We start from the raw sequence: 56585 nt of genomic DNA, 5'->3' as shown, positions 1-56585 counted from the left end.
GGTGTAGGCGCTCCCGGCGACCGGGACCGTCGAGGCGAACTCGGCGTAGCACATGATCGCGAGACCGCACGTGACGGCCGCGAGCACGAACGAGACGATCACGCTGGGCCCCGCGAAGTTCGCGGCCGCCTGCGCCCCGACCGAGAAGATGCCGGCGCCGACCGCGACGGCGATCCCCATCAGCGCGAGGTCCCAGGTGCCGAGCGAGCGCTTGAGGCTCCGTTCCGCGTCGGCCGAGTCGGCGATCGTCGCCTCGACGGACTTCACCCGCCAGTCCATGAGCTCCCCCTCTCCGGCGCCGGGCGGCGCCGCGGATCCGGCACGCCGTCTCCGTCGAGGGCGCGCAGGGTCAGCGTACGACGTGCATGGCCCTCGCGGCATCCGTCAGCGAGCCCGTCAGCGACGGGTAGACCGGGAACGCCTCGGCGAACTGGTCGACCGTGAGCCGGTGCTCGACCGCGAGCGCGAGCGGGAAGATCAGCTCCGACGCCTTCGGCGCGACGATCACGCCGCCGATGATGGCGCCCGACCCGGCCGAGGCGAACAGCTTCACGAAGCCGTCGCGGATGCCCATCATCTTCGCGCGGGGGTTCGACGACAGCGGCAGCTTGTAGGCGACGCCGGGCACGACGCCCTCGTCGATCTCCTTCTCGGTCCAGCCGACGGTCGCGATCTCGGGCTGGGTGAAGATGTTCGAGGTGATGTTGCGGTTCTCGGGCGGGTTGACGATGTCGCCCATGGCGTGGAACACCGCGGTGCGGCCCTGCATCGACGCGACCGAGGCGAGCGGCAGGAACGTCGTGCAGTCGCCCGCGGCGTAGATGTTCGGCATCGAGGTGCGCGCGACCCGGTTGACGCGGATGTGGCCCGACTCGGCCAGCTGCACGCCGGCCTCCTCGAGCCCGAGGTCGTGCGTGTTCGGCACCGAGCCGACGGCCATGAGGCAGTGCGAGCCGCGCACCTCGCGGCCGTCGGTGAGGGTCGCCACGACGCCGTCGGCGTCGGCGACGACCGACTCTGCGCGTGACTTGTTCATGACCTTCATGCCGTTGCGCTTGAAGACCTTCTCGATGACGGATGCCGCGTCGGCATCTTCGCCGGGGAGCACCTGGTCGCGGCTGGAGATGAGCGTGACCTTCGCGCCGAGCGCGCGGTAGGCCGACGCGAACTCGGCCCCGGTCACGCCGGAGCCGACCACGATGAGGTGCTCGGGCACCTGCTTGAGCGTGTAGAGCTGCGTCCACGTGAGGATCCGCTCGCCGTCGGGCACCGCGGTCGGCAGCACGCGCGGCGTCGCGCCGGTGGAGATCACGAGCGTGTCGGCCTCGATGCGGTCGAAGTCGGTGCCGCCCTTCGCGGTCGACACGATGATCGCGTTCGGGCCGTCGAGCCGTCCCTCGCCCTGCACGAGGTGCACGCCCGCGTCGATGAGGTTGGAGCGCATGTCCTCCGACTGCTGCGCGGCGAGGCCGAGCAGGCGCTTGTTGACGGCCTGCAGGTTGATCGCGACCTGCGGCTTGACCGCCTTGTCCTGCGCGCCCTTGGCGAAGAACTGCACGCCGAGGTCGGCCGCCTCCTTGACCGCGTTCGAGGCCTCGGCGGTCGCGATGAGCGACTTCGACGGCACCACGTCGGTGAGCACCGCCGAGCCGCCGACGCCGGCCCGCTCGACGAGCGTGACCTCGGCACCGAGCTGGGCGGCGGCGAGTGCGGCCTCGTACCCGCCCGGTCCACCTCCGAGTACGGCGATCCTCTGCGTGCGCTCGAACTCGGTGTGCGACATGCCGACCATTCTTCCGCACCGGAGACGACCCGCGCGAACGCGAGCGGGCGGGCGGATGACGCGCTCAGGCGAGCACCGTGGTGCGCGCGTCGTGCCGCGACATCCGCCCCTTGCGTACCATGAGGGGATGCAGCAGCAGAACCCGCTCGACGACCCCGCCGCCGACCCGTTCGCCATCGCCCGCGATGCGGCCGCCCGCATCGCGGAGCTGACCGGCGTGGAGCGCCACGACCTCGCCCTCACGCTCGGCTCGGGCTGGGGCGCCGCGGCCGAGCTCATCGGCGAGACGACCCACACCATCCATGCCGACGAGATCCCGGGCTTCTCGAAGCCGGCGCTCGAGGGGCACGTCGGCACGCTGCGCTCGGTCGCGCTGCCGAACGGCAAGCGGGCGCTCGTGATCGGCGCGCGCACGCACTACTACGAGGGCCACGGCGTGCGCCGGGTCGTGCACTCCGTCCGCACCGCCGCGGCCACGGGCGCCTCGACCATGATCCTCACCAACGGCGCCGGCGGCATCAAGGAGCACTCGGCCGGCACCGCGATGCTCATCAGCGACCACATCAACCTCACGGGCGATTCGCCGCTCGAGGGCGCGACGTTCGTCGACCTCACCGACCTGTACTCGTCGCGACTGCGCGACCTCGCGCGCGGCATCGACCCGACGCTCGACGAGGGCGTGTACGTGCAGTTCCGCGGCCCGCACTACGAGACGCCGGCCGAGGTGCAGATGGCCAAGATCATCGGCGGGCACATCGTGGGCATGTCGACCGCGCTCGAGGCGATCGCCGCGCGCCAGGCGGGCATGGAGGTGCTCGGCATGTCGCTCATCACGAACCTCGCCGCGGGCATCCAGGCCACCCCGCTCAGCCACGAGGAGGTGCTCGAGGCCGGCCGCAACGCCGAGGCCAAGATCTCCGACCTCCTCGCGAAGGTCGTCGCGGCCATCTAGGCGGGCCGACCGGCCGACCGCAGCACCACCCGCACCACCGGCACACGCGGCGCGACGCAGCGCCGCCGCATCGAGAGAGAAGGCAACGGATGCCGCAGCCCACCGACGCCGACCGGATCGCCCTCGCCGAGGCGTGGATCGCCCAGGACCCCGACCCCGAGACCCGCGACGAGCTCGCCGCGATCGTCGCGGGTGCGCGCTCGGGCGACGTCGCGGCGTCCGCCGACCTCGCCGACCGCTTCGACACGCGGCTCGCGTTCGGCACCGCGGGCCTGCGCGGCGAGATCGCGGCCGGGCCGAACCGGATGAACCGCGTGCTCGTGTCGCAGGGCGCCGCGGGCCTCGCGGCGTACCTGCTCGAGCGCCGAGCGGACGGCGCGACCCCGAGCGTCGTCGTCGGGTACGACGGCCGCCGCAACTCCGAGGCGTTCGCACGGGATGTCGCCGAGGTCATGTCCGGAGCCGGCGTGCGCGCCGTCCTGCTCCCCCGCCTGCTGCCCACGCCGGTGCTCGCGTTCGCCGTCCGCCACCTCGACACGAGCGCGGGCGTCATGATCACGGCCTCGCACAACCCGCCGAACGACAACGGCATGAAGGTCTACCTCGGCGGCGATGATGCCGGCTCGCAGATCGTCGCACCGGCCGACGCCGAGATCGCCACGCACATCCTCCGCGTCGCCGAGACCGCGACGGTGCCCGACCTGCCGCGCGGCGCCGTCGAGACGGCGCCCGAGTCGGTCGTCGAGGCGTACGTCGCCGAGACCGCCGCGGTCGCCGCACGGCCGGCCGCGCAGCCGCGCGTCGTCTACACGGCCATGCACGGCGTCGGCTGGGAGACCATGCGGCGCGTGCTCGAGACGGCGGGCTTCGACGTGCCGTCGCTCGTCGAGGCGCAGATCGAGCCCGACGGGCGCTTCCCGACCGTGGCGTTCCCGAACCCGGAGGAGCCCGGTGCGATGGACCTCTCGTTCGAGGCCGCGCGCGAGGCCGGCGCCGACCTCGTCATCGCCAACGACCCCGACGCCGACCGGCTCGCGATCGCGATCCCCGACGCATCCGATGCCTCCGGGTTCCGGCGGCTCTCGGGCAACGAGGTCGGGCTGCTGCTCGGCTGGCAGGTCGCCGAGCAGGTGGATGGCGCGGGCGCGACGGGCGGCACGGGCACCGCCGGTCGCGGCACGCTCGCGTGCTCGATCGTCTCCTCCCCGGGTCTCGAGGCCGTCGCGCACGCCTACGGCCTCGACTTCGCCTCGACGCTCACGGGGTTCAAGTGGATCTCGCGTGCGCCCGGGCTGGTGTTCGGCTTCGAGGAGGCGCTCGGGTACCTCGTGAACCCTCGCACGCTCCGCGACAAGGACGGCATCTCGGCCGGGCTCGCGTTCCTCTCGCTCGCGGCGCGGGCGGCCTCCGACGGCCGCACGGTCGCCGACCTGCTCGACGAGTTCGTCGAGCGGTTCGGCTGCTTCGCCTCGTCGCAGGTGTCGATCCGGGTGACCGACCTGTCGCGGATCGCCTCGGTCATGGCGCGCCTGCGCGCCGAGCCGCCGGCCGAGGTGGGCGGGGTCCGCGTCGAGCGCATCGACGACCTCGCTGAGGGCGTCGACGGGCTGCCGCCCTCCGACGTGCTCCGCATCCGCCTCGAGGGCGGCGCACGCGTCATGGTGCGGCCGAGCGGCACCGAGCCGAAGCTCAAGGTCTACATCGACGCGGCGTCGACCGAGGGCTCGGTCGCGGAGCGCCGCGCCGCGGCATCCGACCTCGTCGCCCGGCTCGAGTCCGGCATGCGGGCACTCGTGGCCTGACGCGCGGCGTCAGCCCAGCGATGCCTCGAGCTTGCGGCCGATCTCGTCGACGTCGAAGTAGTTCTCGACCTCGATGATCTCGGCCCACGTGCGGCCGATCGCCGTGCGCACCTGGCCGGCGAGCTCGCTCGAGGTGAGCACGACCTGGGCGTCGGTCGCCGCCGCGCGGACGCCCGCGAGGTCGCTCGCGTCGACGTCGGCCTCGAGCCCGAGCCGGTCGAGGGCCCGCTCGGCGTTCGCCTTCAGGATCGCCGAGGTGCCGATGCCCAGGCCGCACACCGCGACGATCCTCATGAGCCCGCTCCCGCGGCATCCGTCGTCTCGCGACCCGGCCCGCCGGCGCCGTCGAACACGGCTCGCACCTCGGCGACCGACGTCGCGCCGGCGAGCCGCTCGATCGCGGTGCGCTCGTTGAACACGTTGGCCAGCCCGGCGACGCTCGCGACGTGCTCCTCGGCATTCGAGACCGCGAGCCCGACGACGACGCGGACGGGGTCGTTGTGCGGGTGGCCGAACGCGACCGGCTCGGACAGGGTGACGACGGCGAGGCCGCTGCGGAGCACGTCGGGCCCGGGGCGTGCATGCGCGAGCGCGAGGCCCGGGGCGATGACGATGTACGCGCCGAACTCCTCGAGCACCTCGATCATGCGGTCGGCGTAGCCCTCGCGCGTGGAGCCCGACCGGGTGAGCGCGCGGCCGGCCTCGCGCACCGCGGCACGCCAGTCGGCCGCGTCGGCCCCGAGGGTCACGGCGGTGTCGGGAAGGGGAGGCAGCGTCATCGTGATGGGGAGCGGATCAGGCCTCGTCGAAGCCGTCCTGGATCTGCTCGACCAGGTCCTCCCGGTCGTCGAGCGGGAGGAACGCCGCGGCGGCGGCATTCAGCTGGAACACCTCGAGGTCGTCGACGTCGTAGCCGAACGCGTCGGCGAGCAGCGAGAGCTCGCGCGTGAGGCTCGTGCCCGACTGCAGGCGGTTGTCGGTGTTGACCGTGACGCGGAAACCCAGCTGGTACAGCAGGTCGAAGGGGTGATCGACGAGCTCGTCGCCCCACGCCGCGATGGCACCGGTCTGCAGGTTGGAGGACGGGCTCGTCTCGAGCGCGATCTCGCGGTCGCGCACCCACTGCGCGACCGGGCCGAGCGAGACGTAGGTGTTCTCGTCGTCCTGACGCTCGATCGTGAGGTCTTCGGCGAGGCGCACGCCGTGCCCGAGTCTCAACGCGCGCCCGTCGAACAGGGCGCTGCGGATCGAGTCGAGCCCGTCGGCCTCGCCCGCGTGCACGGTCACGGGCATGAAGCGCGTCGCGAGGAAGTCGAACGCCGTGCGGTGCCGGCTCGCGGGGAACCCGGCCTCGGCGCCCGCGATGTCGAACCCGACGACGCCGCGATCGCGGTGGCGCACGGCGAGTTCGGCGATCTCGAGGCCGCGATCGGCGTGGCGCATCGCGGTGATCAGCTGGCCGACCCGGATGCGGCGACCCTGGCGCCGCACGTCGTCGACGCCCTCGTCGAGGCCGGCCTGGACCGCCTCGACGACCTCGTCGAGCGAGAGGCCGCGCGCCAGGTGCTGCTCGGGCGCCCAGCGCACCTCGCCGTAGATCACGCCGTCGTCGGCGAGGTCGAGCACGAACTCGCGGGCCACCCGGGCGAGGCCGTCGCGCGTCTGCATGACCGAGGTGGTCAGGTCGAACGTCTTCAGGTACTCCACGAGCGACCCCGAGTTCGACTGCTCGGAGAACCACGCGCCGAGCGACTCGGCGTCGGGCGCCGGCAGCTCGAGGCCGTTCTCCTCGGCGAGTTCGATCAGGGTCTGCGGCCGCAGGCCGCCGTCGAGGTGATCGTGCAACGAGATCTTGGGCAGCGACCGGATATCGGTGCCGTCCCCCTCGAGCCGGTATTCGGTCGCGTGCGTGTCCACCCCACAACGATACCGGCGCGGACCCCGCCCGTCGCGGCGATTTCGTGCGGCGTCAGCGCCCGATGCGATCGGCGATCAGCGGACCGCCGTCCTCGACGGGTTCGCCGGGGTCGCCGATCGTCCAGGCGCCGTCGACCGCCTCGAGTGCGCGCGCGAAGCGCGCCGGCTCGTCGGCGAACAACGTGAAGAGCGGCTCGCCCGTGCGCACGGCGTCGCCCGGCTTGGCGTGCAGGTCGATGCCCGCGGCGTGCTGCACCGGATCCTCCTTGCGCGCGCGGCCGGCGCCCAGCCGCCATGCGGCGATGCCGAACGGCAGGGCCTCCTGGCGGACGAGCACGCCGTCGCGCTCGGCGGTCACGACGTGCTGCTCCTTCGCGACTGGGAGCGGGGCGTCGGGGTCGCCGCCCTGCGCGCGGATGGCGGCGCGCCAGGTGTCCATCGCACGCCCGTCGTCGAGTGCGGCCTCGACGTCGGCGTCGGCCCGGCCCGCGAGGGCGAGCATCTCGCGCGCGAGCGCGACGGTCAGCTCGCGGATGTCGGCGGGCCCGCCGCCCGCGAGGACCTCGACCGATTCGCGCACCTCGTTGGCGTTGCCGATCGTGAGGCCGAGCGGGACGTTCATGTTGGTGAGCAGCGCGGACGTCGCGACGCCCGCGTCCTCTCCGAGCTCGACCATCGTGCGCGCGAGCTCGCGCGACCGCTCGATGTCCTTCAGGAACGCACCGGAGCCGAACTTCACGTCGAGCACGAGCGCGCCCGTGCCCTCGGCGATCTTCTTCGACATGATCGAGGACGCGATGAGCGGGATGGCCTCGACCGTGCCCGTGATGTCGCGCAGCGCGTAGAGCTTCTTGTCGGCCGGCGCGAGCCCCGCTCCGGCGGCGCAGATGACGCCGCCGACGTCGCGGAGCTGAGCGAACATCTCGTCGTTGGTCAGCTCGGCCCGCCAGCCCGGGATCGATTCGAGCTTGTCGAGCGTGCCGCCCGTGTGGCCGAGTCCGCGCCCCGACAGCTGCGGCACGGCGACGCCGAACGACGCGACGAGCGGCATGAGCGGGAGCGTGATCTTGTCGCCGACCCCGCCGGTCGAGTGCTTGTCGGTCGTGGGCTTGCCGAGCCCGGAGAAGTCCATCCGCTCCCCCGACGCGATCATCGCCATGGTCATGTCGCGGATCTCGCGACGCGACATGCCGTTGAGGAAGATCGCCATGGTCATGGCCGACATCTGCTCGTCGGCGACGTAGCCGCGCGTGTACGCGTCGACGAGCCAGTCGATCTGGTCGGTCGACAGCTCACCGCGGTCGCGCTTGGTGTGGATCAGGTCGACGGCGTCGAAGGCCTCGACGGCGCTCATTCGGACTCCCCTCGGAACTCGGCGAGCTGACGCGGACCGAACGCGTCGGGCAGCACCTCGTCGATGGTCTTCACGCCCGAGACGGTCTCGAGCAGCATCCCCTCGGCCGAGTGCTCGTAGAGCAGCTGGCGGCAGCGGCCGCACGGCATGAGGACGTTGCCGTGTCCGTCGACGCAGGTGAACGCGGTGAGCTTGCCGCCGCCCGACATCACGAGCGCCGAGACGAGCGAGCACTCGGCGCACAGCGTGACGCCGTACGAGGCGTTCTCGACGTTGCAGCCGCTGACGACGCGGCCGTCGTCGGCGATCGCCGCCGCGCCGACCGGGAACTGCGAGTAGGGGACGTACGCCTTCGCCATCGCCTCGCGGGCGATCTCGCGGAGGTGGTCCCAGTCGATCTCGTGCTGGGCGGTCATGGTGCTCCTCGGGTCACGACTTGATGTACGGCTTGCCGGCTGCCGCTGGGCCGCGCACCTTGCCGACGAACCCGGCGACGGCGAGGATCGTGACGACGTAGGGCAGCATGAGCATGAACTCGCTCGGCACCGGCGAGCCGATCACCGAGAGCGTGTTCTGCAGGTTCGACGCGAAGCCGAACAGCAGCGCCGCGAGCGTCGCCTTGATCGGATCCCACTGGCCGAAGATCACCGCGGCGAGCGCGATGAAGCCCGCACCCGCGGTCATCTCCTTGTTGAACGCGATGCCGGATCCGATCGTGAAGAAGGTGCCGCCGAGGCCGGCGATCGCGCCGGCGAGGGCGACGTTCCAGAACCGCGTGCGGTTGACCTTGATGCCGACCGTGTCGGCGGCCGTCGGGTGCTCGCCGACGGCTCGGAGTCGCAGTCCCCACTTGGTGTGGAACAGGCCGATGTACACCAGCGCCACCACGACGTACATGATGTACACGACGAGCGTCTGGCGGAACAGGACGGGCCCGATGATCGGGATCTCGCTCAGGATGGGGATCGGCAGGCGGTCGAAGCGCGGCGGCGTGTTCAGCGTGGCCGCGTTCGGTGCGAGCACCTGCGAGAAGAAGAAGCTCGTGAGGCCGATGACGAGGACGTTCAGCACGACACCGACGATGACCTGGTCGACGAAGTACTTGATCGCGAAGGCCGCGAGCACCATGCCGACGAGCATGCCGGCGACCATCGCGGCGACGAGGCCGAGCAGCGGCTGGCCCGTCACCGACGCGACGATGGCCGCGGTGAACGCGCCGGAGAGCAGCTGGCCCTCGATCGCGATGTTGATGACGCCGACCCGCTCGCCGATGACGCCGGCGAGCGAACCGTAGATGAGCGGCACGGCCAGGCTCAGCGATCCGAACAGCAGGCCGATCATCGGGATGGTCGCGCCGGCCGCGGCCCAGGTGAGGAAGCCGATCATGAAGAGGATCGCGAAGACGACGATGAGCCAGAGCGGAACGCGCCGCTTGCGCGACACGAGCCAGGCGGAGTAGGCCGTGCCGAGCGCGAGCAGCAGGATGATGACCCAGAGCGTCGGCATCGCCGGTACCGAGATCTCCGGAAGCTGGATCACGTCGACCTGGGTCGACAGGCGGAACGTCGTCTCACCGTCGCGTGGAGCGAACACCGCCAGCGCGAGCGCGATCAGCGTGAAGACCGCGAAGACGATCGGGCCCTTCCAGCTGGTGACGACCGTGGTGTCGAGCGCCTGGACCTGGGGCGCGGGGGTCTGGACGGTTGCGCTCACTTGGCCGCCACCTCCTTCGTGACGATGGGCCGCGGTCGCTTCGGAGCCGATGCCGGATCGGGCAGGCGGAAGATCGTGCGGACGAGCGGCGGGGCGGCGATGAAGAGCACGATGAGCGACTGGACGACCAGCACGATCTCGATCGGCACCCCCTCCGCGGCCTGCATCGAGAAGCCGCCGGCCTTGAACGCGCCGAACAGGATGCCTGCGATGAAGATGCCCCACGGGGTCGAGCGGCCGAGGAGCGCGACCGTGATCGCGTCGAAGCCGATGCCCGCGTCGATGCCGGCGGTGAAGCCGGTGGTCACGGTGCCGAGCACCTGGCTGACGCCCGCGAGGCCGAGCAGTGCGCCGGCGATGAGCATGGCGTACACGTACATCGACTTCACGTTGATGCCCGCGACGCGAGCGGCGTTGGGGTTCTCGCCGACCGCGCGGAAGCGGAAGCCGAGGCTCGAGCGGTTCAGGATCCACCAGACCACGACGGTGGCGATGACCACGAGGACGAACCCGAAGTGCAGGTTGAACTGCGGTCCGAGCAGCGCGGGGAAGATCGCGGTGTCCTTCATCGCGGGCGTCTTCGGGTTGCTCGATCCCGGCGCCTGCAGCAGGCCGGGGGTCCGGAGCATCCACGAGACGAGGTAGAACGCCACGTAGTTCAGCATGATCGTCACGATCACCTCGTGGGCGCCCGTGCGGGCCTTCAGGACGCCGGCGATGCCGGCCCAGAGCGCCCCGCCGATCAGGCCGCCGATGAGCGCCACGAACATGTGGATGCCCCACGGCAGGTCGAATCCGAACGCGATCCAGCCGGCGATCGAGGCCGCGATCAGCATCTGGCCGCGGCCGCCGATGTTGAACATGCCGACGCGGAACGCGAGGCCGACGCCGAGGCCGCCCGCGATGAGGGGCGTCGCGAAGGTCAGGGTCTCGGTCAGGGGTCGGATGCCGGCGATGAAGTCGTCGCGCCGGAAGTTGTAGACCGCGCCCTGGAACAGCGCGGCGTAGGCGCCCGCCACCGAGTCCCAGACGGCGAAGAGCATGTCGGTCGGTCGCGCGAAGAAGTAGGCGCTCGTCTCCTGGACGCGCTCGTCGGTGAACGCGATCATGATGGCGCCGACGAGCAGGGCGAGCAGCACCGCCAGCACCGAGATGATCGCGTTGCCGGTCGTGATCTGGCGCAGCATCGTGTGCCAGCGGGAGGGCGGCGGGACCCCGTCGTCGCCGCGGGTGCCGGCAGAGGCGCGGACGTCGTCGTCGACGTCCTGCGGGTGGGGTGCCGCGACGCCGGGCCGCTCGATCGCGACGTCGGCGTCGAGGTGTCCGGTTGCACCGGTCGAGCCGGTGGCCTCGGGCTTCTGGGGGTCGCTCATGCCGCGGCTCCTTCTCCGGGGTGTTCTCCGGCCATCATGAGGCCGAGGACGTCGCGGGGCGTGTCGCCCGGCACGATGCCGACGATGCGCCCGCGGTACATGACCATGATGCGGTCGGCGAGGGCGGTGACCTCGTCGAGCTCGGTCGAGACGACGACGACGGGAACACCCGAGTCGCGCGCCTCGACGATCTCTTTATGGATGAACTCGATCGATCCGACGTCGACGCCGCGCGTGGGCTGGGCGGCGACGAGCAGCCGGAGGTCGCGGCTCAGCTCGCGGGCCAGCACGACCTTCTGCTGGTTTCCGCCCGACAACTGCCGCGCCTTCGAGTCGATGCCCTGGGTGCGGACGTCGAACTCCTTGACCTTCTCGCGCGCGAACTCCTCGAGCACGCCGCGCTGGATGTTGCCGGCACGGACGAAGGGCGCACCGCTGCTGCGGTCGAGCATCAGGTTCTCGGCGATGGTGAACTCGCCGACAAGCCCGTCCTCGGTGCGGTCCTCCGGCACGAAGCCGATCCCCGCATCGAGCCGCTGTCGCACGCTCGCGCCCGTGAGGTCGCGACCGTCGAGCGTGATCGAGCCGCGGACGCGTGGCTGGAGCCCGAGCAGCGCCTCGGTCAGCTCGGTCTGGCCGTTGCCCTGGACCCCGGCGACCGCGAGGATCTCGCCGCGGCGCACGGTGAAGCTCACGTCGTTGACGACGAGCTGTCCGATGTGGTCGATGACGGTGAGCCCCTCGACGACCAGGGCGGGATCGCCCAGCTTCGGCTCCTCCTTGTGGACGGTCAGCTCGACGGCGCGGCCGACCATGAGCGAGGCGAGCTCGGCGTTCGTGGCGGTCGGCGACGCCTCGCCGACGACCTTGCCGAGGCGGATGACGGTGATGGTGTCGGCGACCTCGCGCACCTCGCGCAGCTTGTGCGTGATGAACACGATCGAGGTGCCCGATTCCTTGAGCTGGCGCATGATGCCCATGAGCTCGTCGGTCTCCTGCGGGGTGAGCACCGCGGTCGGCTCGTCGAAGACGATCACGCGTGCGTCTCGCGAGAGCGCCTTGATGATCTCGACCCGCTGCTGGACGCCGACCGGGAGGTCGTCGACGAGCGCGTCGGGGTCGACGTGGAAGCCGAACCGGTCGGAGATCTCCTTGACCTTCTGGCGGGCGGCCGCGAGGTCGAGGACGCCGCCGGCCTTCGTGGCCTCGTGGCCGAGCATGACGTTCTCGGCGACCGTGAACACGGGGATGAGCATGAAGTGCTGGTGGACCATGCCGATGCCCGCGGCCATGGCGTCGCCGGGACCGGCGAAGTGCTGCACCTCGCCGTCGAGGAGCACCTCGCCCTCGTCTGCCTGGTAGAGACCGTAGAGCACGTTCATGAGCGTCGACTTGCCTGCACCGTTCTCGCCGAGGAGGCAGTGGATCTCTCCTGCCTCAACGGTGAGGTCGATGTGGTCGTTTGCGACCAAGCTGCCGAATCGCTTCGTGATGCCGCGAAGTTCGAGCTTCATGTCCCCGATCCTACTGAGATGGCTGCATCCGTTGGAGATGCTGCGCGTATGTTGAAGCGCCCGGGTGGGACCTGCTCAGATGTTGGTTTGCATCCGCGCGGGTGCGCATCCGAACGCCGATCGGGGAGGCCGGCATGCGCCGACCTCCCCGATCATGGTGTTCCGCCCTTACTGGGCCAGGTAGGACTCGACCTCGATGTCGCCGGCGATGATCGCGGCCTTGAGGTCTTCCAGCTCGCCCGCGAGCTCAGCCGGGACCTTGTCCTCGAAGTCGTGGAACGGCGCGATGCCCACGCCCTCGTTCTCGAGCGTGCCGATGAACGGCGTCGGGTCGAACTCGCCGTTGCCCGCGGCGAGCACGGCCTCCTCGGTACCGACGTCGATGCCCTTGAGGATCGAGGTGAGCATGAGGTCGGCGACCGACGGGTCGGTCTCAGTGAAGTCGGCGTCGACGCCGATCATCGCGATCTCACGGCCCGCCTCGCGGATGGCCGCAGCCGCCGACTGGTAGATCGGGCCGCCGACGGGAAGGAGCACGTCGACGTTCTGGTCGATGAGGGCCTGGGCCTTCTGGCGAGCGGTGTCGTTCGCCTCGAATCCGCCGGTGAACTCGCCGTCCTGTGCCGCGCGGTCCCAGCCGAGGACCTTGACGTCGGTCCCCTTCTCCTGGTTGTGGTACTCGACGCCCTGGGCGAAACCGTCCATGAAGATCGAGACGGTCGGGAAGTTCATGCCGCCGAAGGTGCCGACGATGCCGGTCTGCGAGTAGGCCGCTGCCGCGTAGCCGGCGAGGAACGCCGCCTGCGCGGTGTCGAAGATGATCGGCTTGATGTTCTCGAAGTCGGTCGTGCCGTCGAAGTCGAGGTCGACCGTGTCGTCGATCGAGACGTACTCGATGTCGGGGTTCGCCTCGGCCGACTCGCCCGCAGCCGCGGCGAGCGCGAAGCCGACGGTGACGATGAGGTTGCAGCCCTGGTCGACGAGGTTCGTCAGGTTCGGGGCGTAGTCCGTCTCGGAGTCGGACTGGACGGTGACCGGCTCGACGCCGAGCTCGTCGGACGCCGCCGTGAGGCCCTCGAACCCGAGCTGGTTGAAGGACTTGTCATCGAAGCCGCCCGCGTCGGAGACCATGCAGGGCAGGAAGTCGAGCGCCTCTCCGCCGCCGCCGTCCTCCGTCTCCTCGGGAGCCGAAGCGCAACCCGCGAGCAGCGCGACCACGCCGACCGTCGCGAGACCGCTGACCGCGGCCTTCTTGAACGTGAACGTCACAGTGTCCTCCAAACGACTGCACCCCGACCAGGACCCGGGGACCGTGAGGTCACGTTACCCAAAGTTGCGTTCGGCGCCATCGGACCTTGGGCCCCCTGCGGGCAATGGTTATGAAGCCGCGACATTCTGCTCACATGAGCAGGCGGGTTCACCCCCGAGCGGGGGTCGCGACATCCGGAGTCAGGGCGTCGAGGGTGACTCGACGACGATCTCGCCCGCGATGACGGCCTGCCGCAGCCCCTCGATCTCGCCCTGCAGCTCGGGGCTCACGAGCGGTTCGAGGTCGTGGAACGGCGCGATCTCGACCCCGCCGTTCTCGAGGGTGCCGACGTAGGGCGCGTTCGTGAACGCGTCGTCGACGACGTCGCCGACGATCTCCACCATCGCCTGCTGCGTGTTCTTCAGCACGCTCGTGAGCAAGACCGGGCGGAACTCCTCGGGGAGCGTCTCGTACCCGTCGCTGTCGACCCAGATGATCGACGTGCCGCCCCGCTCGAGTGCGGCCGCGGCGGCTCCCTCGCCGACCTGCCCGGCCACCGGGAGGATGACGTCGGCGCCCTGATCGATGAAGCCCTCGGTGAGCACCTTGCCCTTGTTGACGTCCTCGAAGTCGCCGGTGAACGAGCCGTCCTGCGCCGCCTTGTCCCAGCCGAGCGCGCGCACCGCCGTGCCGTGGACCTCGTTGTACTTGGCGACGCCGTCGACGAAGCCGTCCATGAACAGGGTCACCGGCGGCTGGTTGCCGCCGCCGAACGTCGCCACGACGCCGGTCTTCGACACCCCCGCGGCGAGGTACCCGGCGAGGAAGGAGGCCTGCGCGGTGTCGAAGACCACGGGCTTGACGTTCTCGGCCTCGACGACCTCGTCGACGATCGCGAACGCGAGGTCGGGGTTGGCCTGCGCCTGCTCGAGCGTGGCCTCCGCGAGCTCGTAGCCGACGGTCACCACGAGCTCGCAGCCCGAGTCCACCGCCTGCTGCACGTTCGGAGCGAGGTCGGTCTCGCCCGTCGAGACGATCGCCTCGGCCTCGACCCCGTACTCCTCCTCGGCCTGCTGCAGCCCCTCCCAGCTCGACTGGTTGAAGGAACGGTCCTCGAGCCCGCCCGAGTTCGTCACCATCCGGACGCAGCCTTCGGCCTGCTCTCCGCCGTCGTCGCCGCCCTCGGGCGCCTGCCCGCACCCCGCGAGGGCGAGGGATGCCGCGATGAGCGCGACTCCGAACGTGAGGGATCTGCGCACCGGCATCCGTCGACCGCCTTCCCGTGCCTAGAGCACGTCGCTGGATCCGCCGAGACGCAGCGCGTCGACGACGGCCTTCACCCGCTGGGCGTGCTCGCTCGTCGTGACGAGCAGCGCGTCCGGCGTGTCCACCACGACGATATCGGTCACGCCGATCAGGCTGATGACCCGCTTCGCGCGGCTGACGACGATGCCGCTCGACGCGTCGGCGAGCACGCGCGCGTTCGGTCCGAGGATGGCCAGCTCGCCCGACCGCCCGGCGGTGTTGAGCTTGGCGAGGGAGGCGAAGTCGCCCACGTCGTCCCACTGGAAGTGTCCGCGCACGACCGCGAGCCGCCCGCGCTCCGCCGCCGGTTCGGCCACCGAGTAGTCGATCGCGATCTTCTCGAGCGTCGGCCAGATGCGGTCGACGGCGGGTCCGCGGGTGGCGGGGTCGTCCCACGCCGCGGCGAGCTCGACGAGCCCGGCATGCAGCTCCGGCTTGGTTCGTGCGAGCTCCTCGAGCAGGCGGTCGGCACGCGCGATGAACATGCCCGCGTTCCAGAGGTGGCGTCCGCCCTCGAGGTAGCGCTTGGCCGTCTCGAGGTCGGGCTTCTCGACGAAGCTGGACACGGCCGAGACGTGCTCGACGCCCGGCACGTGCAGCGGCTCGCCGCACTCGATGTACCCGAACCCGACGGCGGGCTCGGTCGGCGTGATGCCGATCGTCGCGATGTAGCCCTCGTCGGCCGCGGCGACCGCCGCGGTGACGGCCTCGCGGAAGAGGGCCGAGCCGGAGATGACGTGGTCGGCGGCGAACGAGCCGAGGATCACGTCGGGTTCGCGCCGGTGGAGGATCGCGGCAGCGAGTCCGATCGCGGCGGTGGAGTCGCGCGGCTCGCTCTCGAGCACGATGTTCTCGTCGGTCAGCTCGGGCAGCTGCGCTTCGACGGCGGCGCGGTGCGCGCGGCCGGTGACGACCATGATGCGCTGCTCGCCGGAGAGCGGGGCGAGGCGGTCCCACGTGTCGCGCAGCAGCGTCTGCCCCGACCCGGTCAGGTCATGCAGGAACTTCGGTGCATCCGCCCTCGAGAGGGGCCAGAGCCGAGATCCCACGCCGCCGGCGGGGATCACGCTGTAGAAGCGGTCGAGGGGAGTCTGTGCCATCCAGTCAGGATAGCGGTGGCCCACGGCCTCGACACTGCGGCGAACGGAGCACCCTCGCGACCGGGCTAGACTCGGAGCCGGGCCATCGGTCCCGTCACGCCCACAGTCGGGCGACGCACACCGCCAGGAGGGTTGTCCATGTCCGCAACGACGACACGGACCCCGACCGCACCCGAGCAACCGGCGAAGCAGAAGCCGGGCGGCACGCTGTACCGCGGCCGCGAGGGCATGTGGTCGTGGGTGCTGCACCGGATCACCGGGGTCGCGATCTTCTTCTTCCTCCTCGTGCACATCCTCGACACGGCGCTGGTGCGCGTGAGCCCCGAGGCGTACAACGCGGTCATCGGCACCTACCAGACGCCGATCATGGGCCTCGGCGAGGTGGCGCTGGTCGGCGCGATCGTCTTCCACGCCTTCAACGGCCTGCGCATCATCCTGGTCGACTTCTGGTCGTGGGCCACACGCAACCAGAAGGTCCTCTTCTACGTCGTCGTCGTGCTCTGGGTGCTCACCATGCTGGCGTTCACCCCGCGGCACCTGATCAACGTCTTCAGCCACTAGGAGCGCCGAGATGACCGCCATCGACTCCCCGCGCACCCCCGCACGCCCGGCGCCGCGGAAGGGCGTCAACCTCGAGAAGTGGGGCTGGATCTACATGCGCGCCTCGGGCGTGCTGTTGGTCGTGCTCATCTTCGGCCACCTCTACGTCAACCTCATCGACGGCGAGGGCGTGAAGGCCATCGACTTCGGCTTCGTCGCCGGCAAGTGGGCGAGCCCCTTCTGGCAGGTCTGGGACCTCCTGATCCTCTGGCTCGCCCTGATCCACGGCGCCAACGGCATGCGCACCATCGTGAACGACTACACGAGCCCCGGTGCGGTGCAGAAGGTGCTGAAGGGCGCGCTGCTGCTCTCGACGATCGTGCTGCTCGTGCTCGGCACGCTCGTGATCTTCACCTTCGACCCGTGCCCTGCCGGCTCGCCGGCCGAGCTCCTCCCCTCGTTCTGCCCCGCCGCATAGGAGACACGTGACCAGCGAGAACCACGTCGAGACGACGGTCGTCGACGGCGTCCACCACCACCAGTACGACATCGTCATCGTGGGCGCCGGCGGCGCCGGCATGCGTGCGGCGATCGAGGCCGGCCCGGGCGCGAGGACCGCCGTCATCTCCAAGCTCTACCCGACGCGCTCCCACACGGGCGCGGCGCAGGGCGGCATGGCCGCCGCGCTCGCCAACGTCGAGGAGGACAGCTGGGAGTGGCACACCTTCGACACCGTCAAGGGCGGCGACTACCTCGTCGACCAGGATGCGGCCGAGATCCTCGCGAAGGAGGCCATCGACGCGGTCATCGACCTCGAGAACATGGGCCTGCCCTTCAACCGCACCCCCGACGGCAAGATCGACCAGCGGCGCTTCGGCGGCCACACGCGCGACCACGGCAAGGCGCCCGTGCGCCGGGCCTGCTACGCGGCCGACCGCACCGGCCACATGATCCTGCAGACGCTGTTCCAGAACTGCGTCAAGCTCGGCATCGAGTTCTACAACGAGTACTACGCGCTCGACCTCGTGATGACCGAGGTCGACGGCGTTCCGCAGCCGTCGGGAGTGGTCGCGTACGAGCTCGCCACCGGCGAGCTGCACGTCTTCCAGGCCAAGGCGATCATCTTCGCCACGGGCGGCTTCGGCAAGATCTACAAGACCACCTCGAACGCGCACACCCTCACAGGAGACGGCGTCGGCATCATCTGGCGCAAGGGTCTGCCGCTCGAGGACATGGAGTTCTTCCAGTTCCACCCGACCGGCCTCGCGGGCCTGGGCATCCTCCTCACCGAGGGCGCCCGCGGCGAGGGCGCGATCCTCCGCAACGCCTCGGGCGAGCGGTTCATGGAACGCTACGCGCCGACCATCAAGGACCTGGCGCCGCGCGACATCGTCGCCCGGTGCATGGTGCAGGAGGTCGCGGAGGGCCGCGGCGCCGGACCGCACAAGGACTACGTGCTGCTCGACTGCACGCACCTCGGCGCGGAGGTCCTCGAGACGAAGCTGCCCGACATCACCGAGTTCGCGCGCACCTACCTCGGCGTCGACCCCGTGTACGAGCCCGTGCCCGTGATGCCGACCGCGCACTACGCGATGGGCGGCATCCCCACCAACGTGAACGCCGAGGTGCTTCGCGACAACACGACCGTCGTGCCGGGCCTCTACGCCGCCGGCGAGTGCGCGTGCGTGTCGGTGCACGGCTCGAACCGCCTCGGCACGAACTCGCTGCTCGACATCAACGTGTTCGGCAAGCGCGCGGGCCGCAACGCGGTCGAGTACGTCAAGGGCGCCGAGTTCACGCCGCTGCCCGACGACCCGGCCGCGGGCGTGCGCACCCTGCTCGAGACGCTCCGCGACTCCGACGGCACCGAGCGGATCGCCGCGATCCGCAAGGAGCTGCAGGATGAGATGGACAAGGGCGCGCAGGTGTTCCGCACCGACGAGTCGCTCTCCCACGTGGCCTCCGTCATCTCGGGCCTGCGCGAGCGCTACAAGCACGTCGCCGTGCAAGACAAGGGCAAGCGGTTCAACACCGACCTGCTCGAGGCCGTCGAGCTCGGGTTCCTGCTCGACCTCGCCGAGGTCGTCGTCGCGTCGGCCCGCAACCGCGAGGAGAGCCGCGGCGGCCACATGCGCGACGACTTCCCGAACCGCGACGACCAGAAGTACATGCAGCACACGATGGCGTACCTGTCGGGCGACGCGCATTCCACCGATGCGTCCGATCACATCCGGCTCGACTGGAAGCCGGTGACGATCACCCGATACCAGCCCATGGAGAGGAAGTACTGACGTGACGACCGCCACCCTCGAGACGTCGTCGACCGCGACGGCGGACGCCGCCACGCAGTCGTTCACCGTCACCTTCCTGATCCGCCGCTTCGACCCCGACGTCGACACCGAGCCGCGCTGGCAGGACTTCGACGTCGAGATGTACGCGACCGACCGCGTGCTCGACGCGCTGCACAAGATCAAGTGGGAGCAGGACGGCTCGCTGACCTTCCGCCGCTCGTGCGCGCACGGCATCTGCGGCTCCGACGCGATGCGCATCAACGGCCGCAACCGCCTGGCCTGCAAGACCCTGATCAAGGACCTCGACATCTCGAAGCCGATCTACGTCGAGGCGATCAAGGGCCTGCCGCTCGAGAAGGACCTCGTCGTCGACATGGAGCCCTTCTTCGCGAGCTACCGCGAGGTGCAGCCGTTCCTCATCGCGAACTCGACGCCCGAGCAGGGCAAGGAGCGCGTCCAGGATGTCGCCTCGCGCGCCCGCTTCGACGACACCACCAAGTGCATCCTGTGCGCCGCGTGCACCTCGTCGTGCCCGGTGTTCTGGACCGACGGCCAGTACTTCGGTCCGGCCGCGATCGTCAACGCGCACCGGTTCATCTTCGACTCGCGCGACGACGCGGCCAAGGTGCGCCTCGACATCCTCAACGACAAGGAGGGCGTGTGGCGCTGCCGCACCACCTTCAACTGCACCGACGCGTGCCCGCGCGGCATCGAGGTGACCAAGGCGATCGCCGAGGTCAAGCAGGCGATCCTGCGCGGCACTCCCTGAGGCTTTTCCATCGGGGGTTCGGAGGGGTCGGCGCGCATCGCGCCGGCCCCTCCGTCGTCGTGCGCCGGAGCGCCGGCGCCGCGGGCCGTCCGCCTCGCCGCCGCCGTGGCGTCCGCTCGCTAGTGTGAGCGTGTGAGCGAACGCGATCGGGGGCGCGGGAACGGCGAGGCCGCCGACCCGGGCGCGCCTCCGGCGTCCGGGGCGGCCGGGGCACCCGAGGCACCCGAGCCGGGCAGGGCGCGGCCCACCCCCGCCGAGGTCGCCGAGAGCATGCGCGAGCGCTTCGACGAGCCGATCGCGAAGGTCGAGGACCTCACCCGTCGCACCATGGCGCTGTTCCCGGTCCGCGTCTGGCGGCACTTCCTGGCGCGGAACGGGTTCCTCCTGACCGCGGGCATGAGCTACCAGTCGCTGTTCGCCGTCTTCGCAGCGATCTACATCGTGTTCGCGGTCGCCGGCCTGTGGCTGCTCGGCGACGAGGAGACCCTCCAGGCCCTGATCCTGCTGATCAACACCTACGCCCCCGGACTCGTGGGCGAGAACGGCGTGATCACGCCCGAGGCGCTCGAGGAGGCGGCGACGGCGAGCACGAGCCTGTTCGGCTGGACGGGCGCGGTCGCGCTCGGCGGCCTGATCTGGACGGCGATCGGCTGGGTGACGTACACGCGGATGGCGGTCCGCAGCACCTTCGGCCTGCCGAAGGACGATCGCGCGTACTTCTACCTGAAGGGCCGCGACTTCCTCGCGGCGGCCATGTTCGGACTCGCCATCCTGATCGCGGCCATCCTCTCGATCGTCGCCACGGGCTTCCTCGACTGGGTGTTCAACCTGTTCGGCATCGACCTCACCGCGGAGTCGCCCGTGGTCGGCGCGACCCTGCAGATCGGGGCGCTCGTCGTCGTCTTCGTGATCGACACGCTCGCCCTCGCCGTCATGTTCCGGTTCCTCTCGGGCGCCGAGATGCCGTGGCGGCGGATGTGGACGGGCTCGCTGCTCGGCTCGGCCGCGCTCAGCGTGCTCCAGCTCGCGGGCGGCTGGGTGCTCTCGTGGGCCGGCGGGAACCCCCTCCTCGCGACCTTCACGGTCATCGTGGCGCTGCTGCTGTGGTTCCGGATCGCGAGCATCATCATCCTCGTCGCCGCAGCCTGGATCGCCGTCGAGGCCGCGGACCGGAACGAGTCGATGCGGCGCGTCACCGCGGAGCAGCTCGAGGCCGAGCGGCGGATGCGGGAGTACGAGGCGCTCGAGACCGCCGCGATCGTCAAGCTGCGCCGTGCGACGTCCGAGCTGGCCGAGGCGCGGTGGTACGAGCGCACGCTGGCGGGACGCCGGGTCGCCCGGGCACGACGGGAGCTCGACGACCTGCGGGCGTCCGCTCCGCCTCCGCCGGCGGCGCGACCGCACGCATGGCTGGGCAACGGCAACGGCAACGGAACCGGCACGGTCAGGAGCGACGGCAAGGCCAAGGGCAGGGGCACGGGCGACGGCGGGGCGAACGGCGCCGCCAAGCGCTGACCCGGCCGCACGGCGACGTCGGAGGGCTCGCCTAGGATCGAAGGCATGCCCTCGACCTCCCCGCTCCGCGTCGTCAGTGCCAACGTGAACGGGGTCCGGGCGGCGTTCCGCCGCGGCATGGGCGACTGGCTCGCCTCGCGCGACGTCGACATCCTCGCCATGCAGGAGGTGCGCGCGTCGACCGACGACCTGGCGGCCCTCCTCGGCGACGAGTGGAGCATCGTCCACGATCCCGCGACCGCAGCGGGCCGTGCGGGCGTGGCGCTCGCGAGCCGCGCCGACGCGCAGATCCACCGCGTCGAGCTCGGCACCGGCGACCACGACACCGCCGGCCGTTGGCTCGAGGCCGACTACGAGGTCGGCGGGCGCATCGTCACGGTGGTGAGCTGCTACGTGCCCTCGGGCGAGGCCGACTCCCCCAAGCAGGTCGAGAAGTACCGGTTCCTCGATGCGATGAGCGAGCGGATGGCGCAGCTCGCCGAACACGAGCTGGCCGTGGTGGTGGGCGACCTGAACGTCGGCCACCGCACGCTCGACATCAAGAACTGGAAGGGCAACCTCAAGCGCGCCGGGTTCCTGCCCGAGGAGCGCGACTACTTCGACCGCTTCATGGGGGCCGAGGGCGACGAGCGGTACAACGCCGGCGCCGGGCTCGGTTGGGTCGATGTGGGCCGGCGGGTCGCGGGCGACGTGCCCGGCCCCTACACGTGGTGGTCGTGGCGCGGCAAGGCATTCGACAACGACAGCGGTTGGCGCATCGACTACCAGCTCGCGACGCCGAAGCTGGCCGAGACGGTCGTCTCGTACACGGTCGACCGTGCCGACGCCTACGACGAGCGATGGTCCGACCATGCGCCCGTCGTCGTCGATTACGCCATCTGAACCCTCAAGGACCTGATCTCAGCATGAACACCGCACGCCCCGTCGTCTTCTCCGGCATGCAGCCGTCGGGCGACTCGCTCCACCTCGGCAACTACCTCGGCGCCCTCGTCAACTGGGTCGCCCTGCAGGAGGATCACGACCCGATCTACTGCGTCGTCGACCTGCACGCCATCACCGTCCCGCAGGAGCCGTCCGCGCTCCGCGATGCCACGCGCCGCACGGCCGCGCAGTACCTCGCGGCGGGGGTCGACCCCGAGCGCTCCACGCTCTTCGTGCAGTCGCACGTGCTGGCGCACACCGAGCTCGCCTGGGTGCTGGGATCGATCACCGGCTTCGGCGAGGCGAGCCGCATGACGCAGTTCAAGGACAAGTCGTCGCGGTACGGCACCGAGGGCACCACGGTCGGCCTCTTCACCTACCCGGTGCTGATGGCCGCCGACATCCTGCTCTACGGCACGCACCTCGTGCCGGTCGGCGACGACCAGCGGCAGCACCTCGAGCTCACGCGCGACCTCGCCGGGCGCTTCAACTCGCGCTTCGGCGAGACGCTCGTGGTCCCCGAGGCGCTCATCCCGAAGGAGTCCGCGCGCATCTACGACCTGCAGGATCCGACCGCGAAGATGTCGAAGTCGGCGTCCAGCCCGACCGGCCTGGTCAACCTGATGGACGACCCGAAGCTCATCGCGAAGAAGATCAAGAGCGCCGTGACCGACACCGAGCGCGAGATCCGGTACGACCCGCAGGCCAAGCCCGGCATCGCGAACCTGCTCGACATCTACGCGACCGTCTCCGGGCGCACCATCCCGGAGCTCGAGGCCGAGTACGACGGGCGCGGGTACGGCGACCTCAAGAAAGACCTGGCCGAGGCGGTCGTCGAGCGCGTCGCCCCGATCCGCGAGCGCACGCTCGAGCTCATGGAGGACCCGGCCGAGCTCGATCGGCTGCTCGCGATCGGCGCCGACAAGGCGTCCGAGCGTGCGGAGCGCACGCTCGCGACGGTGTACGAGCGCGTCGGGTTCCTGCGCCGCCGGTGAGCGCCGCGGGTTCCGGGCCCACCGGCCGCGAGGCGGCCGGTGGGCGCCCGGTGGTGCTGTTCGACCTCGACGACACCCTCATGGCGCACCGCGAGGCGGTCGCGACGGGCATCGTGCTCCACCTGCGCGAGCGCGGCTACGATGCCGATCTCGCGGCAGCGCAGCGGCTCTGGCACGAGCTCGAGGAGCGCCACTACCACGCGTACCTCGCCGGTGAGCTGACGTTCGAGGAGCAGCGGCGGGCGCGGGCCGCGGAGTTCGCGCTCGCGCACGGCGAGGCGCTCGACGACGAGGCGGCGGGCGCGTGGTTCGCCCGTTACTTCGAGCGGTACCGCGCGTCGTGGACGCTGCACGGCGACGTCGGGCCGGCGTTCGACGCGCTCGAGGCGGCGCTGCCGGGCGTGCGGCTCGGCATCATCACGAACGGCGAGGAGGAGTTCCAGCTCGCCAAGCTGGTGCGGCTCGGGCTCGAGGTCGGGCACCCGGGGCGCATCGAGCACCTGGTCGCCTCGGGGTCCGAGGGCGTGACCAAGCCCGACGCGCGCATCTTCGAGGCCGCGCTCGCGCGCTTCGCCGCCGCGGCCCCGGTCTCCGGGGCGGCCTACGTGGGCGACCGGCTGCGCACCGACGCGATCGGCGCGGCACGGGCCGGGCTCGTCGGCGTCTGGCTCAACCGGTCGGGCGAGCGGCCCGCAGGCGACGACGCGACGGATGCCGCGGCAGCGGGCGTGCACGAGATCCGCACGCTCGCCGAGCTGCCGCCCCTGCTCGCGGAACGGTTCGCGCTCGCGTAGGCAGCTGTGCGGGTCGAGGAGCCGCGCAGCGGCGTCTCGAGACCTCGTCGGCCGGACAGGCCGGTCTCGAGACGCGGGCTGCGCCCGCTCCTCGACCCGCAGGACACTATCGAACGTCGTCGTCGACCCAGTCGAGGGTCTTCGTGACGGCCTTCTTCCAGTTGCGCATGAGGCGAGCCTGCTCGGCGTCGTCCATCGACGGCTCCCAGCGGCGGTCCTCCTGCCAGTTCGCGGCGAGCTCGTCGAGGCTCCCCCAGAACCCGACGGCGAGCCCGGCCGCGTAGGCGGCGCCGAGCGCGGTCGTCTCCGCGACCACGGGGCGCACGACGGGCACCCCGAGGATGTCGGCCTGGAACTGGAGCAGGGTGTCGTTCGCCGTCGCCCCGCCGTCGACGCGCAGCTCGGTGAGGTCGATCCCCGCATCGGCGTTCACGGCGTCCACGACGTCGCGCGTCTGGAACGCGATCGCCTCCAGTGCCGCCCGCGCGATGTGGCCCTTGTGCACGTAGCGGGTCAGGCCCACGAGCGCGCCGCGCGCGTCCGGACGCCAGTACGGGGCGAAGAGCCCCGAGAACGCCGGCACGAAGTACGCGCCGCCGTTGTCCTCGACGGACTTCGCGAGCTCCTCGACCTCGGCGGCCGACGAGATGAGGCCGAGGTTGTCGCGCAGCCACTGGATGAGCGACCCGGTCACGGCGATCGAGCCCTCGAGGGCGTAGTGCACGGGCTGGTCGCCGAGCTTGTAGCCGACGGTGGTGAGCAGGCCGTTCTTCGAGTGGACGATCTCCTCGCCCGTGTTGAAGATCAGGAAGTTGCCCGTGCCGTAGGTGTTCTTGGCCTCGCCGGCGTCGAAGGCGGCCTGCCCGAACGTGGCGGCCTGCTGGTCGCCGAGGATGCCGGCGATGGGCGTCTCGCGCAGCAGCGAGTGCTCGTTCGCGACGCCGTAGATCTCCGACGACGACCGGATCTCGGGCAGCATCGAGCGCGGCACCCCGAACGCGGCGAGGATCTCGTCGTCCCACTGGAGCGTCGCGAGGTCCATGAACATCGTGCGGCTCGCGTTCGTGACATCCGTCGCGTGCACGCCGCCCTCGACGCCGCCGGTCAGGTTCCAGAGCACCCATGTGTCGGTGGTGCCGAACAGCAGGTCGCCGGCCTCGGCCTTCTCGCGCGCGCCGGGCACGTTCTCGAGGATCCAGACGATCTTGGTGCCCGAGAAGTAGGTGGCGAGCGGCAGGCCCACCTTCGCCTTGAAGCGCTCGACGCCGCCGTCGGCCGCGAGGCGGTCGACGATGGGCTGGGTGCGGGTGTCCTGCCAGACGATCGCGTTGTAGACGGGCTCACCCGTGGTGCGGTCCCACACCACGGCGGTCTCGCGCTGGTTGGTGATGCCGACCGCGGCGATGTCGTGCCGGGTGAGGTTCGCCTTGCCGAGGGCCTGGCCGATCACCTCACCGGTGTTGCGCCAGATCTCGGCGGGGTCGTGCTCGACCCAGCCGGCCTTGGGGAAGATCTGCTCGTGTTCGAGCTGCCCGGTCGAGACGATCGATCCGGCCGTGTCGAAGATGATCGCGCGCGACGAGGTCGTGCCCTGGTCGATCGCGAGGACGTAGTCAGCCATCTGAGAACTCCGTTGCTGTCAGTGAATGAGTTGGGGGTGAGGGTGAGGGGTGGGCGGATGCCGCGGCGTCAGCCGAGCAGCGGCAGCAGCGGGATCGCGGCCCAGCCGGCGAGCACGCCGCCGATGATCGGTCCGACGACGGGCACCCACGAGTAGGCCCAGTCGCTGCCGCCCTTGCCCGCGATGGGCAGGATGGCGTGCGCGATGCGCGGGCCGAGGTCGCGGGCCGGGTTGATCGCGTAGCCGGTGGGTCCACCGAGCGAGGCGCCGATGCCGACGACGAGGAGTGCCACGGGCAGCGCGCCGAGTGCGGCGAGGCCGGAGGCGTCGCCGTTGCGGCCGAAGCCGATGACGACGAAGACGAGCACGAACGTGCCGATGACCTCGGTGACGAGGTTCCAGCCGTACGACCGGATGGCGGGGCCGGTCGAGAACACGCCGAGCTTGTTGGCGGGCTCGGGCTCGGCGTCGAAGTGCTGCTTGTACGCGAGCCACGCGCCGACCGCGCCGAGGAAGGCGCCGAGCAGCTGCGCGGCGATGTACGTGAGCACCGAGACCACGTCGACCGGCACGCCCTGGCCGAACTCCGTCGCCCCGTTGGCGACGAGTCCGAGGGTGACGGCGGGGTTGAGATGCGCGCCTGAGGCGTACGCGACGATGACGCCGGCGAAGACCGCGAGGCCCCAGCCGAAGTTCACCATCAGGAAGCCGCCGCCGTGCCCCTTGTTCTTCGCGAGCGCGACGTTGGCGACCACGCCGCAGCCGAGCAGCACGAGCATGGCCGTGCCGACGAGTTCCGAGAGGAAATCGACACCGAGATTGTCCACGTTGACCTTCTTTCGTTGAAGCCGGGATGCCGCGTCCGGGCGTCCCGAGGGAGGGGCCGAGCCTCGCGGCCCCGATGAAACGTACCCGCGGGATCCACCGGAAGACGGCGGTCCGGCGTGCACGTGTGTGCAGATCCTGTGCGGGTCGAGGAGCGCCGCAGGCGCGTCTCGAGACCGGTTCATGGGTCTCGAGACGCCGCTTCGCGGCTCCTCGACCCGCACAGGGTGCGCTAGCGGGTCATCGACACCTGGCCGAGCACCACCCCGTGGCGCTCGGCGAGCACGCGACGCGTGGCCTCGATCTCGGCGCGGCGCGACGCGGCATCCCACCCGAGCTCGTCGCCGACGACCTCGGCGAGCTCGTCGAGCAGCAGCGGCGTGAGCGCGCCGGTGAAGGCGAGGCTCGTGCGTCGGAACACGAGGTCGGCGAGGTGAACGACCCGCTCGTTCCGGGCGAGCCACGCGATCTCCTCGCGGCTGTACCCGTCGTGCCCCGCGAGCGGCGTCTCGGGGCCGCCCTCGACGGCCTCGATGAACGCCTCGGCGCGCGTGCCGTACCGCTCGAGGAGCGCGTCGGCCCGCTCGCGACCGACGCCGTCGCCGTGCCCGACGACCCACACGAGCCGGGAGTCATCCGTCGTGGGGTACCCCGCGCCGCCGCCGATGGGCAGGCCCTTCGTGGAGCGCACGCGCGTGCGGCCGACGAGCTCGAGCACCTCGTCGGCCAGGTGTTCGGCGAGGGCGCGGAAGGTGGTCCACTTGCCCCCGACGAGGCTCAGCATCGTCGTACCGGGGCGCTCCGCGACATCCGACCGCTCGATGCGGTAGTCGCGGCTGACGAACCCGGGCTGGGTGTCGTCGTGGCGCGGCAGCGGGCGCACGCCCGAGAAGCGGTAGACGATCTGCGAGCGGTCGACCGCGATGCCTGGGAAAACGTGCGCGACGAGGTCGAAGAAGTAGTCGACCTCCGCCTCGGTGCACACCGCGGGCTCGCGCATGTCGTGCTCGAGGTCGGTCGTGCCGACCATGACCCGGCCCTTGAGCGGGTAGATGAGCACGATGCGGCCGTCCTCGTGCTCGAAGAAGATCTCGCGACCGCCGGTCGCCTCGAGGAGCTCGGGGTGGTCGAGCACGATGTGCGAACCCTTGGTGCCGCCCATGAAGCGGGTCTCGCGGCCGAGCTGCGCGTTGGTGAGGTCGGTCCACGGGCCCGAGGTGTTGACGACGACGTCGGCGGCAAGGTCGAACTCGTCGCCCGTGACGGCGTCGCGCACGCGCACGCCGTGCGGCCCGAAGCCCACGGCCTCGAGGTGGTTGGCGGCGCGCGCGTGCGGGCCGGCGGCGAGCCCGTCGAACAGCACGTCGAGCGCGAGTCGCTCGGGGTCGTGCATGCTCGCGTCGTAGTACGTCGCGGTGTACTTCAGGCCCGGGTTCAGTGCGGGCAACTCCGCGTGGGACTTCTTCGCGCCGAGGAACCGGTGCCGCGGCACGCTGCCGCCGTCGCGCGAGAACGCGTCGTAGATCGTCAGGCCGGCCTTGATGAGCGCTGCGCCGCGCTCGGTGGGCCGGCCCTGCTTGTGCGTGAGGAACCGCAGCGGCGCCGAGAGGATGCCGGAGAACGTCGAGTAGATCGGCACGGTCGTGCGCAGCGGCTTGACGTAGTGCGGCGCGATCCGCAGCAGCCCGTTGCGCTCCTGCACCGACTCCTGCACGAGGCGGAACTCGCCGTTCTCGAGGTACCGGATGCCGCCGTGGATCATGTGGCTCGAGGCGGCCGAGGCGCCCGAGACGAAGTCGTCGCGCTCGACGAGCACGACGTCGACGCCCTGCAGGGCGAGGTCGCGGAACGTGGCGATGCCGTTGATGCCGCCGCCGATGATCACGACCTCGGCGGTGGGTCGGGCGCGCAGCGCCGACACCTCGGCACGGGCGCGGGGCGCGGGCTGCGGGCGGGTCGTCGTCGACGTGGTGGGCGACATCGCTGTCCTTTCGAGCTTCGGTCACGCCGGCTTGCGGAGGCGGGCCGGCTGTGGATGAATACATCGTGAGTGATGGTGAACTTCCTTTCAACCTGATTGAACGAACGTGCAAGGGGGCCGATGATGACGGTGACGGATGCCGCGGGGCCGGCGATCGACGGCGAGCTGCCCTCGGGCAAGACCCGCGATGCGCTGCGCGCGGCGCACCTGTACTACCTGCAGGACCTCACGATGGACGCCATCGCGAAGGAGCTGCACACCTCGCGATCCTCGGTCTCGCGCCTGTTGAGCCACGCGAGGGCGACCGGGCTCGTCGAGATCTCCATCCACTCGCCGCTCGACCTGCCGAGCCGGCTCGAGCAGGAGATCCTCGAGCGGCACGAGGTCTCGGCGCACGTCGTGCCCGTGCCCGACCACGCGAGCGACGTCGACCGGCTCGAGCGCGTCGCGCTCTCGGCTGCACGGATTCTCAGCCGGTTCATCGACTCGAACCAGACCATCGGCGTCGCGTGGGGCTCCACCATGAGCGCCATGAGCCGGCACCTCGCCCCGAAGGCGACGCACAACTCCGAGATCGTGCAGCTCAACGGCGCCGGCAACCTCCGCACGACCGGCATCCTCTACGCCTCCGAACTACTGCGCCGCTTCGGCGACGCGTTCGGGGCGCGGGTGCAGCAGTTCCCGGTGCCGGCGTTCTTCGACGACCCCGCCACCAAGGAGGCGTTCTGGCGCGAGCGCAGCACGCGGCGCCTGCTCGACCTCCAGGCGGCGATGGATGTCGCGATCTTCGGCATCGGCTCGCCGTTCGCCGAGGTGCCGAGCCACGTCTACCAGGGCGGCTACCTCGAGCGCGCCGACTATCAGGCGCTCTCGCGCGACGGCGTCGTGGGCGACGTCGCGACGGTCTTCTACCGGGCGGATGGCTCGACCGACGGTATCGCGATGAACGCGCGCGGCACGGGTCCCGACTTCGCGACACTGCGGCGCGCACCCCGCCGCATCTGCGTGGTCTCGGGCCGCGCCAAGCTGCCGAGCCTGACCGGCGCGCTCGCGGCCGGGCTCATCACGGACCTCATCGTCGACGAGGGCACGGCGCGCGGCCTGGTCGAGGAGACGGCCGCGCCGGTCGAGTAGCACCGGCCGGAGGCCGGAGCGTATCGAGACCCCCGTGACGCGATCGTGATCCTGCGGGGCCGGGCGAGCGGATAGCCTGACGGTCGCATGACCGAACTCCTCCGCCCCACGGCACCCGACCCGGGGCCGGCGCCACCCCCTGCACCCTCGCAGCCCGGGCGCAGCCCGGCCGCCATCGCCGTGGCCGCGATCGTGGTCGGCGTCGTGATCGCCGCGATCGGGCACCAGCTCGTCGCGACCGAGCTCCACCGGCAGCTCTGGCCGGCGTGGGTCGCCGCCGACGCGCGCCACGACGAGGCGGTCGCCGCGTACGACGAGGCCGCCGAGCGCGGCGAGTCGGTCGTGGCCCGCACCGAGGCGCTCGAGGCCGTGCTCACGCCCGACTTGGTGCGGGAGGAGGACCGCGCCGCCTTGGCCGCCACGCTCGACGGGCTCCGCTCGGGGCTCGACGCGGGACGCGGCGCTGCGCCGCTCGCCATCGTCGACCTCACCGAGCCCGACGTGTTCGCGCCCGCCTGGGATCGCTACGCCGACCTGTGGGAGGTCGCCGAGCTCGTGCCGGAGCGCACCGCGGCCGCAGCGTCGAGCGAGATGGCGGCCGACGCCGTGCAGGCGGCCCGCGACGAGGTCGACGCGGCGACCGCGACCCTCGTCGCCGGCGCGCAGGAGATCGCGCGCGCCGAGCTCGCCGCGAACCCCTCCGCCACGTTCCGCACGCGGCAGGCCCTGCAGCAGCTCGTCGACGGCACCAGCGCCACCGGGGTGCCGACCACCGGCGCCGGGGGCTTCACCGCGCTGGCGACCGCCGTCGCCGACGTCCGCGCCTCGCACGCCGCCGAGGTCGCGCGTGCCACCGAATACCCGGTGCGAGCCGAGATCGAGGCGTTCGCCCGGTCCATCTCGAACGGGGTGACGCTCGACTTCACGTGGGCGTACGAGGTCGCCGGCGTGACGAGCGACGCCTGGTACGCCGGCACCGCGGAGTTCGGGCTCGACGGCGCCGAGTGGGGCCTGATCACGCTCAGCGAGAGCATCGAGGAGGCGTGGGCGTTCGACCCGAACGCGAAGGCCGTGGTCGTCCACGAGGTCGGGCACACGCAGGTCGTCCGCGAGGCGTGCCGCGCGCTCTTCGCGGATTCCGGCTCCGACCACGAGGCGTGGGCCACCGCGTGGGCGATCGGCATGGGGTACGACCTGCCCGGCTCGGGCATCGAGGCCTACGGGCGTCCGAGTGAGGCGCAGATCGCCGCGGCGTCGCAGTGCCGTTGACGCTCTCGGCCAGGCGGATGACGGGAATACGGGCGGCCTCGCCGCGTTGACCTAGAATCGAACACGAAACGTGCTCCGGGGTCGGTGCAAGTCCGAACCGGCGGTGAAAGTCCGCGAGCCGGGAGCGCGTGGCCGTCCGGCCGCGCGCGAACGGTTGAACCGGTGGAACTCCGGTACCGACGGTGAAAGTCCGGATGGGAGGCGGCACGTGTCGGCGACGCTCACGAGCGCCGTCGACGTTTCCGGCGCCGCCGGGAGTCCCGGAGCCTGGAAGGCAGGCGACCGATGTCCACGGCGACGCGGGCGGCGAACGACGCCGCGCTGATGCGCCGGGCGCTCGACCTGGCTGAGCGCGGCCCGGCGCGCGGGGTGAATCCCCGCGTCGGATGCGTCATCCTCTCCCCCGCGGGCGAGGTGCTGGCCGAGGGTTGGCACCGCGGCGCGGGCACGCCCCACGCCGAGGTCGATGCGCTCTCGACGCTGCCGCCGGGTGCGGCGCGCGGCGCCACGGCGATCGTCACGCTCGAGCCGTGCAACCACGTCGGCCGCACGGGTCCGTGCGCGCACGCCCTCGTCGAGGCCGGCGTCGCGCGCGTCGTGTACGCCGTCGACGATCCCGGCGACCACTCCTCCGGCGGGGCGCGCACGCTCCGCGACGCGGGCGTCGAGGTGACGGGCGGCGTGCTCGCCGACGAGGTCGAGGCGTTCCTCGAGGACTGGCTGTTCTCGGCCCGCAACCGTCGTCCGCGCATCACCGTCAAGTGGGCGTCGAGCCTCGACGGGCGTGCCGCGGCGGCGGATGGCACGAGCCGGTGGATCACGGGCCCCGAAGCCCGCGCCGACGTGCACCTGCGCCGCGCGGCATCCGATGCCATCGCCGTCGGCACGGGCACGGTGCTCGCCGACGACCCGGCGCTCACCGCGCGCGACGCCGACGGGGAGCTGTTCGAGACCCAGCCGATCCCGGTCGTGTTCGGCCGGCGCGACCTCCCGGCCGGCGCCGCGATCGAACGGCACCCGCACGAGGCGATCCGGCTGCAGGGGGCCGACCTCGCGACCGATCTCGCAGAACTGCAGCGCCGCGGCATCCGCTCGCTCTTCATCGAGGGCGGGCCGACGCTCGCGAGCTCGTTCCTGAAGGCCGGCTACGCCGACGAGCTGCTGGTCTATCTCGCTCCCGCGCTGATCGGCGGCCCGCGGACCGCGATCGACGACCTCGGGGTGGCGACCATGGCCGACGCCCTGCGCTACGACTTCACCGACCTGGTGCGACTCGGCGACGACCTGCTCGTCGTCGCGCGGCCCCGTGCCGCCTCGCACGACGACATCCCCACCCGAGAGAGGGCCTGACATGTTCACCGGAATCATCGAGGAGCTCGGCGAGGTCACGCGCGTCGAGCCGCACGCCGACGTGGTGCGACTGACCGTGCGCGGACCGAAGGTCGTCGAGGGCGTGCGCCACGGCGACTCCATCGCGGTGTCGGGGGTGTGCCTGACCGTGGTCGACGCCGACGCGGCCTCGTTCACCGCCGACGTCATGGCGCAGACGCTGCGGATGTCGACGCTCGACGCCGTCGCCGAGGGCCGGCCCGTGAACCTCGAGCGCGCGGCGCTCGTGGGCGACCGCCTCGGCGGGCACATCGTGCAGGGGCACGTCGACGGCACCGCCGAGGTGATCGAGGTGCGGCCGGGCGAGGAGTGGCGCGTCATCCGCTTCTCGCTGCCCGACGCGCTCGCGCCGCTCGTCGTCGACAAGGGCTCGATCGCGGTCGACGGCGTCTCGCTCACGGTGTCGGGCCTCGGGGACGAGCCCGACGGCTCGTGGTTCGAGGTGTCGCTGATCCCCGAGACGCTCGCCGCGACGACCCTCGGCCGGCTCGAACCGGGCGATCGGGTGAACCTCGAGACCGACGTGCTCGCCCGTCATGTGCAGCGGATGCTTCGCCTCGACGCGCACCACTCGTTGCCGTCGTCCGTGACCGAGCCGATCGGGGGTGCCCGATGAGCCTCGCGACGATGCCCGAGGTCCTCGACGCGCTGCGCGCCGGCAAGCCCGTGATCGTGGCCGACGACGAGGGCCGCGAGAACGAGGGCGACGCGATCATGGCCGCCGAGTTCGCGACCCAGGAGTGGATCGCGTGGATGGTGCGGCACACGAGCGGGTACCTGTGCGCGCCGATGCCGAACGCGGTCGCCGACCGCCTCGGCCTGCCGCTCATGGTCGAGCGGAACGAGGACTCGCGCGGCACCGCGTACACGGTGTCGGTCGATGCTGCCGACCGCATCTCGACGGGCATCTCGGCGTCGGATCGCGCGCACACGCTGCGCATCCTCGCCGCCGCCGACGCGACGCCCGAGCAGCTCATCCGCCCGGGCCACATCCTGCCGCTGCGCGCGGTCGAGGGCGGCGTGCGCGAACGGGCCGGGCACACCGAGGCCGCTGTCGACCTGATGCGGCTCGCGGGCCTCTCGCCTGTCGGCGTGATCGGCGAGCTCGTCGACGACGACGGCGAGATGATGCGCCTGCCCCGACTGATCGCGTTCGCCGAGCAGGAGGGTCTGCCCGTCACGACGGTCGAGGCGCTCATCGCGTGGCTGCACGAGTGGCACGACGGGCAGGACCTCGCCGCGGGCGAGGCGCCCGAGCCGATCGCCGAGTCGCCGCGCGTGCAGTTCGAGGTCGAGACGAACCTGCCGACCGTGCACGGCACGTTCCGCGTGCGGGCCTACCGCGACCGCAACACGGGCGCCGACCACTTGGCGATCATCGCGGGCGACCCGGCCGACGACCCGGCCGGCGCCTTCACCCGGGTGCACTCCGAGTGCCTGACCGGCGAGGCGATCGGGTCGTTGAAGTGCGAGTGCGGGCCGCAGCTCGACGCGGCGCTGGAGGCGATCGCCGCGCGCGGCGGCGTCGTGGTGTACCTGCGCGGTCACGAGGGTCGCGGCATCGGCCTGATCAACAAGCTGCGCGCCTACCGGCTGCAGGAGGGCGGGCTCGACACGCTCGATGCGAACGTCGCGCTCGGCCTGCCGATCGATGCGCGCGACTACACGGCAGCGAGCGCCATCCTCGACGACCTCGGCATCGAGCGGGTGCGCCTGCTCACCAACAACCCCGAGAAGGTGCGCCAGCTCGAGTCGCACGGCATCCGCGTCGCGGACCGTGTGCCGCTCGTGGTGGGTGTCGGCGCCGTGAACGCGAGCTACCTCGAGACCAAGCGGACCCGCATGGGACACTCGATCGACGACGAGCAGCTGACCGACGCCGCTGCCGACGAACTCCTGAGAGGACACGCATCATGAGCGGAGCCGGATCCCCCGAACTCGAGGTCGACGGCCGCGGCCTTCGCGTCGTCATCGTCGCCGGCAGCTGGCACGACGAGATCACGAACGGGCTGATCGCGGGTGCGACGCGCACGCTGGAGGCGGCCGGGGCCGACTTCGAGCTGGTCCGCGTGCCCGGCAGCTTCGAGCTGCCCGTCGTCTCGAAGGTGGCGCTCGACGCGGGCGCCGACGCGGTCGTGGCGCTCGGCGTCATCATCCGCGGCGGCACGCCCCACTTCGAGTACGTCTCGTCGGCGGCGACCGACGGCCTCACGCGCGTCGCGCTCGACGCCGGCAAGCCGATCGGCTTCGGCGTGCTCACCCTCGACGACGAGCAGCAGGGCCTCGACCGCGCCGGGCTGCCCGGTTCGAAGGAGGACAAGGGCCGCGAGGCCGCCGAGGCCGCGATCGCGACCGCGAAGCTCCTGCGCTCGCTGCGCGCCTGACCCCCGAGGTCGCGGATCCGGGCGTCGTAGATCCGGAGCGTCCGCAACGCCGTCCGCGCGCACCTGAGCCGAACACACGTTCATTTCCGCAAGCGGTGGAAAGGTATCCGCCGGATACCTTTCCACCGGGATCGCAAAGAGGAGGACCGTTCGGCGCGCAGCACGGTTCTGCACAACCGGGGCACACGGCCCACCGGGCCGATCACACGTGATCGATCGGCGGCCTCAGGCTGCGGAACGCGATCCTCGCGGTCGCCTGGCGCTGAGCCATCCGGTCGCCCGGCCCCAGGCCCACCACGCGGCGATGCCGACGGCGAACGAGGCCGCGATCGCCAGCGGCGGCGACACCTCCTCGATCGGGGGGTACACCTGCCAGTGCGTCAGGTAGACGAACAGCGAGGCGGAGGCCACGGTGCCGATCGCGCCGGCCAGGAACGCCGGCACGGGGATACTCGTGACCCAGATGAGCAGCGCGAGCCCCGCGATCACGATCGACTCGCGCACCGGGTCGCCGAAGAAGCCCGGCACCGTCGCGAGCACGATCGCGCTCGCGGCGACCCGGCGCGGCAGCGTGGTCGAGCGGGCCACGAGCCAGCCGAGGGCCACGAGCCACGCGATCGCCGGCAGGGCGTAGCGCATCGGCGACTCGGGCGTGATGCCGCCCGACACGACGAACCGCCACGTGAGGGCCGCGCCGAGCACGGCGACAGCGAAGGCGTACGGATGGCGCCGCTCGAGCGCGTCGACGCGCGGCACCGCGAACAGCACGGCGAGGGCGACCGTCGACCAGACCAGCGCCTCCAGGAACCAGAACTGCCATTGCTCGCTCCAGCCGGACGCGCCCGGCACGAGCCAGTTCGACAACAGCACGGTCGCGGGGTCGTACGTGCCGGCGACGAGCGCGACGCCCCCGACCCACAGCACGGCGGGCAGCGCGAGGGAGCGCGCGCTGCGCAGCAGGCCGCGGACGCGGCGCGTGCGCGAGACGCTCCCGCTGAGCCGGAACCGGGCGAGGTTGAACCCGGCGACCGCGAGCAGCAGGTGCGCGCCGCCCTTGAGCTGGATCACGTCGGCGTGGGTCGCGACGATGAGCAGGATCGCGACGACGCGGAGGACGACCGAGGTCTCGATCCGCGCGACGCGGCGGCGGGGGGCGGTCGGGTTTCGAGACGGGCGCGGAGCGCCCTCCTCAACCCGCATGGGCCCGGGGCGCGGCGCGCCCTGCTCGACCCCCACAGGCCCGGTCTCGTCGACCCGCACCGCGGCAGGTGCGAGTTCTCGGATGGGCCGGCTCGGCCAATCGGCGGGCAGCGCGCCGATCCGCGCCTCGAGCTGCAGAGCGAGCTCGACGTAGTTGAGCGAGTCGCCGTCGAGGCTCGTGAAGCTGTCATCGGGCGTCGCGTCGGGGCGGCCGAGGAGCTCGGCATAGAGGTCGCGCAGGTCCGCGGCGGACGCCACGGACCCGGTCGCCGCGGGCGAGTCCTCCGCCGCGCCATCCGTCGCCCGCAGCAGCGACGCGTGCGCGCGCAGCGCGGCGTGGTCGGGCTTGCCGTTCGCCGTGCGCGGGAACTCGGCGAGCGCGTGCACGTCGAACGCGTGCACCGGAAGTCCCGCATGCCGGTGGACGGCGTCGCGTGCCGCGGCCGCGAACCGCTCGTGACGCACGAACACCGCGAGTCGCTCGTCGACGCCGACGGTGCGCGCCTCGATGCCGTCGTCGGCGAGCAGCCGCTCGATGCGGTCGAGGTCGAGTCGGAGGCCGAAGCTCTTCACGAAGCGGCTGAGCCGCCCGGTGATCTCGTAGAGGCCGTCGTCTCGCTGCCGTGCCAGGTCGCCGGTGCGCAGCTCGTCGAGCTCGGCGCCGCGCGCCAGGTCGGCGGCGGTCTCGGCGTAGCCCATCATCACGTTCGGGCCGGAGTAGACGAGCTCGCCCTCGCCGGGCGTACCGCCGCCGACGGCCTCGTCGATGCGGAACGAGCCGCCCGGGATGGGCACGCCGATCGCGCCGGCGGCCGACTCGGCGAGCGACGGCGGCAGGTACGCCATGCGCGCGGTCGCCTCGGTCTGCCCGTACATCACGAACAGGTCGAACCCGCGTTCGCGACCGAGCGCCGCGAGCGATCGCACCCGCTCGGGCGCGAGGCGCCCGCCCGCCTGCGTGACATAGCGCAGCGACGGCAGCGGCCGCCGCGCGAAGTCGGTCGACTCGAGGAGTTCGTAGGTGTACGGCACGCCCGCGAACGAGGTCGCGTCGGCGGCCTCGAACTCGATCCAGAACTGCGGCTCGACCACCGAGCGGTCGGTGAGCAGCAGGCTCCCGCCCGCGACGAGGTGGCTGTTCACGACCGACAGTCCGTAGCAGTAGTGCAGCGGCAGCGTCGTCGCGGCGCGGTCACCGGGGCTGAGCCGCAGGTAGTCGGCGATGCTCCGCGCGTTGGCCAGCACGTTGCCGCGCGACAGGCGCACGAGCTTCGGCGAGCCGGTCGAGCCCGACGTGCTCGCGAGCAGCGCGAGTTCGGGGTGGAAGTCGTGGCGGCTGCCGGCGCCGCGGTCGTCGACGTCAGGCGCCGCGCCATCCGACCCGACCTGCACGACCACGTCGGGCCGGTACCGGTCGATCGTCGCGTCGAGGCCGGCCGCGCCATCCGCCCCGCCCGCCTGCAACAGCACGGGGTGCCCGCCGGCGAGCGCCGCGAGGTAGGTCACGACCGTCTCGAGCGTGTTCGACCCCGCGAGGAAGACCAGGCGCCGGCCCGTGCCGAGCTCGGCCCGCCGGTCGGCGACGCGGTCGGCGAGCTCGGCGTAGTCGACGGAGGCCTCGGGCGTCACGATCGCGGGCGCCAACGGCGCGCCGCCGAGCAGGTCGAGCGCGGGGCGCTCGGTCCTGGTCAGCGTGGTGCTCATGCGGTGCGGGACTCCGATATCAGGTCGGGACGGGGAGGTTAGGCTTGGCTTACCTTACGCGACGTCCGCGTGCCGTCGAAATCGGATGACACACTCCGCCGCGGACTCGGACCGCCGTTCGTCGCACATCCGCCGCCGCTCGTCGTACTCGGCTCGCGTACGCCGTTCGGGCTCCGTAAAGTGTGCAGGTTGCCACAAGCAGCGGTTCCATCCGCCGACGCGGTGCGGCGCCCCACCGAGGCGCCCCGGGCCGGCCACGTCCATACCGGAAGTCCCGCCCTGCCATGACCGCAACCCAGTCCCCCGCCGACCCGACGGCCCGCGCCACGACGACCGCCGCCCCCGCGAACTCGCGCGGCCGCGTCATCCTCGCCAGCCTCGTCGGCACCACCATCGAGTTCTACGACTTCTACGCGTACGCCACGGCGGCCGTGCTCGTGTTCCCGATCCTCTTCTTCCCGACCGGCAACGACACGACGGCGCTCCTGTCGTCGTTCGCGGTGTTCGGGGCCGCGATGGTCGCCCGCCCCATCGGCGCGATCGTGTTCGGCCACTTCGGTGACAAGCACGGCCGCAAGGCCACGCTCGTCGCGTCTCTCCTCACCATGGGCATCGCGACGTTCCTCATCGGCCTGCTGCCCACGCACGAGCAGATCGGGTGGTTCGCCGCACTGCTGCTGCTCGTCCTGCGCCTCGCGCAGGGCTTCGCGCTCGGCGGCGAGTGGTCGGGCGCCGCGCTCGTCGCGACCGAGAACGCCCCGAAGGGCAAGCGCGCCTGGTACGGCACGTTCCCGCAGCTCGGCGCGCCGATCGGCTTCATCATCGCCAACGGCGTGTTCCTGGCGATCAACCTGCTCGCGCCGTCGCGCGAGTGGTTCTTCGAGTGGGGATGGCGCGTGCCGTTCCTGTTCTCGGCCGTCATGGTCATCGTCGGCCTGTGGGTGCGCCTCAAGCTCGTCGAGTCGAGCACGTTCACGAAGGCTGCCGAGAAGGGCGCCATCCGCAAGCTGCCGATCGGCACCGCGTTCCGCCACAACTGGCGCGAGCTCATCCTCGGCACCTTCATCATGTTGGCGACGTACGTGCTGTTCTACCTGATGACGAATTTCACGCTCTCGTACGGCACGAAGGCCGCCGACCTCGAGACGGCGAGCGCCGCCGCCGAGGCCGCCGCCACGGCGGCCGGCCAGCCGTTCGACCCCGCCGCGTTCGCCGCGGGCTTCTACCCGGGACTCGGGTTCACGTACACCGACTTCGTGACCATGCAGATCATCGGCGTCGTGTTCTTCGGCATCTTCACGCTGCTGTCGGGCCCGATCGCCGACGCGATCGGCCGCCGCCGCCTGCTCATCTGGGTGACCGTCGCGATCATCGTCTTCGGCCTGAGCTTCAACCTGTTCCTCATGCCGCAGCTCGACCCGAAGTTCACGGGCGCGCTCGTGCAGGCGTTCCTCGTCTTCGGCTTCCTGCTCATGGGTTCGACGTTCGGCCCGATGGGCGCGGTCCTGCCCGAGCTGTTCCCGACCAACGTGCGCTACACCGGCTCGGCCGTGGCGTACAACGTCTCCTCGATCCTCGGCGCCGCCGTCGCCCCGCTCATCGCCGTTGCCCTGTGGGCCGCAGCCGACGGCCAGCCGTGGCCGGTCGGCATCTACCTCTCGGCGATGGGCGTGCTGACCCTCGTGGCACTGCTCATCTCGAAGGAGACCAAGGATGTCGACTACGACGATGCGGGCGTCGGCGCGCGCGACCAGCTCGCCGAGTCCGAGACCGAGGTCGCCTCGCTGTAGCGGGGCGCGACCGCGGTCGACGGGGCGGATGCCGCGGGTCACGAGCCCCGGGCATCCGCCCCTGGTCCGTGCCGGTGACGGATGGCGCGACCCCCTTCTGGCGGCGGGGGCCGCGGCGTAGCATGGCGCCCACAGGGTCGCCGGGTCCCCAGCCGGCAACGTCGACGCCCGGCCCCGCAAGACGGCGAGGTGCGCGGATGAACATGACGATGGACATGATGAAGGGCGCGATGTCCGCCTCCGACATGCCCATGAAGGACATGGACATGTCGATGATGCAGGAGTGTATGGAGGCCCTCTCCGCGTGCATGCAGGCGTGCGTCATGTGCGCCGACGCCGACGCGGCCGAGGGCATGGGGCGTTGCGGGGCGATGTGCTCCAACTGCGCCGACGTGTGCGACACGATGATGCGCATGATGCTCCGCACGAACGGCTACGACATGCAGGTCATGATGTCGATGATGCAGACCTGCGTGATGATGTGCCGCGCGTGCTCGGCCGAGTGCATGATGCACGCCGAGATGAGCGAGCACTGCCGCATGTGCGCCATGGCGTGCGACCAGGCGGTCATGGCCATGGAGAAGATGATGGGCGCGATGAAGGAGATGATGCCCGCGAGCTGACGATCTCCTGATCACGTCGACGCGGCCGGCTCGGCCGCGTCACGTGCGTCCGGGGGCTGCGACGTTCGGGAGCGGCGGCTCAGACGGCCGCGACGCTGTACCGGTCGTCGCCGCGCGCGAGCACGCCGTAGACGCCGTGCAGGGCGACCGGGTCGCCGACGGCCACCTGGCCGGTGAGGGCGCCGTGGTGCCACACGCGGTGCACCTCGCCGTCGAGGTCGAGCAGCTCGACGAAGCCGTCGCTGCCCGACGCCGTCACGACCGCGTCGACCCACCGGCTCGCGGCGATGCGCGAGAGGCGGTCCTGCATGGGGTGCAGGCCGTGGCCCGGACGATCGCTCGAGCATCCCTCGCCCTCGACGCAGCCGCGCATGCCCATCGCGAGGCCCGTGCGGGACTCGGCGGCGGCGTGCGGCTGGTGGATCGACATGGCGGGTGCTCCTCTGGTTCGTACCGTGCAGGCGACGATACGCCGGGGCTGGGCGGATGTCGCGGCGGGCCGTCACACGCGGAAACACTGCCGCCGCGCCGGTGAGGGTCGAGGAGTCGTTCAGGCGAGGAACAGCGCGCGCAACCGCTTCGTGGTGAAGAACATGCCGACCGCCACCATGACGACGTAGTACCCGACGTGGACGAGCAGCCCGACGTCGACCGCACCCGTCGTGAGGCCGCGTACGAGCTCGACACCGTGCCACAACGGCAGCGCCTGGATCAGCCACTGGATCGGCTCGGGGTAGACCGTCAGCGGGTAGAAGGTCGCCGAGAAGAGGAACATCGGCAGCATCACGAAGTTGATCCAGTCCATCTGCTGGAACGTCTTCAGGTAGCTCGTGACCGCCATGCCGACGCTCGCGAACCCGAATGCGATGAGCAGTACCGCGGGGATCGCGAGCAGCGCCCACCACGAGAGGGCGAGCCCGAGCACCTGCATGACGACCATGAACCCGGCGGCATAGAGCCCGCCGCGCAGCAGCGCGAGCGAGATCTCGCCGAGCGCGACGTCGAGCGGGCCGAGCGAGGTGGCGAGCATGCCCTCGTAGAGCTTGGCGAAGCGGATCTTGAAGAACACGTTCCACGTCGAGTCGTAGATCGCGCCGTTCATCGCGGCGACCGCCAGCAACGCCGGTGCGATGAACGCCGCGTACTCGACCTCACGGCCGTCGACCGTGACCGTGCCGACGAGCGCGCCCAGGCCGATGCCGAGCGAGAGCAGGTAGAAGATCGGCTCGAACAGGCCGCTCAGCATCACGAGCCAGTTCGTGGAGCGCGTGGCGCGCCATCCGCGGTACATCACGGCGCGGGCGTTGCCCGCGTAGAGGGCGCCGACGGCGCGGCGCCCGCGGTGCTCGATGGCGTGGTCGACGAGCGTCATGCCGTGAGCCTCCGCACCGCGATCCGTCGCGCCCAGACCCAGCCGGCCAGGGCCATGCCGACGAGTACGACGACGTGCACGACCGTGAGCCAGATCGGCTCGGGGTAGCCGAACGTGAGCACCCGCGAGAGCTCGGTGCCGTGCCAGAGCGGCGAGAGCCATCCGATCCACTGGAGGAACCATGGCAGCTCGGACAGGGGGAAGAACGTGCCGGAGAACAGCGTGAGGGGAACCACGACCAGCCGCTCGACCATCGCGAGCTGCCCGGTGTCGTCGCGGATGGTCGATGCGTACGCCATCAGCAGCGTGCCGAACGCCATGCCGGTGAGGGTCGCGACGAGGATCGCGATCCATCCGGTCGGCGACGGCACCGCGCCGAAGAGCAGCATGAAGCCGAAGTAGACGACCATGGTGGCGGCGAGGCGGATCACGACCGAGATCACGAGCCCGTCGACGACCTGGCCCGGGCTGATGGGACCGGAGTGCATGCCGCTGAACGTCGGGTTCCACTTGTAGCCGAGCAGCACGGGGTACGAGAACTCGATCGTCGCCGTGGTGAGCCCGGCGCTGCAGAGCAGCGCTGGCGCGACGTAGACGAGGTAGCCGACTCCGCCGGCCTCGACGCCGAGGTTCTGGTCGACCAGCGTCGCGAGCCCGACGCCCATCGCGTAGAGGTAGATGAGCGGCTCGCCGAACCCGGTCGCGAGGATCGTCTGCGCGTACGACCGCATGACGAGCAACCGGTGCTCGGCGACGTACCAGGCGCCGAAGCGACGCGGGCGCACGCCGCCGGCGAGCGCGCGGCGGGCATCGTCGGTCGGCGCGTGAGCAGCCGCCGAAGGCGCTCGAGACGCAGCTTCGCCGCGACTCGACGACCGGGAATCGCTCATTCGATCAGGCTCCGCCCGGTCAGGCGCAGGAAGACGTCCTCCAGGCTCGAGCGGCGCACGAGGCTCGTGAGCGGGTGCAGGCCGGCGTCGGAGATGCGCTCGAGCTCGGCCTCGCCGTCGGCCGTGTACACGAGGATGCGATCGGGCAGCACCTCGATCCGGTCGCCGGAGCCCTCGAGCGCGCGTGCCACCTCCTCGTTGCGGTCGGAACCGAACCGCAGCTCGAGCACCTCGCGCGACGAGTGCCGGCGGATGAGCTCGGCGGGCGTTCCCTCGGCCATGATCCGGCCGTGGTCCACCACGATGAGCCGATCGCAGAGCTGCTCGGCCTCGTCCATGTAGTGGGTCGTGAGCACGAGCGTCTTGCCCTGCTCCTTGAGGCGGAACAGCCGGTCCCACAGGATGTGCCGCGCCTGCGGGTCGAGCCCGGTCGTCGGCTCGTCGAGCAACAGGATGCGCGGGTCGTTGATGAGGGCACGCGCGATCGTGAGCCGCCGCTTCATGCCGCCCGAGAGCGCGTCGACCTTCGCGGTCGCACGGTCTTCGAGCTGCGCGAAGCCGAGCAGCTCGTCGGCCCGCTCGGCGACCACGCGACGCGGCAGCCCGAAGTAGCGGCCGTAGACGAGCAGGTTCTCGCGCACGCGCAGCTCGGCGTCGAGGTTGTCGGCCTGCGGCACCACGCCCAGCTGCGAGCGGATGTCGGGGCCGTGCCGGTCGGGATCGAGCCCGAGGATCGACAGCTCCCCGCCGGTGCGCGCCGAGACCGCGCCGATCATGCGCATCGTCGTGGACTTGCCCGCACCGTTCGGCCCGAGCAGCCCGAACGACTCGCCGGGCGCGACCTCGAACGAGAGCCCGTCGACGGCGGCGAACTCCCCGTAGCGCTTGACGAGGTCTCGGGCGACGATCACGGGCTGCGGCACGGTTCACCACCCTAGACCGGGCCGCCGACATAGCATGAGGCGCATGCAGACCGCCCCCTCCGCCGGCATCCGCATCGCCGATCGCGTGCGCGACGCCGTCGCCGCCGGACGCCCGGTGCTCGCGCTCGAGTCGACCATCCTCACGCACGGCCTGCCCCGCCCGCGCAACCTCGAGGTGGGTCTCGAGACCGAGGCGCTCGTCCGTGATGCGGGCGTCGAGCCCGCGACCATCGGCGTCGTCGGGGGCGTGCCGACCGTCGGCCTCGACCCGAGCGAGATCGAGCGGCTCTGCGCGTCCGAGGCGGTCGTGAAGGCGAGCACGCGCGACCTGCCCGTCGCGCGGGCCCGGCTCCTGGACGCGGGCACGACCGTGGCGGCGACCGCGTGGCTCTCCCACCGCGCCGGCATCCGCGTGTTCTCGACGGGCGGCCTGGGCGGCGTGCACCGCGGCGCGAACGAGACGTTCGACGAGTCCGCCGACCTCCCGGGGCTCGCGGTGACGCCGATCACGGTGGTGAGCGCCGGCGTGAAGTCGATCCTCGACATCGGCGCGACGCTCGAGCGGCTCGAGACCCTCGGCATCACGGTCGTCGGCTACCGCACCGACCGGTACCCGGGCTTCTACGTCGCCGACTCCGGCTTCCCGGTTCCGGCGCGCGTCGAGTCGGCGACCGACGCCGCGGCCGTCGCCCGCTCGCGCGACGAGCTGGGTCTCGCGTCGGCCGTGCTGGTCGCCAACCCCATCCCCGAGGCCGAGCAGCTCGACCCCGCCGTCCACGACCGGGTGCTGGCCGAGGCGCTCCGGGCAGCGGATGCCGCGGGCGTCACCGGCCACGACACCACCCCGTTCCTCCTCGACTTCGTGCAGCGCGCCACCGGTGGACGCAGCCTCGAGGTGAACCTCGCCGTGTACCGCGGCAACGCGCGGCTCGGTGCGGAGATCGCGCGTGAGCTCGCCGGCTGAGGCGGCGGACGCGCCGACGCCGGGAGCGCTCGTCGTCGTCGGCGACCTGCTCGAGGACATCGTCGTGTGGGCGACCGAGCCGATCCGCGCGGCGACCGACTCGGCCGCGCAGGTGTTCCGCTCCCGCGGCGGCAGCGCCGCGAACGTCGCGGCGCATGCGGCGACGCTCACACCCACGCGGTTCGTCGGCCGCGTGGGCGACGACGGCGCGGGCCGGGCACTCGAGTCGACGCTCGCAGCGCACGGCGTCGACGTGCGCGTACAGCGGAGCGGGCGCACCGGCGCGGTGGTGCTGATCGTCGCGCCCGACGGCGAGCGCACGATGTTCCCCGACCGCGCCGCGGCGGCCGAGCTCGAGGGCGTCGACCCCGCATGGCTCGACGGCATCGCGTGGCTGCACGTGCCGAGCTACGGGTTCGAGCACGAGCCCATGCGCAGCGAGGTGCGCCGCCTCGTCTCGCTCGCGCGCGAGCACGGGGCGCGGGTGTCGATCGACGCGTCCTCGACGGGCCTGCTCGACGGACTCGGCGTCGAGCGCGTGCGCGGCTGGTACGCCCAGCTGCGACCCGACGTGCTGTTCGCGAACGAGACGGAGGCCGCGCTGCTCGGGGTGGACCGCGGCGGCGAGCCCGCGGCATCCGTCGCCCGTCGGGTCGTGGTCAAGCACGGGCCCGATCCGACCGAGGTGTTCGACGGCGGCGAGCTCACCGCCCGCGTGCCGGTCGCCCCGGTCGAGCGGGTGCGCGACCTCACGGGCGCGGGCGACGCGTTCGCGGCCGGCTACCTGGCGGTCGCACTGGGCGGGGCGGATGCCACGGCCTGCTGCCTCGCGGGACATGCGCTCGCGGCATCCGTCATCGCCTCGCCCGGCGGCGACGTCAATCACGGTTGACGAATGGTCGGGCCTGAACTCCCAGCACGGCGACGTATGCTGCAAGGCGGCCCGCGAGCGCCGCGACGCATGCCGCAGCCGCGTGCCACGCGACAGGAAGACGACATGAGCGACATCGAGACCCGTCCCGCCGGCACCCGCGCCGCCGCGCGCGCCGCCGAGCGCGAAGCCGCACGATCGGCCCGCACCGGGAGCATCCCCCTCGTCGGCCGCAAGGCGGCCGCGACCCACGGCACCGGGGGCGCACGGCCCGACCCGACCGCCCGCCCCGGCGGCACTCCGCGCCGCAACCCGTTCGGCCGCCGAGGCGAGACGCCGCCCGGGCCGCGCGCGACGTTCCGCCAGCTGCTGCCCTTCATCTTCGAGCACCGGCCCGTGCTGATCTGGGTCGCCGTGCTCTCGGTCATCGGCGCGATCGCGAGCCTCGCCCAGCCGCTGCTCGTGGGCCGCGTGATCACGATCGTCGAGGCCGGCGACCCGCTCGACGGGATCGTCTGGGCGCTCGTCGCGCTCGTCGTCGTCAGCGCGATCATCACCGGCTACCAGCACTACCTGCTGCAGCGCACGGGCGAAGGCGTCGTGCTCTCGAGCCGCCGGCAGCTCGTCGCGAAGATCCTCCACCTGCCGATCGCCGAGTTCGACACGCGCCGCACGGGCGACCTCGTCTCGCGCGTCGGCAGCGACACCACGATGCTCCGCGCCGTGCTCACGCAGGGCCTCGTCGAGGCGGTCGGCGGCGCCGTCACGTTCGTCGGCGCCCTCATCGCGATGCTCATCATCGACGCAGCGCTGCTCGGGCTCACCGTGCTCGTCATCGCCATCGCGATCACGACCGTGACCCTGCTGTCGTCGCGCGTGCGCGAGGCGTCGCGCGCGGCTCAGGAGAAGGTCGGCGACGTGGCGGCATCCGTCGAGCGCGCCATCACGTCGGTGCGCACCATCCGCGCGGCCGGGGCGACCGAACGCGAGATCCGCGACGTCGAGCGCGAGGCCGAGGGCGCGTGGGCGATGGGCGTGCAGGTCGCGAAGGTCTCGGCGCTCATCGTGCCGATCGCAGGCATCGCGATGCAGGTGTCGTTCCTGGTCGTGCTCGGCGTGGGCGGTTTCCGCGTCGCCTCGGGCGCGATCACGGTCGCCGACCTCGTCGCGTTCATCCTGTTCCTGTTCATGATGATCCTGCCGCTCGGCCAGGCGTTCGGCGCGATCACCTCGGTCAACCAGGCGCTCGGCGCGCTCGGCCGCATCCAGGAGATCCTCGACCTGCCCGACGAGGATGCGCACGACCGGCAGCTCGCCGCGCGCGCGGTGATCGTGGGGCCAGCCAACGAGGGCCTGCTTCCGGATGCCCCGGCGATCGAGTTCGACGACGTGCACTTCGCGTACGCGCTCACGCGCCCGTCCGACCCGGCCGACCCCGCCAACGACTCGCCCGACGAGCACCTGCCCGAGCCCGACGTCACCGACCGGCAGCCCGTACTGCGCGGCGTGTCGTTCCGCGTGCCGCGGGGGCAGCGCATCGCGCTCGTCGGCCCGTCGGGCGCCGGCAAGTCGACGATCCTCGCGCTCATCGAGCGGTTCTACGACCCGAGCGTCGGCACCGTCCGGCTCGGCGGACTCGACGTCCGCGCGCTCGAGCGCGCCGAGCTGCGCGCACAGATCGGCTACGTCGAGCAGGATGCGCCGGTGCTCGCGGGCACGATCCGCGACAACCTCAGGCTCGGCAGCCCCGACGCGACCGATGCCGAGTGCGTGCACGTCCTGCAGGCCGTCAACCTCGGCTCGGTGCTCGAGCGCGACCCCGCCGGGCTCGACGCGCAGGTCGGCGAGAACGGGATCATGCTCTCCGGCGGCGAGCGCCAACGGCTCGCCATCGCACGCGCGCTGCTCGCGGCGCCGCCGATCCTGCTCCTCGACGAGTCGACGTCCTCGCTCGACGGCGTGAACGAGCGCATGATGCGCGAGGCCATCGACGCGGTCGCGGCCGGGCGCACGCTCATCGTCATCGCGCACCGGCTCTCGACGGTCGTCGACTCCGACCGCATCGTCGTGCTCGACGAGGGCCGCGTGATCGGCGAGGGCACGCACCAGCAGCTCGTCGAGGCAGTGCCGCTCTACCGCGAACTCGCCGAGCACCAGCTGCTCGTCTGACGTCGTCGGGCCCAGCCTCCACCCGGACTCAGGGCTGACCCCCATCCGATCCCGGGGCAGGCGCGGATGCCGCCGTGCCGCCGCGTGCCTAACGTGACCTCCATCGTGTTCCGGCGCGCTCCGCGCCGCCCCAGACGGAGGACCATCATGACGTTGCTCGACTCCCCCCGGACCGCGGACCGCGCGGCCGCCCTCTCCTCACGCGACCTCGTCGCCGCACTCGACACGCCGCCCATCGACGACGCCCCCGTCGTCGCGCGCCCCGGGTTCGACGAACTCCGCGGCCGCCTGCAGACGTGGCTGCGCGAATGGGACACGCAGCGCCTGCCCGCGTTCGAGCAGGCGCGGACCGTCACGCCCGACGGCGAGCGCACCAGCGCGCTCCGGGCCGCCGCGACCCGCGCCGACGGCGCCGTCCGCATCACCGCGAGCCTCTACGACGCACCGAACCGCCAGGGCGACGCGCTCGCCTGGTCGCGCCACTGGGTGAGCGCCGCCGTGCTCCCCGCCGCACCCGTGGACGGCCGCCTGTTCTACCGATTCCGGGCCGGAAGCCGGCTCGTGCTCGACGGCCGCGCCGAGACGGCGCTCGCCTCGACCAGCGTGCACGTCGGCGTGAGCGCGGATGCCGCGACGTCGAGCCCGTTCGACGCGCCGGGCTTCGGGACGCCCGTCTGCCGGCCGCTCGTCGGCGTCGAGGCGCGCGAGGACGTCGACGCACGCGCCGAGCACGACATCGAGGGCTCGATCGACCTGCGCGCGGGCGACGCCCCGGCCATCGCCATCGTCCTCGGCGCCGACGTCGTCTTCCGCGACGGCTGGATGCGCGTCCACGAGGGCTCCGGACTCTGGATCGGCTCAGCGGGCGGCGGACCGACGGGCTCGATCGAGGTGCGGTTCGCGCCGTCCGCCCTGCTCGAGCTGTTCGACGGCATCGCCTGATCGGTCGATCGCACGATCGCATGAAGCGTCCCATCCGGCGTACCCTCGCCGCATGGGACGCTTCGCCGTCGTGCTGCCGCTCGAGCCGCTCTCCGCGGGCGAGGGGTTCCCGGTCTCGGCGTGGCCGCTGCACGTCACGGTCGTCGAGCCGTTCGAGACCCGGCACGACGCCGCGTGGGTCGCCGAGCTCCTCGGGCCCGTGCTGCACGGGCGCAGCACCATCGCGACGCTCGCGTTCGACCGTGCGATGTTCGGCCCGAAGCGCGACGTCCCCGTCACGCTCATCAGCGACGACGGCCCGCTCGGCGCGATGCGCACACGCCTGCTCCGCGCGCTGCGCGAGGCCGACGTCGACGTCGCGCGGGCCCGGCTCGACTACCGCCCGCATGTGACCGACGGCGTGCACGGCTCGATCCCACCGGGGCGCGACATCCGGCTCGCCCAGGTCGCACTCGTCGACCTGCGCCCGCCCGAGGGGCGCGCGCTGCGCACCGTCGCGGCCGTCTGGCCGCTCGCCGAGTACGGTCCGGTGCCGTGACCCCAGTCACGGAGTTCGCCCGGCAATGGGCGGCTCAATCCGCTCGGCGCCGCTCGGCGATGCAGGGCCGGCCGGCTCGCCCGCCTCGTCCTCGACGGCACCGGTGCGCGCCTTCTGCCACGGCCAGCGGCCCGAGATCTCGACCTCGAGCGACCAGCTGAGGAACGTCCGGATCAGCACGATGAGGGCGAGCACCGAGACCGACTCGATGGTCGGCGTCACGGCGACCGTGCGGATGATGTCGGCCGCGACCAGCAGCTCCAGACCGATCAGGATGCCCCGCCCGAGCACCCGGCGGAAACGGGTGTAGACCGGGCCGGTCCGGCGGAGACGGCGCACCGCGGCATCCCCCATCGCATAGAGCACGCCGACGACGATTGCGATCACGCCGAGGATGTCGATGATCTCGCCGACGCGGGTGATGGCGGTCCCGAACTCCATGTGCCCTCCCGCGGCTCACGGTAGCCCCGCTGCGTCGCCGATCCGCGGATCCCGCGCGCGTGGCGCGGGCTTGCATCGGGACTGGGGCTTCACGCGCCGTCGCATCGGGTCGAGAATGCCGGCGGCGAGATCCGCGGCCAGATCCGCTGACCCGCCCGCCTCTCGCCCGGCAGGACGAGGCGACGGATGCCGCGGGCGAGGCGCGCCTTCCCGTGCACGCCGCGCCCGCGGCATCCGTCGCCGTGCGCGCACCCCCGTGCGCGCAGCGGGCGGCCGCCCCCGCCCGGGGCGGCCGACCCACGGATCGGCCTGCTACGAGGTCTGCTGCTGCAGGTGGTAGCGGAGGCTGGACAGCTCGGCGCGAAGCGCCGCCGGAACCCGGTCGCCGAACTGGCCGAAGTACTCCTCGGTGAGGTCGCACTCGGCGAGCCAGGTCTTCGGGTCGACCTCGAAGAGGTGGTCGACGGTGTCCTGCGAGATGTCGAGCCCGTCGAGGTCGAGCGAGCCGTCGGCCGGCAGGAGGCCGATCGGGGTCTCGCGCACCTCGGCGGTACCCTCGACGCGGCCGACGATCCACTCGAGCACGCGCGAGTTCTCGCCGAAGCCCGGCCAGAGGAACTTCCCGTCGTGGCCCTTGCGGAACCAGTTGACCTGGAAGATCTTCGGCGCGTTGGTGCCGAGGATGCGACCCATCTTCACCCAGTGGCCCCAGTAGTCGGCCATGTTGTAGCCGCAGAACGGGAGCATCGCGAACGGGTCGCGGCGGAGCTCGCCGACCGTGCCCTCGGCCGCGGCGGTCTGCTCCGACGAGATCGTCGCGCCCATGAACACGCCGTGCTTCCACGAGCGGGCCTCGGCGACGAGCGGCACGTTCGTGGCGCGGCGGCCGCCGAACAGGATGGCGTCGATCGGCACGCCGTCGTGCGCGTCCCAGTCGTCGGAGATCTGCGGGCACTGCGCCGCGGCGACCGTGAAGCGCGAGTTCGGGTGCGCGGCGGGGCGACCGGACTCCGGCGTCCAGTGGTTGCCCTGCCAGTCGGTGAGCTCGGCCGGAGGCGTGTCGGTGAGGCCCTCCCACCACACGTCGCCGTCGGGCCGGAGCGCGACGTTCGTGAAGATCGTGTTGCCCCAGAGCGTCTGGACCGCGGTCGGGTTCGTGGACTCGCCGGTGCCCGGCGCGACGCCGAAGAAGCCCGCCTCGGGGTTGATCGCGTAGAGGCGGCCGTCCTCGCCGGGGCGCATCCAGGCGATGTCGTCGCCGATGGTCTCGACCTTCCAGCCGGGGATCGTCGGCTGCAGCATCGCGAGGTTGGTCTTGCCGCACGCCGACGGGAACGCCGCGGCGACGTGGTAGGCCTTGCCCTCGGGCGAGGTGATCTTGATGAGCAGCATGTGCTCGGCGAGCCATCCCTCGTCACGTGCCATCACCGACGCGATGCGCAGTGCGAACGCCTTCTTGGCGAGCAGCGCGTTGCCGCCGTAGCCCGAGCCGTACGACCAGACCTCGCGCGAGTCGGGGAACTGGACGATGTACTTCGTGTCGTTGCAGGGCCACTCGGCGTCGTCGCGGCGGTGGCCGACGCCGTCGACGAGCGGGTAACCGACCGAGTGGACGGTGTGCACCCACGGCTCGCCGGCCTCGATGAGGCGGTACACCTGCTCGCCCATGCGGGTCATGATGCCCATCGAGAGGACGACGTAGGGCGAGTCGGTGATCTCGACGCCGAGCTGGCTGATGTCGCCGCCGAGCGGGCCCATCGAGAAGGGGACGACGTACATCGTGCGGCCCTTCATCGAGCCGTCGAAGACGTGCGTGAGCTCCTCGCGCATCGCGTGCGGGTCGCGCCAGTTGTTCGTGGGGCCCGCGTCCTCCTCGTAGGTCGAGCAGATGAAGGTGCGGTCCTCGACGCGCGCGACGTCCGACGGGTCGGTGCGGGCGAGGTAGCTGTTGGGGCGCCACTCGGGGTTGAGCTTGATGAACTTGCCCTCGTTGACGAGCTGCTTGGTCAGGAGGTCTGCCTCGTGCTTCGAGCCGTCGCACCAGACGATCTCGTCGGGCTTGGTGAGGGCGGCGATCTCGGCGACCCACGCGCGCAGGGCGGGGTCGGTGGTGCCGCGAGGGCGGTCGCCCTCGTCCGAGGCGGATCCGGAGGCGCTGACCGAGAAGTCGGAGATGGTCATCGTCGTCCCTTTCGTGGAGTTCGGGAGGCCCCGTGTTCGGTGGCGTGTTTCCAGTGTGCGAGAAGACGAGCCATCCATTCGGCCATTTCGAGCGTTAAGATTCACGGATCTTTCGATATTCTGAAGGCATGAAGCTCGGCAGCCCAGACCTGGCCACCCTCGGCCACCGCATCCGCCACTACCGCGGCGAGCGCGGCCTCACGCTCGACCAGCTCGGCGACGAGGTCGGCCTCGCCGGCAGTCAGCTCTCCCTCATCGAGAACGGCAAGCGCGAGCCGAAGCTGTCGACGCTCGACGCGCTCGCGAGCGCGCTCGACGTCGACCTGGCCGACCTGCTCTCGCGCGAGGCGCCGAGCCGCCGCGCCGCGCTCGAGCTCGAGCTCGGCCGCGCGCAGTCGAGCCCGCTCTACGCGAGCCTCGGCCTGCCGCACGTCAAGCCCACCCGGGGCATGACCGACGAGTCGCTCGAGTCGATCGTCGGCCTGCACCGCGAGCTGCAGCGCCGGGCGAGCGAGGCGATCGCGACGCCGGAGGAGGCGCGACGGGCGAACACCGAGCTGCGCGAGACCATGCGCGAGCGTGCCAACTACCTGCCCGAGATCGAGGATCTCGCCGAGGAGCAGGTGCGCGCGTCGGGCCACCGCTCGGGCGCGCTCACTCATCGCGAGGTCAGCGTCATGGCCGAGCGCCTCGGGTTCCAGCTCATCTACGTCAACGACCTGCCCGACTCGACCCGGTCGATCACCGACCTCGCCAACGGCCGCATCTACTTGCCGCCGGCGTCGATCCCGGGCGGGCACGGCCTGCGCTCGATGGCGCTGCAGGCGATGGCGCACCGCCTGCTGGGGCACACTCCCCCGGCGAGCTACGACGAGTTCCTCTGGCAGCGGCTCGAGATCAATTACTTCGCCGCGGCGTGCCTCATGCCGCAGGACGCGTCGGTGGCGTTCCTGCAGGAGGCGAAGAAGGAGAAGCGCCTCGCGATCGAGGACTTCCGCGACGCGTTCGGGGTCACGCACGAGGCCGCGGCCCTCCGCTTCACGAACCTCGCCACGACGCAGCTCGACATGACCGCGCACTTCCTGCGCGTGAACGGCGACGGGGCGCTGCTGAAGGGCTACGAGAACGACGACCTGCCGTTGCCGACGGATGTCACGGGGTCGATCGAGGGCCAGTGGGTGTGCAAGAAGTGGAGCGCCCGCACCGCGTTCGAGCACACGAACCGCACGACCGAGAACTACCAGTACACCGACACGCCCGCCGGCACCTTCTGGTGCGCGACGCAGACCGGGCGAACGGATGCCGCGGAGTTCTCGATCACGGTCGGCGTGCCGTTCAATCAGGCGAAGTGGTTCCGCGGCCGCGAGACCACGCTGCGCGCGAGTTCGACGTGCCCCGACGAGGCGTGCTGCCGGCGCGCTCCCGACGGGCTCGCGGAGCGGTGGGCCGGGCAGGCGTGGCCGAGCGCGCGCCTGCACGCGCACGTGCTCTCGCCGTTGCCGTCGGGCACGTTCCCCGGCGTCGACGACGTCGAGGTGTACGCGTTCCTCGAGGCCCACGCCGACGAGTAGGACCGCCCGGGGCGAATCCCCGAAGAGTGCAGAATTCAGGAGCAGCGGCCCCACCCGGGATGCGCGAACGCGCGAATCGCCGCGCTGACCAGCACGGGCGAGCCCCGCCCTCCTGAATTCTGCACAACACACCTCGTCCTGAGACGCCATCCGTCATCGTATCTCTTGCGATAGTGTGCGACGCACAGTACAGTGCATCACATGAGCATGGATGTCACCACCACCGGCCACCTGCAGGAACTGCGGCGCGGCACGGTCGTGCTCGGCTGCCTGGTGCGGCTGCGCGAGCCCGACTACGGGTACGCCCTGCTCGAGTCGCTCAACGGCCTCGGCATCACGGTCGACGCGAACACGCTGTATCCGCTGCTCAGGCGCCTCGAGAAGCAGGGCCTCCTCACGAGCGAGTGGAACACCGACGAGGCGCGGCCTCGCAAGTTCTACCGCACCAGCCCGGCGGGCGAGCAGCTCGCGGGCGTCCTCACCGCCGACTGGAAGAACATCGACCGGGCGCTGACCCGGCTGACCTCGGGAGACGAACGATGACCACCCCGACCACCCCGTCGCTGACCGAGCGTTACGTGCACGCGGCGACCCGCACCGTGCCCGAGGCCCAGCGCGACGAGCTCGCCCGCGAGCTGCGCGAGCGCATCGGCGACGCGATCGACGCCCGCCTGGCGAGCGGCGGCGGCGCCACCACGGCCGACGACGCCGAAGTCGCCGCGCTCACCGAGCTCGGCGACCCCGAGCGGCTCGCGGCCGGCTACCTCGACCGGCCGCTCCAGCTGATCGGCCCGCGGTACTACCTCGACTGGCTGCGGCTGCTGAAGCTGCTCCTCGCGATCGTCGTGCCGATCGCCACGGGCGCGGTGATCTTCGCCAGGCTCATCGGCGGCGGCACCCCGGGTCAGTCGATCCTCGACGGCATCACCACCGGCCTGTCGGTGACGGTGAATCTCGCCTTCTGGATCACGCTCGTCTTCGCGATCATCGAGCGCACCTCGCGCACGGCGCCGCTCGCCACGTGGACCCCCGCCCACCTCCCCGAGCTGCCCGCACCACGTCAGGTCGGCCTGGGCGACCTCATCGCGTCGATCGTGTTCCTCGTGCTCTTCGTCGTCGCGCTCGTCTGGCAGCACTTCACGGTGCAGTTCCCCGGCAGCGAGACCACGCCGGTCCTGAACCCGGAGCTCTGGTCGTTCTGGCTGCCGTACCTGATCGGCATCGCGGCGCTCGAGGTGGTGTTCGTCTCGCTGCTCTACCGCAACGGCAACTGGAACTGGGGCTTCGCCGCCGTCAACGTGGTGCTCAACGCCGCCTTCGCGATCCCCGTGATCTGGCTCGCGGCGACCGGGCAGCTCCTCAACCCGGGCTTCTTCGAGCTCGTGGGCTGGCCCGAGGGCGACGACCCGGGCGGCGTCGTCACGACCGTCGTCATCTCGGGCGCGGTGCTCATCGCGGCGTGGGACTCGATCGACGGCCTGGTCAAGGCGTGGCGGGTGCAGCGGGGCGACGTCGTGCCACGCAGCTGCTGAGTGCACGATGAGCGGATGTCGCGGGCGCACGTGTGCCCGCGACATCCGCTCGTGCCCTCCTGGGTGCCCGCCTACTTCGGCTGCATGCGGATCGCGCCGTCGAGGCGGATGACCTCGCCGTTCAGCATCGGGTTCGCGATGATCGAGCGCACGAGCGCGGCGTACTCGCTCGGGTGGCCGAGCCGCGACGGGTGCGGCACCTGCTCCTCGAGCGAGGTGCGCACGTCGTCGGGCATGCCGGCCATCATGGGCGTCTCGAAGATGCCGGGCGCGATCGTCACGACGCGGATCAGCAGCTTCGACAGGTCGCGCGCGATCGGCAGGGTCATGCCCGCGACGCCGGCCTTCGACGCCGAGTAGGCGGCCTGGCCGACCTGCCCGTCGAACGCGGCCACCGAGGCGGTGTTCACGATCACGCCGCGCTCGAGGGTCGCGGGGCCGCCGGCCACGCCGCCCGACACGGGCTCGGTCCGGGCCATCGCGGCGGCCGCGAGACGCAGCACGTTGAACGTGCCGATGAGGTTGACGCGGATGGTGCGCTCGAACGCGTCGAGCGGTGCGGGTCCGTCGCGGCCGACGGTCCGGTTCGCGGTGACGATGCCGGCGCAGTTCACGGCGACGCGCAGCGGTCCCAGGTCGGATGCCGCGGCGACCGCCTCGACGACCTGGGCCTCGTCCGCGACATCCGCCGGGACGAACCGGACGCGCTCGCCGAGCTCGGCCGCGGCCTGCTCGCCTCGGGGACCCGGCAGGTCGACGATGACGACGTGCGCGCCGCCGTCGACCAGCGCCTGCGCGGTGGCGCGCCCGAGGCCGGACGCGCCGCCGGTGACGATCGCGGATGCTCCGCCGAGTTCCATGTGTCTCCTTCTGTTGGGGTTCTCGAGGGTTGCTGTCCGGTCCGAGTGCGCCCGATGGATCGGGCCCACTCGCGCCGAACGGAACGCTCGCGGCCGGGGTCAGAGTCGTTCGATGATCGTTGCGTTGGCCATCCCGCCGCCCTCGCACATCGTCTGGAGCCCGAACGTGCCGTCGGTCGCCTCGAGCTGGTTGACCAGCGTCGTGAGCAGGCGCGTGCCGCTGGAGCCGAGCGCGTGCCCGAGCGCGATGGCGCCGCCGCGCGGATTGAGCTTCGCGACATCCGCCCCCGTCTCGGCGAGCCAGGCGAGCGGCACCGACGCGAACGCCTCGTTGACCTCGTACACGTCGATGTCGCCGTGCACGAGGCCGGCGCGCGCGAGCACGCGCTCGGTCGCCGGGATGACGCCCGTGAGCATGGTCAGCGGGTCGCTGCCGACGACCGAGAACGCGCGGAACCGGGCGCGCGGCTCGAGGCCGAGCTTCTCGGCGGCGTCGGCGCTCATGATGAGCGCGGCCGACGCGCCGTCGGTGAGCGGCGACGAGTTGCCGGGCGTGATGCTCCACGCGATCTCGGGGAACCGCTCGGCGAGCGCGTCGGTGCGGAACGCCGGGTGCAGGCCCGCGAGCGACTCGAGGGTCGTGCCGGGCCGCACCGTCTCGTCGACGAGCCGGTCGACGCCGGCGACGGGAACGAGCTCGGTCGCGAACGCGCCCGACTCCTCCGCCTCGGCGGCGAGCGCGTGCGAGCGCGCCGCGAACCCGTCGAGCTCGTCGCGCGAGAACCCCCACTTCGCGGCGATGAGCTCGGCCGACACGCCCTGGTTCACGAGGCCGTCGGGGTAGCGCGCGCGGAGGCGCGACCCGAACGGGTCGGCACCGGCCGCGCTCGAGCCGAGCGGCACGCGGCTCATCGACTCGACGCCGCACGCGATCACGATGTCGGCCTGGCCGGCGAGCACCGCCTGCGCCGCGAACGTCGCCGCCTGCTGGCTCGATCCGCACTGCCGGTCGATCGTCGTGCCGGGCACCGTTTCGGGGAACCCGGCCGCGAGCACGGCGTTGCGCGTGATGTTGTACGACTGCTCGCCGATCTGGCTGACGCACCCGCCGATCACGTCGTCGATCAGCGCCGGGTCGAGGTCGTTGCGGTCGACGATCGCGGTAAGCACGCCCGCGAGGAGGTCGACGGGGTGCACGCCCGAGAGCATGCCGCCGGGCTTGCCGCGCCCCACCGGGGTGCGGACGACATCGATGATCACGGCTTCGTGGCTCATGCGTCCAGCCTAGAGAGGGTTGGGGGGGTGCGCGCCCGTTCCCCGTGAGGGTTGAGGAGCGAGCGCAGCGAACGTTCCTCGTGAGGGTTGAGGAGCGAGCGCAGCGAGCGTCTCGAAACCCGGAGCCGCACGGCCGCCTCGCGAGGGTTGAGGAGCGAGCGCAGCGAGCGTCTCGAAACCCGGAGCCGCACGGCCGCCTCGCGAGGGTTGAGGAGCGAGCGCAGCGAGCGTCTCGAAACCCGGAGCCGC

The 56585-nt window shown here is 71.6% G+C and carries 51 protein-coding genes and 1 riboswitch (1 of these 52 cut by a window edge); of the genes, 26 read left to right on the top strand and 25 right to left on the bottom strand.

Annotated elements, in window-relative coordinates:
• Both AC3RKB_RS11920 and AC3RKB_RS11915 read right to left on the bottom strand, forming a co-directional pair.
• Window positions 1-279 carry the beginning of an APC family permease gene (locus AC3RKB_RS11920; RefSeq protein WP_491436359.1) on the bottom strand. 1233 nt of this gene lie to the left of the window's left edge, so 279 of the gene's 1512 nt are visible here — the first part of the coding sequence; its start codon is at window positions 277-279; its stop codon lies off the left edge, out of view.
• A gap of 70 nt (window positions 280-349) precedes the next feature.
• Complete coding sequence (locus AC3RKB_RS11915) at window positions 350-1792, bottom strand: NAD(P)H-quinone dehydrogenase (protein ID WP_491436358.1); 1443 nt, start codon at window positions 1790-1792, stop codon at window positions 350-352.
• 118 nt (window positions 1793-1910) lie between these two features.
• Here AC3RKB_RS11915 and AC3RKB_RS11910 point away from each other — a divergent pair, with 118 nt between their 5' ends.
• Window positions 1911-2735 carry a purine-nucleoside phosphorylase gene (locus AC3RKB_RS11910; protein ID WP_491436357.1) on the top strand — a complete coding sequence of 275 codons (825 nt, stop codon included), beginning with the start codon at window positions 1911-1913 and terminating at the stop codon, window positions 2733-2735.
• An 89-nt stretch (window positions 2736-2824) separates the two neighbouring features.
• A complete protein-coding gene (locus AC3RKB_RS11905) occupies window positions 2825-4537 on the top strand; it encodes a phospho-sugar mutase (protein ID WP_491436356.1) in 1713 nt (570 codons plus the stop codon).
• 9 nt (window positions 4538-4546) lie between these two features.
• Here AC3RKB_RS11905 and AC3RKB_RS11900 read toward each other — a convergent pair whose 3' ends face one another.
• From AC3RKB_RS11900 to AC3RKB_RS11850, 11 genes are all read right to left on the bottom strand, one after another.
• Complete coding sequence (locus AC3RKB_RS11900; protein WP_491436355.1) at window positions 4547-4831, bottom strand: PTS sugar transporter subunit IIB; 285 nt, start codon at window positions 4829-4831, stop codon at window positions 4547-4549.
• Window positions 4828-5316, bottom strand: coding sequence for a PTS sugar transporter subunit IIA (locus tag AC3RKB_RS11895; protein ID WP_491436354.1), 489 nt, complete (start codon window positions 5314-5316; stop codon window positions 4828-4830). Before AC3RKB_RS11895 ends, AC3RKB_RS11900 begins: the two co-directional genes overlap by 4 nt.
• A gap of 16 nt (window positions 5317-5332) precedes the next feature.
• Window positions 5333-6454, bottom strand: a complete 1122-nt coding sequence (locus tag AC3RKB_RS11890) for an adenosine deaminase (RefSeq protein ID WP_491436353.1) — start codon at window positions 6452-6454, stop codon at window positions 5333-5335.
• A 52-nt stretch (window positions 6455-6506) separates the two neighbouring features.
• A complete protein-coding gene (locus AC3RKB_RS11885; RefSeq protein ID WP_491436352.1) occupies window positions 6507-7808 on the bottom strand; it encodes a thymidine phosphorylase in 1302 nt (433 codons plus the stop codon).
• Complete coding sequence (locus tag AC3RKB_RS11880; RefSeq protein ID WP_491436351.1) at window positions 7805-8224, bottom strand: cytidine deaminase; 420 nt, start codon at window positions 8222-8224, stop codon at window positions 7805-7807. The genes AC3RKB_RS11885 and AC3RKB_RS11880 overlap by 4 nt, the downstream gene beginning before the upstream one ends.
• A gap of 13 nt (window positions 8225-8237) precedes the next feature.
• Window positions 8238-9521: an ABC transporter permease gene (locus tag AC3RKB_RS11875; RefSeq protein ID WP_491436350.1), complete on the bottom strand. Its 1284-nt coding sequence runs from the start codon at window positions 9519-9521 to the stop codon at window positions 8238-8240.
• Window positions 9518-10894: an ABC transporter permease gene (locus AC3RKB_RS11870; protein WP_491436349.1), complete on the bottom strand. Its 1377-nt coding sequence runs from the start codon at window positions 10892-10894 to the stop codon at window positions 9518-9520. Before AC3RKB_RS11870 ends, AC3RKB_RS11875 begins: the two co-directional genes overlap by 4 nt.
• Complete coding sequence (locus AC3RKB_RS11865) at window positions 10891-12408, bottom strand: ABC transporter ATP-binding protein (protein WP_491436348.1); 1518 nt, start codon at window positions 12406-12408, stop codon at window positions 10891-10893. Before AC3RKB_RS11865 ends, AC3RKB_RS11870 begins: the two co-directional genes overlap by 4 nt.
• A 168-nt stretch (window positions 12409-12576) precedes the next feature.
• Window positions 12577-13677, bottom strand: a complete 1101-nt coding sequence (locus AC3RKB_RS11860; protein ID WP_491436347.1) for a BMP family lipoprotein — start codon at window positions 13675-13677, stop codon at window positions 12577-12579.
• 180 nt (window positions 13678-13857) lie between these two features.
• Window positions 13858-14922 carry a BMP family lipoprotein gene (locus tag AC3RKB_RS11855; RefSeq protein WP_491436346.1) on the bottom strand — a complete coding sequence of 355 codons (1065 nt, stop codon included), beginning with the start codon at window positions 14920-14922 and terminating at the stop codon, window positions 13858-13860.
• A 21-nt stretch (window positions 14923-14943) separates the two neighbouring features.
• Entirely contained in the window at window positions 14944-16062 is a 1119-nt protein-coding gene (locus tag AC3RKB_RS11850) for a mannose-1-phosphate guanylyltransferase (protein ID WP_491436345.1), read from the bottom strand.
• A gap of 138 nt (window positions 16063-16200) precedes the next feature.
• Between AC3RKB_RS11850 and sdhC the strand changes: the two genes are divergently transcribed.
• From sdhC to AC3RKB_RS11810, 8 genes are all read left to right on the top strand, one after another.
• Complete coding sequence (sdhC, locus tag AC3RKB_RS11845) at window positions 16201-16623, top strand: succinate dehydrogenase, cytochrome b556 subunit (RefSeq protein ID WP_491436344.1); 423 nt, start codon at window positions 16201-16203, stop codon at window positions 16621-16623.
• Window positions 16624-16633: 10 nt separating this feature from the next.
• Entirely contained in the window at window positions 16634-17080 is a 447-nt protein-coding gene (locus AC3RKB_RS11840; RefSeq protein WP_491436343.1) for a succinate dehydrogenase hydrophobic membrane anchor subunit, read from the top strand.
• Window positions 17081-17087: 7 nt separating this feature from the next.
• Entirely contained in the window at window positions 17088-18893 is a 1806-nt protein-coding gene (sdhA, locus tag AC3RKB_RS11835) for a succinate dehydrogenase flavoprotein subunit (protein WP_491436342.1), read from the top strand.
• 1 nt (window position 18894) lies between these two features.
• The gene (locus AC3RKB_RS11830; protein WP_491436341.1) at window positions 18895-19662 is read left to right on the top strand and encodes a succinate dehydrogenase iron-sulfur subunit; all 768 of its coding nucleotides are present in this window, start codon (window positions 18895-18897) and stop codon (window positions 19660-19662) included.
• A 132-nt stretch (window positions 19663-19794) separates the two neighbouring features.
• Window positions 19795-21177 (top strand): YihY/virulence factor BrkB family protein, encoded by a 1383-nt coding sequence (locus tag AC3RKB_RS11825; protein ID WP_491436340.1) that lies wholly within the window; start codon window positions 19795-19797, stop codon window positions 21175-21177.
• Between the two features lie 45 nt (window positions 21178-21222).
• Complete coding sequence (locus tag AC3RKB_RS11820; RefSeq protein ID WP_491436339.1) at window positions 21223-22059, top strand: exodeoxyribonuclease III; 837 nt, start codon at window positions 21223-21225, stop codon at window positions 22057-22059.
• Window positions 22060-22082: 23 nt separating this feature from the next.
• Complete coding sequence (trpS, locus tag AC3RKB_RS11815; RefSeq protein WP_491436338.1) at window positions 22083-23093, top strand: tryptophan--tRNA ligase; 1011 nt, start codon at window positions 22083-22085, stop codon at window positions 23091-23093.
• The gene (locus AC3RKB_RS11810) at window positions 23090-23887 is read left to right on the top strand and encodes an HAD family hydrolase (protein ID WP_491436337.1); all 798 of its coding nucleotides are present in this window, start codon (window positions 23090-23092) and stop codon (window positions 23885-23887) included. Before trpS ends, AC3RKB_RS11810 begins: the two co-directional genes overlap by 4 nt.
• 106 nt (window positions 23888-23993) lie before the next feature.
• Here AC3RKB_RS11810 and glpK read toward each other — a convergent pair whose 3' ends face one another.
• The 3 genes from glpK to AC3RKB_RS11795 all read right to left on the bottom strand — a co-directional run bounded on the left by glpK (window position 23994) and on the right by AC3RKB_RS11795 (window position 28314).
• Window positions 23994-25508, bottom strand: coding sequence for a glycerol kinase GlpK (gene glpK / locus AC3RKB_RS11805; protein ID WP_491436336.1), 1515 nt, complete (start codon window positions 25506-25508; stop codon window positions 23994-23996).
• A gap of 68 nt (window positions 25509-25576) precedes the next feature.
• Window positions 25577-26335, bottom strand: a complete 759-nt coding sequence (locus tag AC3RKB_RS11800) for an MIP/aquaporin family protein (protein ID WP_491436335.1) — start codon at window positions 26333-26335, stop codon at window positions 25577-25579.
• 230 nt (window positions 26336-26565) lie between these two features.
• Window positions 26566-28314, bottom strand: a complete 1749-nt coding sequence (locus tag AC3RKB_RS11795) for a glycerol-3-phosphate dehydrogenase/oxidase (protein ID WP_491436334.1) — start codon at window positions 28312-28314, stop codon at window positions 26566-26568.
• Window positions 28315-28434: 120 nt separating this feature from the next.
• Here AC3RKB_RS11795 and AC3RKB_RS11790 point away from each other — a divergent pair, with 120 nt between their 5' ends.
• The 6 genes from AC3RKB_RS11790 to ribH all read left to right on the top strand — a co-directional run bounded on the left by AC3RKB_RS11790 (window position 28435) and on the right by ribH (window position 34490).
• Window positions 28435-29448 (top strand): sugar-binding transcriptional regulator, encoded by a 1014-nt coding sequence (locus tag AC3RKB_RS11790; RefSeq protein ID WP_491436333.1) that lies wholly within the window; start codon window positions 28435-28437, stop codon window positions 29446-29448.
• Between the two features lie 87 nt (window positions 29449-29535).
• On the top strand, window positions 29536-30717 hold the full coding sequence (locus AC3RKB_RS11785; protein WP_491436332.1) for a hypothetical protein: 1182 nt from the start codon (window positions 29536-29538) through the stop codon (window positions 30715-30717).
• Between the two features lie 66 nt (window positions 30718-30783).
• A riboswitch (FMN riboswitch) is annotated at window positions 30784-30929 on the top strand.
• A 73-nt stretch (window positions 30930-31002) separates the two neighbouring features.
• Window positions 31003-32067 (top strand): bifunctional diaminohydroxyphosphoribosylaminopyrimidine deaminase/5-amino-6-(5-phosphoribosylamino)uracil reductase RibD, encoded by a 1065-nt coding sequence (gene ribD / locus AC3RKB_RS11780; RefSeq protein ID WP_491436331.1) that lies wholly within the window; start codon window positions 31003-31005, stop codon window positions 32065-32067.
• A gap of 1 nt (window position 32068) precedes the next feature.
• Complete coding sequence (locus AC3RKB_RS11775; protein ID WP_491436330.1) at window positions 32069-32722, top strand: riboflavin synthase; 654 nt, start codon at window positions 32069-32071, stop codon at window positions 32720-32722.
• On the top strand, window positions 32719-34023 hold the full coding sequence (ribB, locus tag AC3RKB_RS11770; protein ID WP_491436329.1) for a 3,4-dihydroxy-2-butanone-4-phosphate synthase: 1305 nt from the start codon (window positions 32719-32721) through the stop codon (window positions 34021-34023). Before AC3RKB_RS11775 ends, ribB begins: the two co-directional genes overlap by 4 nt.
• A complete protein-coding gene (ribH, locus tag AC3RKB_RS11765) occupies window positions 34020-34490 on the top strand; it encodes a 6,7-dimethyl-8-ribityllumazine synthase (protein WP_491436328.1) in 471 nt (156 codons plus the stop codon). The genes ribB and ribH overlap by 4 nt, the downstream gene beginning before the upstream one ends.
• A 225-nt stretch (window positions 34491-34715) precedes the next feature.
• Here the strand turns inward: ribH and AC3RKB_RS11760 are convergent, their stop codons facing one another.
• Window positions 34716-37394 (bottom strand): AMP-binding protein, encoded by a 2679-nt coding sequence (locus AC3RKB_RS11760; protein ID WP_491436327.1) that lies wholly within the window; start codon window positions 37392-37394, stop codon window positions 34716-34718.
• A 284-nt stretch (window positions 37395-37678) separates the two neighbouring features.
• Between AC3RKB_RS11760 and AC3RKB_RS11755 the strand changes: the two genes are divergently transcribed.
• On the top strand, window positions 37679-39184 hold the full coding sequence (locus AC3RKB_RS11755) for an MFS transporter (RefSeq protein ID WP_491436326.1): 1506 nt from the start codon (window positions 37679-37681) through the stop codon (window positions 39182-39184).
• A gap of 197 nt (window positions 39185-39381) precedes the next feature.
• Window positions 39382-39807 carry a four-helix bundle copper-binding protein gene (locus tag AC3RKB_RS11750; RefSeq protein WP_491436325.1) on the top strand — a complete coding sequence of 142 codons (426 nt, stop codon included), beginning with the start codon at window positions 39382-39384 and terminating at the stop codon, window positions 39805-39807.
• A 79-nt stretch (window positions 39808-39886) separates the two neighbouring features.
• Here AC3RKB_RS11750 and AC3RKB_RS11745 read toward each other — a convergent pair whose 3' ends face one another.
• The 4 genes from AC3RKB_RS11745 to AC3RKB_RS11730 all read right to left on the bottom strand — a co-directional run bounded on the left by AC3RKB_RS11745 (window position 39887) and on the right by AC3RKB_RS11730 (window position 42992).
• The gene (locus tag AC3RKB_RS11745) at window positions 39887-40237 is read right to left on the bottom strand and encodes a hypothetical protein (protein WP_491436324.1); all 351 of its coding nucleotides are present in this window, start codon (window positions 40235-40237) and stop codon (window positions 39887-39889) included.
• Between the two features lie 120 nt (window positions 40238-40357).
• The gene (locus tag AC3RKB_RS11740; protein WP_491436323.1) at window positions 40358-41179 is read right to left on the bottom strand and encodes an ABC transporter permease; all 822 of its coding nucleotides are present in this window, start codon (window positions 41177-41179) and stop codon (window positions 40358-40360) included.
• The gene (locus AC3RKB_RS11735; RefSeq protein WP_491436322.1) at window positions 41176-42069 is read right to left on the bottom strand and encodes an ABC transporter permease; all 894 of its coding nucleotides are present in this window, start codon (window positions 42067-42069) and stop codon (window positions 41176-41178) included. The genes AC3RKB_RS11740 and AC3RKB_RS11735 overlap by 4 nt, the downstream gene beginning before the upstream one ends.
• A complete protein-coding gene (locus AC3RKB_RS11730) occupies window positions 42066-42992 on the bottom strand; it encodes an ABC transporter ATP-binding protein (protein WP_491436321.1) in 927 nt (308 codons plus the stop codon). Before AC3RKB_RS11730 ends, AC3RKB_RS11735 begins: the two co-directional genes overlap by 4 nt.
• A 43-nt stretch (window positions 42993-43035) precedes the next feature.
• On the opposite strand from AC3RKB_RS11730, the gene AC3RKB_RS11725 reads away from it, so the two are divergent.
• The 5 genes from AC3RKB_RS11725 (at window position 43036) to AC3RKB_RS11705 (ending at window position 48476) form a co-directional block, all read left to right on the top strand.
• Window positions 43036-43956 (top strand): pseudouridine-5'-phosphate glycosidase, encoded by a 921-nt coding sequence (locus tag AC3RKB_RS11725; RefSeq protein ID WP_491436320.1) that lies wholly within the window; start codon window positions 43036-43038, stop codon window positions 43954-43956.
• Window positions 43940-44848 carry a carbohydrate kinase family protein gene (locus AC3RKB_RS11720; protein WP_491436319.1) on the top strand — a complete coding sequence of 303 codons (909 nt, stop codon included), beginning with the start codon at window positions 43940-43942 and terminating at the stop codon, window positions 44846-44848. The genes AC3RKB_RS11725 and AC3RKB_RS11720 overlap by 17 nt, the downstream gene beginning before the upstream one ends.
• A 105-nt stretch (window positions 44849-44953) precedes the next feature.
• Window positions 44954-46996: an ABC transporter ATP-binding protein gene (locus tag AC3RKB_RS11715; RefSeq protein WP_491436318.1), complete on the top strand. Its 2043-nt coding sequence runs from the start codon at window positions 44954-44956 to the stop codon at window positions 46994-46996.
• A 147-nt stretch (window positions 46997-47143) separates the two neighbouring features.
• Window positions 47144-47938: a hypothetical protein gene (locus AC3RKB_RS11710; protein ID WP_491436317.1), complete on the top strand. Its 795-nt coding sequence runs from the start codon at window positions 47144-47146 to the stop codon at window positions 47936-47938.
• 52 nt (window positions 47939-47990) lie between these two features.
• Window positions 47991-48476 carry a 2'-5' RNA ligase family protein gene (locus AC3RKB_RS11705; protein WP_491436316.1) on the top strand — a complete coding sequence of 162 codons (486 nt, stop codon included), beginning with the start codon at window positions 47991-47993 and terminating at the stop codon, window positions 48474-48476.
• A 6-nt stretch (window positions 48477-48482) separates the two neighbouring features.
• Here the strand turns inward: AC3RKB_RS11705 and AC3RKB_RS11700 are convergent, their stop codons facing one another.
• Together AC3RKB_RS11700 and AC3RKB_RS11695 are read right to left on the bottom strand one after the other, a co-directional pair.
• The gene (locus AC3RKB_RS11700) at window positions 48483-48917 is read right to left on the bottom strand and encodes a DUF1622 domain-containing protein (protein ID WP_491436315.1); all 435 of its coding nucleotides are present in this window, start codon (window positions 48915-48917) and stop codon (window positions 48483-48485) included.
• A gap of 312 nt (window positions 48918-49229) precedes the next feature.
• Window positions 49230-51098: a phosphoenolpyruvate carboxykinase (GTP) gene (locus AC3RKB_RS11695; RefSeq protein WP_491436314.1), complete on the bottom strand. Its 1869-nt coding sequence runs from the start codon at window positions 51096-51098 to the stop codon at window positions 49230-49232.
• Window positions 51099-51226: 128 nt separating this feature from the next.
• On the opposite strand from AC3RKB_RS11695, the gene AC3RKB_RS11690 reads away from it, so the two are divergent.
• The 3 genes from AC3RKB_RS11690 (at window position 51227) to AC3RKB_RS11680 (ending at window position 54201) form a co-directional block, all read left to right on the top strand.
• Window positions 51227-52669 (top strand): helix-turn-helix domain-containing protein, encoded by a 1443-nt coding sequence (locus AC3RKB_RS11690; protein ID WP_491436313.1) that lies wholly within the window; start codon window positions 51227-51229, stop codon window positions 52667-52669.
• A 201-nt stretch (window positions 52670-52870) separates the two neighbouring features.
• Window positions 52871-53212, top strand: a complete 342-nt coding sequence (locus AC3RKB_RS11685; RefSeq protein WP_491436312.1) for a PadR family transcriptional regulator — start codon at window positions 52871-52873, stop codon at window positions 53210-53212.
• A complete protein-coding gene (locus AC3RKB_RS11680; RefSeq protein ID WP_491436311.1) occupies window positions 53209-54201 on the top strand; it encodes an HAAS signaling domain-containing protein in 993 nt (330 codons plus the stop codon). The genes AC3RKB_RS11685 and AC3RKB_RS11680 overlap by 4 nt, the downstream gene beginning before the upstream one ends.
• 71 nt (window positions 54202-54272) lie before the next feature.
• Here the strand turns inward: AC3RKB_RS11680 and AC3RKB_RS11675 are convergent, their stop codons facing one another.
• Window positions 54273-55061, bottom strand: a complete 789-nt coding sequence (locus tag AC3RKB_RS11675) for an SDR family NAD(P)-dependent oxidoreductase (RefSeq protein ID WP_491436310.1) — start codon at window positions 55059-55061, stop codon at window positions 54273-54275.
• A 99-nt stretch (window positions 55062-55160) separates the two neighbouring features.
• Window positions 55161-56336 carry a thiolase family protein gene (locus tag AC3RKB_RS11670; protein WP_491436309.1) on the bottom strand — a complete coding sequence of 392 codons (1176 nt, stop codon included), beginning with the start codon at window positions 56334-56336 and terminating at the stop codon, window positions 55161-55163.
• Window positions 56337-56585: the final 249 nt, after the last annotated feature.

This window comes from Agromyces capsici, assembly GCF_058349965.1.
Note: the sequence above shows the minus strand (reverse complement) of the source record. Positions and strands in the feature narration are given on the sequence as shown.

Coding starts and splice junctions, on each gene's coding strand:
- AC3RKB_RS11905 (WP_491436356.1), top strand. CDS start 2,825: ATGCCGCAGCCCACCGACGCCGACCGGATCGCCCTCGCCGAGGCGTGG.
- AC3RKB_RS11685 (WP_491436312.1), top strand. CDS start 52,871: ATGAGCATGGATGTCACCACCACCGGCCACCTGCAGGAACTGCGGCGC.
- AC3RKB_RS11735 (WP_491436322.1), bottom strand. CDS start 42,069: ATGAGCGATTCCCGGTCGTCGAGTCGCGGCGAAGCTGCGTCTCGAGCG.
- AC3RKB_RS11755 (WP_491436326.1), top strand. CDS start 37,679: ATGACCGCAACCCAGTCCCCCGCCGACCCGACGGCCCGCGCCACGACG.
- AC3RKB_RS11900 (WP_491436355.1), bottom strand. CDS start 4,831: ATGAGGATCGTCGCGGTGTGCGGCCTGGGCATCGGCACCTCGGCGATC.
- AC3RKB_RS11760 (WP_491436327.1), bottom strand. CDS start 37,394: ATGAGCACCACGCTGACCAGGACCGAGCGCCCCGCGCTCGACCTGCTC.
- AC3RKB_RS11680 (WP_491436311.1), top strand. CDS start 53,209: ATGACCACCCCGACCACCCCGTCGCTGACCGAGCGTTACGTGCACGCG.
- AC3RKB_RS11775 (WP_491436330.1), top strand. CDS start 32,069: ATGTTCACCGGAATCATCGAGGAGCTCGGCGAGGTCACGCGCGTCGAG.
- AC3RKB_RS11865 (WP_491436348.1), bottom strand. CDS start 12,408: ATGAAGCTCGAACTTCGCGGCATCACGAAGCGATTCGGCAGCTTGGTC.
- AC3RKB_RS11850 (WP_491436345.1), bottom strand. CDS start 16,062: ATGGCACAGACTCCCCTCGACCGCTTCTACAGCGTGATCCCCGCCGGC.
- AC3RKB_RS11705 (WP_491436316.1), top strand. CDS start 47,991: ATGGGACGCTTCGCCGTCGTGCTGCCGCTCGAGCCGCTCTCCGCGGGC.
- AC3RKB_RS11785 (WP_491436332.1), top strand. CDS start 29,536: ATGACCGAACTCCTCCGCCCCACGGCACCCGACCCGGGGCCGGCGCCA.
- AC3RKB_RS11870 (WP_491436349.1), bottom strand. CDS start 10,894: ATGAGCGACCCCCAGAAGCCCGAGGCCACCGGCTCGACCGGTGCAACC.
- AC3RKB_RS11915 (WP_491436358.1), bottom strand. CDS start 1,792: ATGGTCGGCATGTCGCACACCGAGTTCGAGCGCACGCAGAGGATCGCC.
- glpK (WP_491436336.1), bottom strand. CDS start 25,508: ATGGCTGACTACGTCCTCGCGATCGACCAGGGCACGACCTCGTCGCGC.
- sdhC (WP_491436344.1), top strand. CDS start 16,201: ATGTCCGCAACGACGACACGGACCCCGACCGCACCCGAGCAACCGGCG.
- AC3RKB_RS11790 (WP_491436333.1), top strand. CDS start 28,435: ATGATGACGGTGACGGATGCCGCGGGGCCGGCGATCGACGGCGAGCTG.
- AC3RKB_RS11750 (WP_491436325.1), top strand. CDS start 39,382: ATGAACATGACGATGGACATGATGAAGGGCGCGATGTCCGCCTCCGAC.
- AC3RKB_RS11820 (WP_491436339.1), top strand. CDS start 21,223: ATGCCCTCGACCTCCCCGCTCCGCGTCGTCAGTGCCAACGTGAACGGG.
- AC3RKB_RS11710 (WP_491436317.1), top strand. CDS start 47,144: ATGACGTTGCTCGACTCCCCCCGGACCGCGGACCGCGCGGCCGCCCTC.
- AC3RKB_RS11740 (WP_491436323.1), bottom strand. CDS start 41,179: ATGACGCTCGTCGACCACGCCATCGAGCACCGCGGGCGCCGCGCCGTC.
- ribH (WP_491436328.1), top strand. CDS start 34,020: ATGAGCGGAGCCGGATCCCCCGAACTCGAGGTCGACGGCCGCGGCCTT.
- AC3RKB_RS11725 (WP_491436320.1), top strand. CDS start 43,036: ATGCAGACCGCCCCCTCCGCCGGCATCCGCATCGCCGATCGCGTGCGC.
- AC3RKB_RS11885 (WP_491436352.1), bottom strand. CDS start 7,808: ATGAGCGCCGTCGAGGCCTTCGACGCCGTCGACCTGATCCACACCAAG.
- AC3RKB_RS11675 (WP_491436310.1), bottom strand. CDS start 55,061: ATGGAACTCGGCGGAGCATCCGCGATCGTCACCGGCGGCGCGTCCGGC.
- AC3RKB_RS11715 (WP_491436318.1), top strand. CDS start 44,954: ATGAGCGACATCGAGACCCGTCCCGCCGGCACCCGCGCCGCCGCGCGC.
- ribD (WP_491436331.1), top strand. CDS start 31,003: ATGTCCACGGCGACGCGGGCGGCGAACGACGCCGCGCTGATGCGCCGG.
- AC3RKB_RS11670 (WP_491436309.1), bottom strand. CDS start 56,336: ATGAGCCACGAAGCCGTGATCATCGATGTCGTCCGCACCCCGGTGGGG.
- ribB (WP_491436329.1), top strand. CDS start 32,719: ATGAGCCTCGCGACGATGCCCGAGGTCCTCGACGCGCTGCGCGCCGGC.
- AC3RKB_RS11910 (WP_491436357.1), top strand. CDS start 1,911: ATGCAGCAGCAGAACCCGCTCGACGACCCCGCCGCCGACCCGTTCGCC.
- AC3RKB_RS11880 (WP_491436351.1), bottom strand. CDS start 8,224: ATGACCGCCCAGCACGAGATCGACTGGGACCACCTCCGCGAGATCGCC.
- AC3RKB_RS11690 (WP_491436313.1), top strand. CDS start 51,227: ATGAAGCTCGGCAGCCCAGACCTGGCCACCCTCGGCCACCGCATCCGC.
- AC3RKB_RS11700 (WP_491436315.1), bottom strand. CDS start 48,917: ATGGAGTTCGGGACCGCCATCACCCGCGTCGGCGAGATCATCGACATC.
- trpS (WP_491436338.1), top strand. CDS start 22,083: ATGAACACCGCACGCCCCGTCGTCTTCTCCGGCATGCAGCCGTCGGGC.
- AC3RKB_RS11840 (WP_491436343.1), top strand. CDS start 16,634: ATGACCGCCATCGACTCCCCGCGCACCCCCGCACGCCCGGCGCCGCGG.
- AC3RKB_RS11745 (WP_491436324.1), bottom strand. CDS start 40,237: ATGTCGATCCACCAGCCGCACGCCGCCGCCGAGTCCCGCACGGGCCTC.
- AC3RKB_RS11855 (WP_491436346.1), bottom strand. CDS start 14,922: ATGCCGGTGCGCAGATCCCTCACGTTCGGAGTCGCGCTCATCGCGGCA.
- AC3RKB_RS11795 (WP_491436334.1), bottom strand. CDS start 28,314: ATGTCGCCCACCACGTCGACGACGACCCGCCCGCAGCCCGCGCCCCGC.
- AC3RKB_RS11695 (WP_491436314.1), bottom strand. CDS start 51,098: ATGACCATCTCCGACTTCTCGGTCAGCGCCTCCGGATCCGCCTCGGAC.
- AC3RKB_RS11895 (WP_491436354.1), bottom strand. CDS start 5,316: ATGACGCTGCCTCCCCTTCCCGACACCGCCGTGACCCTCGGGGCCGAC.